Below are 57,671 nucleotides of genomic sequence, written 5' to 3'. Positions count from 1 at the left end.
GTGGTCCGCAGTCGGGAAGGCGGCTGCCGTCAGGTCGGGCGCCCCGAGGTATCCGCTGGCCAGGGCGGGACCGGAGACCATCAGTTCGCCGTTGGCTCCGACGTGCTCAAGCACGTGCGGTAGCGGCCGGCCGATCGGCGCCTCGGCAGCGGAAGCGAGTTCCGAATCTGTGCCGGGCCCGAAGAGTTGCACCGCGTGTGTGATCATCGTTGTTTCCGTGCACCCGTAGGTGTTCAAGAGCACGACGTCCGTCGTGTCGAGCTCTCGCCACTGACCCAGGCGGGTGGGGTCGACGCGCTCGCCGCCGATGATCACCAGTCGGACGCTGTCCGGCAACGTCGCCTTCTCCTCGTCGAGAAACAGGACGAGCTCGTGCCAGAACGCGGTCGGCAGGTCGACAACCGTGACCGCCTGATCGGCCAGCATCCGCAGGAAGGTCGCGAATGAGCCGCTGTGCGCCCGGTCGTCGAAAACGACTGCGGCACCGGTGATGAGCGCAGGCAGGATCTCCTCCAGGCACGTGTCCCAGCCGAGCGACGAGAACTGCAGCACGCGGTCGTCCGGAGTCAGCGCGAACAGCCCCCGCAGTGCCCGCACCGCGACGCTCAGCGCCTCCCGAGAGACTGCGACCGGCTTCGGGGTGCCGGTGGAACCGGAGGTGCACAGCACATACGCGGCCTCGCCGGCCCGCCTCGGTGGCACCGGCGGCACCGCGTCCCGTACTCCGGCAGGCTCCGGATCGGTCGCGACGATCAGCCTGGACAGACCGAGCACCTCCGCGATCGCCGCCCGGCGTCCGGGCGGAAGGATGTCATCGACGGGGCAGTAGGTGGCGTTGGCGTGCAGGATCCCAAGGAGGTGGGCGGCCGTGGCGGGATGGTGGGAAGCGCGTACCCCGACGAGACCTGACGGGCCTTTCGCATCTGCGAGGTCCCCGGCCACGCAGCGGGACGCGGTGTTCAGGACCTGTTCGGCGAAGTCGCGGTAAGTGGTGGCGCATCCGTTGTGCATCACCGCAGGACGGTCAGACCAGCGCCGCGCTGCGGCAAGGAAGTCGCTGACGACATCGGCGTTGTCCGCGGTCTCGGTATCGGAAGGGAGTGTGTGGGCGGCGGCCACGCCTGTCGGGGCGGTCATTCGACCGTCACCGACTTGGCCAGATTCCGCGGTTTGTCGACGTCCCGGCCCAGGGAAAGTGCCAGGGTGCGGGCCAGTACCTGGAGCGGCACGGTCGCCGCGACGGGTCCCCAGGGCGCGCCGTGGTCGTCGACGACCGGCACCGAGCTTTCTCTGGCGCCGATGGTGATGACGCGCCCGCCACGAGCCGCGACCTCCGCTACGTTGCAGAGCAGCTTCGGGTCACCGTTGTCGACCACGATCACCGGGGTTCCGGGGCCGACCAGTGCCAGCGGTCCGTGCTTGAGTTCGCCCGCCGGGCAGTGCTCGGCCCACCGGTAGGTGAGTTCCTTGAGCTTCAGAGCACCCTCTGCCGCGTACGGAACCCCCGAGCCCCGCGCGATGAAGATGAACCCCCGGGCTGACACGAGCTCGTCGGCAATCGGAGGTATCACCTTCCGGGCGACCGCGCCGGCGGCGGCCAGGCGGTCTGGTATCCGGCAGAGGTCGTCGGCAAGAATGCCCGCCGCCTGCACCGACAGACGATCCATCGCGACGAGCGCCGAGATCATCAGTGCTGCACCCGAAATCACCTGGCAGATGAACGTCTTGGTCGCCGCCACCCCGATCTCGGGGCCTGCTGAACAGTCGACCACCGCGTCTGCGACCCGAGCCAGCGTGGAGTGTGTGTTGTTGGTGAGCGCAAGGAGTCGGGTGTCGCGCACTGCCGGGGTTTCCAGCGCCCGCAGGACGTCGGCGGTTTCGCCGGACTGACTGATCGCCAGACTCAGTTGATCCGGCTCCCCGACCTCGACGCCCGCCTCGCTGGCCACCGTCGTCGTCACGGGAAGGCTGCCCAGTGAACGCACCAGGTTGGCTATCACGTTGCCGGCGTTGAGCGATGTGCCGCAGCCGACCACTCGGAGCCGTTCGAACGGTGGGATGCCGAGTTGGCGCCACATGCCGCCGTCGGCGATGTTCGGTCTCAACCTTTCGATCAGACGCGATGCAACCTCCGGTTGCTCATCGATCTCCTTGGCCATGAAGTCCGTGTGGTCGCGCAACTCCACGTCGCTGCTGCGCCAGCGGCATTGGTGGGCAGGAGGCGCAGAGATCGGCACACCCGAGCGGAGCCACCGGTCGGAACTGAGTTCCACGATGTCGCCGTCTTCGAGGATGCGGTACTCGTCGGCCCAGTCGGCAACTGCGGCGATGTCGCTGGTCGCGAAGTCGCCGTGCGCGGTACGCGCCACCAACAGCGGAGACCCGTGGGCTGCGACGGCGATTCGGCCTGACGCCTTCTCCAGCACCGCCAGCGCCCAGGACCCCTGGGCCCTCGCGAGCGCCTTCTGTACGGCCTGAACGAGATCGTCCTCGACGAGTCGTTCGTCCTCGATGAGATGGCAGAGCACCTCACTGTCCACCGCGGTCTCGAATACATGCCCCCCGCAGGTCAGTTCGGCACGCAACAGGTCGGCGTTCTCGATGATCCCGTTGTGTACGACGCTGACCTGCCCGGTGCAGTCGGCATGTGGATGGGCGTTATCCGGGGTCACCGCACCATGGGTCGCCCAGCGCGTGTGACCGATTCCCGCTCCGTTGAACCGAGCTCCGGTCCACTGGTTCAGCATGCGATCGAGATCATCGATCCTGCCGACCGTTCGCATGCGGACGACGTCATCGTCGGCGGTCTGTACTGCAACGCCCACCGAGTCGTATCCGCGGTACTCCAGTCGACGTAGGCCCACCTTCAGGTAGTCCACTGCCGGCTGATGTGTCCGGCAAGCAATGATCCCGCACATCACCGAACTCCTTCGGCGAGTTCGGTTGCCGACGGCCGGTGACCACCGGAGGTCTGGTTCCCGACACGCGCGACGCGATACTCGCGCCTGCAGAACTGTGTTACCCGCGTCGACTGGCGTGCGATCTTCAGCACCCCTCGGTCGAGTTCTTGAGCTTCCCCCGAAAACACGTTTTCACTATCCGTTCCGCAAAGTTGTTGGTAAATGGGCCAAGAGAGCGATTTCCGGTGTGCACCCCGGACCGGACCGGGGACTAGCCCCGTCGCGGCCAGTCCGTCGCGACCATGTTGCGGGCCAACGCAGCCGCCTGTTCGCGAGAACTCACACCGAGCTTTGTCAAGATGCTGTGCACGTGGTTCTTCACCGTGTGAACCGCGATGCAGAGTTGCTCGGCGATCTCCCGGTTTGCCATCCCTGCCTCAAGCATCCGCAGGATCTCGATCTCCCGCGTTGTCAGGACGACCTCCCTGGCCGCCGGCTGGCGTTGAGCCGCGAGCTCTGACAGTCGCCTGAGCAAAACACCCGACACCCGCGACGAGCACGCGGATTCGCCGGCAGCAACCCTCTGGATCAGAGTGAAGAGATCTTCGAGAGAGTCGGTGCGAAGGTGATATCCAGCCGCACCTGCCTCGGCGCACTCCACGATGGCAGCATCGTCGTCCTCGGAGACACCGATGACGACCACACTGGCATCGGGACGGTATCGGAGCACATGGCGCAGCAGCACCACGCTTTCGTGCGTGGCAACGTTGAGCAGGATCACCCGAGGCCTCAGCGCTTCCAGGTCGGCGATCACGGAGGCCAGATCCGCAGCAACCCCTGTAGCCGCAGCACCGTGCCGGCCCGTGAGAATCCCCACCAGGCACTCGCGGTAGAGCGTGCAGTCGTCAACGACCAGAACGTCTGTCTTGCGCAGAAGATCCGGCCCGATGCCGAGCCCGCGATCGCTGTTGCGATATCCGACGCTGAGCTCGGACAGTTCGTCGCCGACGGCCAGGTCGATCACTGAGTGAATCATGCGCTCCGGTGACGGGAGCTCATAATCATCCGTCTCGTCGAATCGGCATTCCGACATTTTCCCTCCCCCGGTATGGACTCGCGGCCGGTGCGGATCAAGAGAGGAGAACCGCTCGGTCACAGAGTGTTTAGTTCACTGCCGGTGGGGAATACGACCTGCGGCCATTTCACCCGACGCACCATAACTATCGGTGTCGACGGCGCAGACGTACATGGGTCTTCAGGACCAATTTCGACTAGATCCCGATCCGGTCCCGTCATGTGGTCCTCGATCCAGATCGAGGTCGTGGGACAGCGCCGCAGCCTCAGCCCGGGAGCTGACGCCCAGCTTTGTCAGCAGGCTGTGAACGTGACTTTTCACCGTGTGGACCGCAATGGACAGTTGCGTGGCGATTTCCTGATTTGAACAACCCAGTCTGAGCAACTTGAGGATCTGGATCTCCCGGGATGTGAGACCCGGATCCCTGACGACCGGTCTGCGCGGGCCTACAGCCAGGGCCCGAATTCGGAACAGTATCGCCGAAACCTCAGGGGGACAGGAGACCTCGCCATTCACCACCCCGTGAATGAGGGTGAGGAGCCCCGCCAGGGTGTCGGCTCGCATATGGTAGGCCGCCACCCCCGCCTCAGCGCACGCCATGAGGGCGCGCTCGTCTTCCAGGGATGCACCGATCGCTATCACCGGTACGCGCGGGCTCAAACCTTTGATGGCGCGCAGGATGGTTTGAACCCCGACGGTGGCTAGGTTGAGCAGAATCACCAGCGGCGGTATGGCATTCAACGCACTTATCAATGACGGCAGGTCCCCGACCGTGCGGACAGCTCGCAATCCGTTTTCGGTCAGGGACGACGCCAGCGCCTCGCGGTACAGGGTGCAGTCGTCAATGATCAGAACGTTACCGTCGGCGATCGTCCGCTGCTCACCGTTGGTGAATGGCCCCGTCATACCCACCACGTTCGGGACAGCATGGCGGCTCAACCACTCGGCGAATCGCCGGGTGACGAGTTACCGTTCCCCTCGGACCCCGAATCGCCGCCACCGCCGTTCGATGGACCATTGCCGGCACCGTTATCGCTGGGCGGATCACCGCCATTCCCGCCGTGCGGGCCGTCGCCGCCGCCTCCTGGCGGGCCGGACGACGGCCCACCACCGCCCTGCGATGGTCCGCCAGATGGATTGTCAGCCTCCCCCTCCCCGGTATCGAGATCGGGTGATTCTTCCTCGAAGTCCGGCCCTTCACTCGGTTCTGGTGTACCCGACGGTTCAGCAGGGATGGTCGGCTCGTACGACGGGAAGGTTGGTTCGGGCGTGTAACTTGGCGGCACTTCAGTGGGCGTCGGCGTGGGGATCTCCGAATAGGTTGGCGGAGTGTATGTCTCGGTGGGCGGCGGCGGCGGAGGCGGCGGAGGCGGTGGCGGTGGAGGCGGTGGCGGTGGAGGCGGTGGGGGTGGCGGCGCCTCGAACGTGTGAGGAGTGACCGGCCCCGGTATACCGGGCGGCGGCGGCGCGACCGATAGGGCGGGTACCGGGGCCGGCACGAATACGGGTGGCAACACCACGGTCACTGCGTCCAGCGAGGCCATCCATCGTGGCACGGTCGCTGGGTCCACGAACGCAGGCATCATTCTGCTCAATGCGCCCGAGATTTCGCCCAGCATCTCGACAGGCAGCTGGTGCAACCAGAAGTTCAGGTAGGCCAGCCAATTCGCCAGCATGCCGGGCATCACCGTGGCGGATCCGCCACCGCCCCCACCACCCCCGACTCCGCCGAACATGGCCGAGTGGAAGCTGACCACATCGGCAGACGCTGACGTCATGCCCGCCGCTTCCAGGACCTCGCGCAGTCCGGGCGTGTTCGGCATACTCATCAAGGCGTCCATCGGCAGGATGTTCGGATACTGCGCAAGGATGGTGGCCACCTGCAACAAGTCACCGATGCTGACTTCGTTGGCGTTGACGGCGTTTTGGACCGCTAGCGAATCCATCCGGACTGGGTGGCCGAGCGCGCGGTTGATGGCGGGGATATCGAGGAGGCCGAAGATCGGCACCTCGTCGGGCGTCGGATACAGCGAGGCGCTGAAGGCCAGTCCGCCTGCCACGACCGCGGCCATCAACGCGCGTGAGCCGCGAGACTGTTGTTTGACCAGGTTTCCCACCGGGTGTTTCGGTGTCGCGCAGGCGAACGAATTTCGTCGATCCGACATATGATCCCCTCCTGATCGACCGCGGTGGAGACGAAGGCGTCAGCCAACTGGCGCGTGATCACACGGCCCGCGCCATCTCATCCGTGACTCTTCCACTATCAACCGTCCCGCGGCTCAACGTATATGGACCGATGGAGCGATTTTCGCTTCTGAACCTTGCCTAGTTCCCGCCCCGGTTGGGGTCGATCTCGCGGCGCGGAAGTGCGCCGCGGCCTCTGCTCGTGACCGGACACCGAGCTTGCCCAGCACGCTGTGGACGTGGTTCTTCACGGTGTGCAGGGCGATGCACAACTCGTGCGCGATCTCACGGTTGCTCAGACCCTGCTCGAGCATCCGCAGGATCTCCTGCTCTCGTACCGTCAGATCCAGATCCGCCCGACCGGACCGCTGCGACGCCATTGTCGACAGTCGTCGCATGAGAACTGCCGAGATTCTCGGCGGGCAGGCCGGCTGCCCACCGGCGACGCGGGCGATCACGGCGAGTAGTTCGTCGAGGGAGTCGGACCGGAGGTGATACCCGGCCACACCTGCCTCTGCACACACGATGATCCCCGCCTCGTCGTCCTCCGCGACACATACCGCCACCACTTTGGTCAGGGGATGGGCTTTCCGTACGGCGCAGAGCAGCGCCTGGCTGTCGCGTGTGGTGACGCTGAGCAGTACCACCGGGGTGCCGGTCTCTGTCATCGCGGCGAGAGCCGATGGGAGATCCCACGCGACCGCAACGCGATCGGCGCCGCGTTCGCGTAACAGGGTCGCCAGGTTTTCTCGTTGAAGGGTGGAGTCGTCGACCACCACAAGCTGCGCCCCCGCCAGGGTTACGCGGCCCTCGTCGAGAGCGGCCGGCCGGCCGAACCCCGACACGGCTGCTGGCTCCGCTCTCGCGGAGACATGGTCTGCCGGGCACACATTTCCGGCGATCGCTTCTGTCAGTCTGTACCGCGCGATGGCCGCGCTGTGCCGCGTCTCGCCGGAACTTCCGACTGTGTCAGCCCACTGCCCTATCTGCCCCATCGCCCGACCCCGCTCTGTATGGACATGCGCACCGGGGGGAGGCGGACAGCTCACTCAACGGGAATCCCTTCCCAACGAACGACCGATACCGCGCCGCAGACCGGCTTCACACAGAATCCAGACGACCCCCGCTGACGGTAAAGACAATTATGCGTGTTTGCTAGAAATGCCGTCAAGCGCACGATACGGCCCGAATCGGTAATCCTCGCGATGTCAAATATGCGGTGCGCTAAGCCTATGGCAAACTAACGAGGTTGTCCGAGGTGGGGCGTTCAGCATTGAACAAACTGGTCATCAGCCCCAATCTCCCTCGCCGCAGTTTGATAGGCAACCGGTCGGAGGCAGGCCACCCCGATATCCGGACCCCCAACCCGACGATCCCCCGATAAGGCGGCGTCTGAGTTTGCTGAGCAACGGCGTCAGCCCAGAATGAGCCCGGACGTCGGCACCCCGGTGCCAGCCGTGACCAGCACATGCTCGACGTCGGGCACCTGGTTCACCGACGTGCCGCGCAGTTGGCGGACACCCTCGGCGATGCCGTTCATGCCGTGAATGTAGGCCTCACCGAGCTGGCCGCCGTGAGTGTTGATCGGAAGCTTGCCGCCGATCTCGATCGCGCCGTCGGCGATGAAGTCCTTGGCTTCGCCCTTGCCGCAGAATCCGAGCTCCTCGAGCTGGATGAGGGTGTATGGCGTGAAGTGGTCGTAAAGGACCGCCGTCTGGATGTCGGCGGGCGACAAACCGCTCTGCTCCCACAGCTGGCGGCCGACCAGTCCCATCTCGGGGAGGCCGAGTTCCTCGCGGTAGTACGAGTACATGGTGAACTGATCTGCACCCGCGCCCTGCGCGGCGGCCTCGATGATCGCGGGCCGGTGCCTGAGGTCCCTGGCCCGTTCCGGGGTCGTGACCACGATGGCCACGCCGCCGTCGGTCTCCTGACAGCAGTCCAGCAGCCGCAGCGGTTCGGCGATCCACCGGGAGTTCTGGTGGTCCTCGATGGTGATCGGCTTCTCGTAGAAGTACGCGTTCGGGTTCTTCGCCGCGTGCTTACGGTCGGCCACCGCGATCACCCCGAAGTCGGCGCTGGTCGCGCCGTACTCATGCATGTAGCGCTGGGCGATCATCGCCACCGACGCGGCCGGCGTGCTCAGCCCGTGCGGGTAGGACCAGCTGTACTCGACACCGCGGGAGTCGGCGTTGACCGTCAGACCTGTCATCACCTGACCGAAACGGTGTTCGGACCGCTCATTGAAGGCCCGGTAGGCGACGACCACCTCGGCCACGCCGGTCGCGACCGCCAGGGCCGCCTGCTGCACGGTCGCGGCCGCCGCTCCGCCGCCGTACCCGATCTGGCTGAAGAACTTCAGGTCCCCGATCCCGGTGGAACGGGCCACGGCCGTCTCCAGGTTCGAGTCCATGGTGAACGTCACGAGACCGTCGACATCCGCCGGCGCCAAGCCGGCGTCGTCCAGCGCGTCGAGCACCGCTTCGGCAGCGAGCCGCAGCTCACTGCGGCCCGAGTTCTTGGAGAAGTCGGTCGCTCCGATACCGGCGATCGCGGCTTTCCCGGAGAGCATCAGTGGTCCCCCAAATCGAGTGTCGCCGTGGCGATAACGTGGTTGCCCAGACTGTTGGCGCCGACCACCTTCACGGTGGCGACCCCGTCGTCGACGGCGGTGACCTCACCGGTGAAGGTGATGGTGTCGTAGGCGTACCACGGCACGCCGAGGCGCAGCCCGATCGACTTGATCCGCGCCGACGGTCCGGCCCAGTCGGTGAGGTAGCGCTGCACCAGGCCGGTGTCGGTCAGGATGTTGACGAAGATGTCCTTGGAACCCTTGGCCTGGGCCTTGTCCCGGTCGTGGTGCACGTCCTGGTAGTCGCGGGTCGCGATGGCCGTGGAGACGATGAACGTCGGGTCGCCGTAGATCTTCAGCTCGGGCAGCGTGGCACCGACCTCCAGGGTAGGCGCGGTCACCGGACCGGCTCCCACGCGTACAGCGTCCAGGCGGGGCTGACCTCGCTGTCTGGGAAATCGATATATGTTGCGCGCACGGGCATTCCGATCTGCACTTCGCTGGGCTCGATTCCGCGCAGCTCTCCGAGCATCCGTACGCCCTCCTCCAGTTCTACGAGGGCGATCACGAACGGCAGGCTGCGGCCGGGCACCTTCGGCGCATGGTGGACGACGAAGCTGTACACCGTGCCGTTGCCCGAGGACACGACATAGTCGGCCGAAGCGACGGGGACATGATCGGCGGGCTGCCATAGCGCGGGCACCGGCGGGTGCTGCAGCGTCCCGTCGGGACGACGTTGGATGCGCAGCTCGTGGGCGGCGACACCCTCCCAGAAGAACCGGGTGTCCCTCGACGCGGCCGGCCTCATGAGCTTGTCCGGATCGAGGTCCTCCGGCACCGCCGGATTGTTCTCCGCAGCGGCCTCCCGTGGCCTGAACTTCATGATGCGCCAGTTCATCTCGGCCACCGGCTCCCCGCCGGCGACCGTCCAGGTGATGAGCTGATTGATGAAGTAGCCCTCACCGAGGGCGGTCTGCTTGGGGCCCACCACGTCGGTGATGTCGGCATGGATGGTCAGTTCCTCCCCCGGCTGCACGTACCGGTGGTAAGTCTGCTCGCAGTTCGTGGCGACCACGCCGACAAAGCCGGCGTTGTCGAAGAGCTGCATCATCTTCGACAACGGATCGTCGTCGGAGCGGCCCTGACCGAGCCCGCCCATCGTCCACACCTGGATCATCGCCGGCGGCGCCACAATACCGGGATGTCCTGCGGCCCTGGCGGATTCCTCATCGACATAGATCGGGTTCTTGTCACCGATGGCGTCGACCCAGTGGTGGATCATCGCCTGGTTCACCGGATCCCGACCCGTGCGCGGTTCGCTCTTCCCCGTCGCCTTGATCTCGTCGATACCGGCCTGCAACTCTGCGCTCATCGGGGAACCCGCGGGACCTTCAGCCCCGACGCCGCGATCATCTCACGCATCACCTCGTTGACCCCGCCACCGAACGTGATGACCAGGTTGCGCTTGGTCATCTTGTCCAGCCAGTCCAACAACTCGGCGGTAGCCTGGTCCGCCGGGTTGCCGTACCTGCCGACGATCTCCTCGGCCAGCCGGCCGACTTCCTGGATGCGTTCGGTCGAAAAGACCTTGGTGGCAGCTGCATCCGCGACCGCGATGGTCTCTCCCGATGCCGCGACCTGCCAGTTGAGCAATTCGTTGACCCGCCAGATCGCCTTGATCTGGCCGAGTAACCGCTTGACGTCGTCGTGCTCGATCGGGGTCACCCCGTCCGAGCCGGGCTTGGCCGCCCACGCGTGCACCTGGTCGTAGATCCCGGCGATCCGCCCGGCGGGGCCGAGACCCACCCGCTCGTGGTTGAGCTGGGTGGTGATCAGCCTCCACCCACCGTTCTCTTCACCGACGAGCATGTCGGCGGGCACCCGCACGTCGTTGTAGTACGACGCGTTGGTGTGGTGTGCCCCGTCGGACAGGATGATCGGGGTCCACGAGTAACCCGGGTCCTTGGTGTCCACGATCAGGATCGAGATGCCCTTGTGCTTGGCCGCCTCAGGATCGGTACGGCATGCCAGCCAGATGTAATCGGCGTCGTGGGCGCCGGTGGTCCACATCTTCTGGCCGTTGACGACGTATTCATCGCCATGCCTGACGGCGGTGGTCCGCAGCGAGGCCAGATCGGTTCCCGCCTCCGGCTCGGAGTAACCGATCGCGAAATGCACATCACCCGAGAGGATTCCGGGAAGGAACTTCTTCTTCTGCTCCTCGGTGCCGTGCACCTGCAGCGTCGGCCCCACGGTCTGCAGGGTCACCATCGGCAGCGGCACGTCGGCACGGTTGGCCTCGTTGACGAAGATCTGCTGCTCCACGGGACCGAAACCCAGGCCGCCGTACTCCTTCGGCCAGCCCACTCCGAGCTTGCCGTCCGAGCCCATCCGCTTGATCACCGCGCGGTATGCCTCGTTGTGCCGGTCGGACTCCATCGCGGCGGCCTCATCGGGGGTGATGAGTGTCGAAAAGTATTCCCGCAGTTCGGCTTGCAGCTTCCGCTGTTCCGGTGTCAGTTCGATGTACATCTTATTTCCCGTCGCTTCGCTCGCCCAGACCGGCCCCCACCAGATCGAGACGGTGCGAAGGGCCGCCCAGCAGCCGGGTCACGTCTTTGATCGACGAGTAGTAGCGGTCCATCGGGTAGGTGATGTCCATCCCCATACCTCCGTGCAGGTGATGACAGAGCCGCATTGCCGGTGGCGCCTGGGAGGTCAGCCAGAACCCCAGAACCGTCAGGTCCTCCTCGGCGTCGAGCCCCTCGCTCAGCCGCCACATCACCGAGGTGGACAACAGCGAGATCGTCCGCGAGGCGATGTAGACCTCCGAGAGTTGGGCGGCGACGGTCTGGAACGTCGACAGCGGCCTGCCGAACTGTTCGCGGGTGGCAACGTAGTCGGCGGTCAGCCGCAGGGCTCCGGCGACCAGACCGGCGGCGAACGCGCCGACTGCAGCCAGCGCCAGCTGGTTCACCCGGTGTGCGGTCGCCCTGTCGAGCACGTCGTCGTCGGCGACAGCGACGTCGGTGAAGGTCAGCACGTACTCATCCGAGCCGTTGGATGTCGGCGTCTTGGTCACCGTCAGACCGGCGGCGTCGCCCGGCACCATCGCGACACCGCCGTCGGCGGTCACCAGGATCCAATCAGCCTGTGCGGCATAGCCGACCGCGGTCTTGACGCCGTTGAGCTTGCCCGCAGCCAGCGTGACGGCGGGCCGATCCGGCAGCTGCGCGCCGGGCTCGTTGAGCGCCGCCGTGAGGACCGAGCCCTTCGCGACACCGGCCAGGTAGCGGTCCTGCTGAGGGTCCGAGGCGAGATCGAGCAGCACCGCTGTCGTCCCGAGCGTGGCGAGCGCCGGACTGATCGTGCCGTGCCTGCCGATCTCGGTCAGCGCGGTCGCGATCTCGGCGAGGCCGACGCCGTCGCCGCCGAGCCGCTCGGGAACGCCGAGCGCCGTCACACCACCGGAAACCAGGGCCTCCCAGGTGTTGTCGCGCTCGAGCACCGAAGTGACCACATCCGCGACAGCCTGCTGCCCCTCGTCTGGACTGAAATCCACCCGACTCCTCCTTGAGTCTTCGTGCCTACTGAGAGACCGGACATCCACTGGGTGCATTGGCCGGCTCGCCGGCGCCGGTGTAGTCGACCTGCCAGTGCTTGATTCCGTTGAGCCAGCCGGACTTCAGCCGCTCGGGCTCACCGATGGGTTTGAGATCGGGCATGTGGTCGGCGACGGCGTTGAAGATGAGGTTGATGGTCATCTTGGCCAGGTTCGCGCCGATGCAGTAGTGCGCACCCGTCCCACCGAATCCGACGTGTGGGTTGGGGTTACGCAGGATGTCGAACTTTTCGGGGTCCTCGAAGACCTCGTCGTCGAAGTTGGCCGAGCGGTACGACATGACGACGCGCTCGCCCTTCTTGATCTGCACGCCACCGAGCTCGGTGTCTTCGAGGGCCGTGCGCTGGAAGGCCGACACCGGGGTGGCCCACCGGACGATCTCGTCGGCGGCGGTCTCGGGGCGTTCCTTCTTGTACAGCTCCCACTGGTCGGGGTTCTGCGCGAACGCGATCATGCCGTGGGTGATCGAGTTACGGGTGGTCTCGTTGCCGGCCACCGCGAGCATCACCACGAAGAAGCCGAACTCGTCGTCGGAGAGCTTCTCACCGTCGATGTCGGCCTCGATCAGCTTGGTGACGATGTCTTCGGTCGGGTTGGCGGCCCGCTCCTCGGCCATCTTCATCGCGTAGGTGATCAGCTCGAACGAGGACATCGCCGGATCGACGTCGGCGTACTCCGGATCCTCGCCCGCAGTCATCTCGTTGGACCAGCGGAAGAGCTTGTCGCGATCGTCCTGCGGGACGCCGAGCAATTCGGCGATGGCCTGCAGCGGCAGCTCGCAGGACACCTGCTCGACGAAGTCGCCGGAACCCTCGGAAGCTGCGGTCTCGGCGATCTTCTGCGCGCGCTGGCGCAGTTCTTCTTCGAGCCGTCCGACGGCGCGTGGGGTGAATCCACGCGAGATGATCTTGCGGAGACGGGTGTGCTGCGGGGCGTCCATGTTCAGCAGGACGGCCTTCTGCAGGTCGATCGCGTCACGGGTCATGTCCTGCGGCCAGACCGGGATCGCCCCGTCGGGGGAGCTGCCGAAGATGTCGTTGCGCTTGGACACCTCCTTGACGTCGGCGTGCTTGGTGACGAGCCAGTAGCCCTTGTCACCGAAACCGCCCGTTCCGCCGGGCACATCGACCCAGTGGATAGGCTCGGACTTGCGCAGTTCGGCGAGTTCCTCGACCGGCAGACGCTCAAGGTTCAAGGTCGCGTCGAGGAAGTCGAAGTCGGGGCTGATCGGACATGAGTTCGGGCCGGGCATAGGGGAGCACTCCTCAATTGCAACGTGTTCTAGTGCCAGTAAAACATGCCTCCACCGCAGATGAAAGGCACGGCGGCATCACTGCTTGTCAGACTAATGAAACGTGTTCTAGCCTGACGCAATGGGTAACCCTGTCATCGTCGAAGCCACCCGCAGCCCCATCGGAAAGCGCAACGGCTGGTTGTCCGGCCTGCACGCCACCGAGCTGTTGGGCGCGGTGCAGAAGGCACTCGTCGAGAAGGCCGGCATCGATGCCGGGGATGTCGAGCAGATCATCGGCGGCTGCGTCACTCAGTACGGCGAGCAGTCGAACAACATCACGAGGGTGGGCTGGCTGACCGCCGGACTGCCCGAGCACGTCGGGGCCACCACGATCGACTGCCAGTGCGGCAGCGCCCAGCAGGCCAACCACCTCGTCGCCGGCCTGATCGCCACCGGCGCCATCGACATCGGCATCGCCTGCGGCATCGAGGCGATGAGCCGCGTCGGGCTGGGCGCCAACGCCGGCCCGGACCGCAGCATCATCCGCGCGTCGTCGTGGGACATCGACATGCCGAACCAGTTCGAGGCCGCCGAGCGGATCGCCAAGCGGCGCGGCATCACCCGCGCCGATCTCGACGCGTTCGGGCTGGCCTCACAGACCAAGGCCAAGCAGGCCTGGGCCGAGGGCCGCTTCGAGCGCGAGATCTCGCCGATCTCGGCGCCTGTACTCGACGAGAACAAGCGTCCCACCGACGAGTGGGCACCGGTCACCCGCGACCAGGGTCTGCGCGACACCACCGCCGAGGGCCTGGCCTCGTTGAAACCCGTGATGGAGGGCGCCATCCACACCGCGGGCACCTCGTCGCAGATCTCCGACGGCGCCGCCGCCGTGCTGTGGATGGACGAAGACAAGGCCAGAGCACTCGGACTGAAGCCGCGCGCCCGGATCGTCGCGCAGGCCAACGTCGGGGCGGAGACCTTCTACCACCTCGACGGCCCGGTGCAGTCGACAGCCAAGGTGCTGGAGAAGGCCGGCATGAAGCTCGGCGACATCGACCTGGTCGAGATCAACGAGGCGTTCGCGTCGGTGGTGCTGTCCTGGGCGCAGGTGCACGGCGCCGACATGGACAAGGTCAATGTCAACGGCGGTGCGATCGCGCTCGGGCATCCGGTGGGCTCCACCGGCGCCCGGCTGATCACCACCGCGCTGCACGAGCTGGAGCGCACCGGCAAGGGCACCGCGCTGATCACCATGTGCGCGGGCGGCGCCCTGTCCACCGGCACCATCATCGAACGCATCTAGTGCCCGTCCCCGATCAGGACCGCATCGCCGCAGCGCAGGCCTACATCAGTGCGCTCGCCAGCCACCGTGCCGACGACGTCCCCTTCGCGCCGGGCTGCACCCGCGTCGAAGTCGGGCTGAAAACCGGCTTCTCCGGTGATCACCTGCGCCGCAGCCTCAACCGGGGATTGCAGTACAAGGTGATCAAGGCGGTGAGTGCGCCGGAGTTCACCGTCGACGGCGACATCGTGCGGGCCAGGTTCGAGCTGTCGACCAAACCCGCGCTGGCCGGGCGCAGCGTCGGGGCGCGGATCGACGAGACATTCCTGATCCCCGCCGAGGATGCCTCGGGGCGTGCGCTGATCCATCACATCAACGCCTCGATCCGCCCCTTCCTGAGCCGATAGGATCCCCCGACATGGCCAAAGCCCCCAAGCCACTGAGCCCCAAGCAGGTCGAAGGCCTGAACTCCAAGGCCGTCGGCGTCGGCATCAAGTGGATGTCCAAGCTCAACACCCTGGCCTACAAGGCCACCGGCGGGCGCATCGGCTACAACTGGCGGGGCGGATCGAACCGGTTCTCCGCTCCTCCCCCGGTCGGCATCCTGACCACCATCGGCCGCAAATCCGGACAGCCGCGGGAGAGCCCGCTGCTCTTCCTGCGCGAGGGAGACCGCGTCGTGCTGGTCGCGTCGCAGGGTGGACGTGCCACAAACCCCATGTGGTACTTGAACATCAAGGCCAACCCGCAGGTGACGTTCCAGATCAAGAACGAGAAGCTCACGCTGACCGCGCGTGAGGCCACCGACGCCGAGCGCGACGAGTACTGGCCCAAGCTGGATGCGATCTACCCGGATTTCGCCAACTACCGGACCTACACCGACCGCAAGATCCCGATTCTGATCTGCGACCCGGCCTGAGACGGGATCGGCGGCCGGCTGGCAAACTCGTCCACTAAGCTCCGGCGTATGGGGGCGAGTGCACCGGATCCGGCGCAGGTACGGATCGGCGTCGCCATCACCACCGTTGGCAGGTGGGGCTCACTCCGGGAGCTACTGGACGATCTGGCCGCACAGACCTGTCCGCCGCGCGCGGTGGCCATCGCCCACCACGACCCTGCCGACGCCGGCGCACTCGAGGCACTGGCCGCATCTTTCGCCGGAGTCCTGCAAATCCGTACGCTCGTCAGTGCCCGCGGGATTTCGAACGGTCGCAATGCCGCCGCATCTGCGCTCGGCGGGGACGTCGACTGGCTCTGGTTCCCCAACGACACCAGTCGCGTCGCCGCGGATTTTCTGGAGCGGGTGTCCCACCACTGCTCCGCATCGACGACTGCCGTCGCCGTCCAGCTCGTCGACCGCGAGGGCCCCCGCCATCCACTACCGGCCCCCGGCACGAAGCTGACCCGGCGCACCGTCTGGGGCGCCATGGAACCCGCGACGCTCATCCGACGGGACCCCTTTCTCGCGGTCGGAGGATTCGATCCGGCGCTGGGCTCCGGCGCGGACTCCCCCTGGCAATCCGGTGAAGGTCCGGACCTGCTGTTGCGGATGTCGGAACGCGACGACTTCTCGATCGAGTGGGTCGGCGACATCGTCATCCAGGCGCAGACCGAATTCGCCCATCTGACACCGCATGAGCGACGCAGAAAACAGCGCAGCTACGGGCGCGGCGCCGGGTACGTCCTGCGCACCTGGCGCTACCCGCTCTGGTACAAGGCTGCTCACCTGGTCGCCGCCGCGCTGATGCCGCTGCGTAAACCGGAGAAGTTCGGTCCGGGTGAGGCTTTCGCACTGTTGGTCGGTCGGGCCGAGGGCGTGCTGGGACGGCCTCTTTCCAACGACACCGACCATCGAGCCGTGCTGCGATGACCTGGAGCACCCTCACTCGCACCACGACTTCCCTTGGTACGCGGCCATTGCTGATGGTGGCGCTCGGTGTCGCGCTGGTGTTGCGCGTCGCGGCAATTCTGCTCGGTGGTGACATCTCGCGTAACGCCAACATCTGGGAGTACGGCGAGCAGGCGCTGTGCGCGTTGGAGAACGGTGGCCAGCTGTGCACGTATTACTCACCGGGAGGCGGCGCCAGTTACCCGTCGGCATACATGCCGCCCATGCTCAGCTACTTCTGGTTGGCGCTCTTTCAGACCTTCGGCGATGGATCGCCGGCACGTGCAGTCTGGCTCGGCGCGAACACTGCGGCCGCGCTGGGTTGCGTGGCGCTCGTCTTCCGCCTGTCACTCAAACTCTGGCCTTCTCGTTGTGCCGCGTTCGCGGCGGCCATGCTCGTCGCCACGTATCCCACTTTTGTTTTCGTCACTGCCACCTACCACCAGACGAACTGGGCAGCGCTGTTCCTCCTCGGCATCACCGCCGTCGCAGTGAAACTGGCGCAGGGGGGCAGTCCCGTCCTCTATGGCGCATCAGGCGGCTTCCTGTGCGGGCTGGCAGCCTTGAACCGCACGGAGATGCTGGTGATCGGCCCGATCCTGATCGCCCTGGGCGCTGCCTGGCGGCGGCGGGCCTCGGTGTTCCTCACGATAGGTGTGGCAGGGGCGTTGGCGTTGGTGCTGACCCTGGCCCCCTGGACGGTGCGCAATCACGAAGAATTCGGTCGGTTCATTCCGACCGCACAAAGCATGGGATACAACCTCTGGAAAGGGTTCAACGCCCACACCATCGGCTCCGGCAGTCAATCGGAGGCGATGCAAACTCCCGCTCGGGATGAACTCATTGCGATCGCAGCGTCGGTGCCGCACGGGGAATCGTATGAGACCCGCCTCCAGGACGCCTACATGCAGGCGGTCGAGGATGACGTGCAGAATGCCTCGCCGCAGCGCCTTCTGCAGCTGACAGCCACCAAAGTGGTGTTGCTCTGGGGGTACGACTGGACGGACACGTCGACCACGGCCAGCGTCACCTACCTCCTGCCGTGGTTGGCAGTGAACCTTCTCGTGATTCTCGGTCTGATCACAGCGTGGCGTCGACGACGCAGTGTCCGTGCGGCTCCCGCCGCGATCTACGCCACCGCGCTGGGTCTCCTCACGGTGGCATACGCGGTCACCTCGGTGCATGCGCGCTACCGGATGCATCTGGAGCCGTACCTCTTCATCCTGGCCGGAATCGGCATCGAAATGCTGTGGCTTCGATTCCGGCAGCTCCGTCCAGCCCGGGAAATGCCGTCGACAGGACCCGCCGCCGATCCGTCTGCCGACCCTTCGCCCTCCGTGAAAACCGTTCTGCGCTAAGAGAGCTCGACTGCCACCGCTTCCGCTGCGGAGCTGAAGGAGATACCCGACTGGCGGGCGGTGACATGTCTCCAACCGCGTGCCGCCAGGTCAGCCCGGGCGCTGTCGTCGAGGCAGTACCTGTGCAGAAGATCCGCCAGCTCCCGCTGACTGCGGGGGTCGAAGTACTCCGCACCGTCACCGCACGTCTCTCGCAACGCCGGTATGTCCGAGGCCAGCACCGCCGTGTGCGAGGCCATCGCCTCGATCGGTGGGAGACCGGCTCCCTCGTGCAGCGACGGCATCACCAGCAGGTCTGCGGATGCGACCAGCGAACGCAGGACATCGAAATCGAGCCGCCCCATCACCGAAACACGATCGCCTTGCCGGGCGGCCAACTCGGTGACGCGCTCATCCCCGCCGCGCAGAGCCTCCCCGCTGCCCGCGATCACAAGGTTGTGCGGAATACCTGGCGCGGCCGCCGAATACGCCTCCAACAACAGCGGTAGGTTCTTGTGCCATTTGGCATTCCCCACATAGAGAACGTACCGACCGGCTACCGGGCAGAGCGCCGGGTCGACGGGCGAGAACCACTCGTCGCCCACCGGGATGGGTGTCACCATCACGGGTGCTTTCGGCGCCATCCGCCTCAAACCTGACGCTGTGGCCTGCGACGGGGTGAAGATCCTGCGGCACCTGCGCACACCCAGGTTGAGCATGGCGCGGGCATATGCCCGTCGTGCAGCGTTCTGACCGCTGACGTCGCGTGGGGTCACGTGGAGCATGTCGTGCACGGTGACGAACAGTTGCGTCGACCGATTGGCACGGCGTAACGCGGCAAGCGGGAAAGGATAGTGGGGGACCCAGAAGCCGCGCGGGCCGACGTCACCGAGCACTCGATTCCAGACCCGCTGTTCGGCAAGGGAATACATGGGCGCGACATCACGCTCGACCACGACCGTCGTGGAATCCTGCAGCGCCGGTGTCGCATGCTCGGAGACAAGGACGGCCAGGGACATCCCGCGGTCGGCGAACGTCTGCTCCAGACACGGGAGCAAGGTGGCGATGTATGTGCCGATTCCGCTCTGGCGGATGTGCCGGGCGTCGAAGAGAAGGTCGATGCGCTCGCGGCCCGTCATGGCTAGGTGAGGCGCCCTTCCAGCTCCGGCAGGAAGTCCGGGTTGTCCCACATGCGCTTGAGCGTCTCGTCAAGCCCGTGCACCGGACTCCACCCGAAGATCTCCTCTATCCGGGAGATATCCGCACCGAGGAACGGGCGGTCCACTGCGCGCATGCGCCGCTCGTCCTGACCGACCTCGAAATCCAGGTCCAGCACCGACTTCATGCGGTCGATGATGTCGTTGACCGAATACTGTTGTCCACTGCCAAGGTTGACCACCTCACAACGGCCCGGTGGCGGCACCGCGCCCAACGCCGCGGCCGCGAAACCTCCCGCTGCATCGAGGACGTCGATGTAATCCCGCTTCGGCCACGTGTTGCCGAGTGAGATGCTCTCAGGATTCTCGCGCAGCTGTGCCACGATCGCAGGCAGAAGGTGCGGATTGGTCTCCCCCGGACCGATGACATTGAACAGTCGCACGATCACCCCGCACAGGCCGCGGCTTGCGGCCAGCGCCCGCACATAATCCTCGCCGTGCTTCTTGGTGTGGCCGTACACGTCTACCGGGGCGACCGTCGATTCCAGCTCGCGGTGCGCCGCCTCGTCCGGTTGATAGACCGCCCCGCTGCTGGCGAACACGAATCGGGCGCCCTCCGGGCAGGCGGCCAGCAGATTGACCGTGCCGGCCACGTTGGTCGCGACGGCGTTCGCGGGATCGTTGTCGCATTCGGGAATGTAGTGGATCGCGGCCAGGTGCACGATCACCTCAGGCGCGAACTCTTCGATCAGCGAGCGGGTGGCCGCGGCATCACGAATGTCGATGCGCCGGAACGCGAATCCCTCAGGCTCACCGGCCAGCCATCCGGGGGTGCCGTAACGCAACATATCGGCGACCAGCAGCTCGGATCTATCCCGCAGCGCCCGCACCAGCTCCTTGCCGACGAAGCCCGCTCCCCCGGTCACCATGATCCGCATGTTTCCGCCTCCCACCCTCTCGTCATTCGGCTAGCCTCTGCCCGCGACTGTGCGGGCGTGCGCTTCCAACGTGGTCGCGATGTTGGCCCAATCCAGCACGCGGACACCGAAGGCGCCGGATTCGGAGAATCCATCCCACTGCGCCTCAGCGGCATAGAGCCCCTCGGCGAAATCCGTGGGCTCGGTGCCGCAGACGATCCCGACGCCGTATTGCTTGACGACATCACGTGCGCCGTTCTCGGCGAAATCTGCTGTGACCACCGGAAGTCCGCTGGCCATGGCCTCGGCGATCACGCGCGGGAACCCTTCCCTGCGACTGGGCATCGCCATCACCGCCGAGCGCGCCAGCAGATCGATCTTCTGCGCCTCGTCGACAGAACCCAGGACGTGGACCCGCTCGGCGAATCCAGACTGCCGGGCGTAGTTCTCGACATCCGCGCGTGACGGTCCGTCCCCGGCAATCACCAGGTCCCCGTCGAAGCCACGCTGGGCGGCGATACCGAAGGCGTCGATGAGCAGAGGCAGATTCTTGTGCGATGCCAATCGTCCGACATACAGCACACCGGAGCGCTCCGCGCGCGGGCGACGTCGGTACCGCGCCGATTCGACACCGCTGGGCAGCACACCGCACCCCCGACCTGACTGCTGGCGTATGACTTCCGAAACCGCCTCGCTGACCGCGAAGTTCATGCCGACAAGTTTCGGTAACTGCGCCTGCAGCAGCCGCAGCAGCGGGTCTTCCCGAATCTCGCACCAGTGCACGGCGCTGCGTGATCTCACCGTTTCGGGCAGCGCCGGGATATGCAGCAGCGGCCACTGGTTCAACAGGAAGAAGTCGTAGCGCTCGCCTGACGCGAGTCGCCGGACTCTCGCAGAGTACTTCGCGATGTCCGACCAGTTCCGCCGGAGCGCAGCGACTCTGGGCGTCTTGTAGCGGCCGCCGTTCGGGCGCCGGTGGACGCTGACACCGTTCATCACCTCCACGTCGGGGAGGCCGGCCGAATGCCCGATGCAGTGCACATCGACCCGGTGTCCGCGTCTGACCATCTCCTCGGCCAGTTCCTGGAAGAAGACCTCCTGGCCTCCGACGCTCGGGTGGTAGAGCTCGGTCAGGAATGCGAACCGCAGGGACGAACCCAGGTCCGGTGCCGACTGCATTCGTCTGAGTCCCCCGTAGCGCAGATGTCCGTCCCATGGCAAGGACCGGAAGCCGATGCTACCTGCGAAACCCAGTTCGGAAGCTGTTTGCTGACGAACCGCGCCGATTCGGAGTCGCGACGCATCCCGACCGCCGTCTCGCTATCCAAACAACGAACCCGCAAATCTCTCCGCTCGACTATCGTTGGCGGGTGATCTCACTTCCCGGTTTCGACGACTGGCTCAACCGATTGCTCGTCGAGCAGGCGGCGAAAGCGGGTCAGTCGGTCGAGGCCTATATCGCCCAAGCGGTCGCGGCGCGACTGATGGGCGACGTCACCCGCCAGAACGGCGATCGCGTGGATTTGCTGGACCACCTCGCCGACGGCGCAGTCCTGCTGACCGAGCAACCCAACGGGCCGCAGGCAGTGGTCGGCGACCCGGAGCGTCTCAAAGCGCTGTACGCCACCGGCCTGCTCGACGCTCCACCGGACAAGGTGTACGACCGGATCGCCGACATGGCCGCCGCCGCACTGGCAGCACCCGGCGCGGCAGTCTCCCTGGTGGACCGCAACCGCCAGTTCTTCGTCAGCATGCACGGGTCGCCGGGTGAGTCACCGGAAGCCCGCGAGACCTCGATCGACCGGTCGCTGTGCCAGTACGCGGTTGCATCCGGGCAGCCCCTGGTGATTGCCGACGCGCGCGTCGACCCGGTGCTGAAATACAACCCGGCGGTCACCGACGGCACGGTGGTGTCCTATCTGGGCATACCGCTGGTCAACGCCGACCAGTACGCCGTCGGCACACTGTGCGTCTGGGACACCACTCCCCGCAACTGGACATCGGGCCATGTGACCACGCTGCGTGATCTCGCGCAGCTGGCGGCCGACCGGATATTCGACGACCGGTAACGCTCAGGCGCCGTAGACCGGCACCGGTTTGCGGGCCTTGGCCAGCAGGTCGTTCACCACCGGACCCAGTTCGGCCGGATCCCATCGTGCGCCCTTGTCGATCTCCGGCCCGTGCGCCCAGCCTTCGGCGACGCGGATCTTGCCGCCCTCGACCTCGAAAACCTTGCCGGTCACGTCACGGGACTCGACGCTGCCCAGCCAGACCACGAGCGGCGAAACGTTCTCTGGTGCCATCGAATCGAACTCGGCGTCCTGGGTGGCCATCATGTCGGCGAACACGGTCTCGGTCATCCGGGTGCGTGCCGACGGCGCGATCGCGTTGACACTGACGCCGTAGCGGCCCATCTCGGCGGAGGCGACCAGGGTCAACGCGGCAATCCCGGCCTTGGCGGCACTGTAGTTGGCCTGCCCCACGCTGCCTTGAAGTCCCGCACCGGAACTGGTGTTGATGATGCGCGCGTCCACTGTCTCGCCGGCTTTGGAGCGGGCCCGCCAGTAGGCGGCCGCATGCTTCATCGTCGCGAAGTGCCCCTTCAGGTGCACGGCGGTGACAGCGTCGAATTCCTCTTCGCTGGTGTTGGCGAACATCCGGTCCCGCACGATGCCGGCGTTGTTCACCAGCACGTCGAGGCCGCCGAACGCGTCGACCGCGGTCTGGATCAGCCCCTCGGCCTGCGCCCAGTCGGCGACGTTGGCGCCACTGGTCACCGCTTCGCCACCGGCTGCGGTGATCTCGTCGACGACGTTCTGGGCGGCGCTGCCGCCACCGGCAGGCGATCCGTCCAGGCCGACGCCGATGTCGTTGACCACCACCCGCGCGCCTTCGGCGGCGAACGCCAGTGCGTGCGCCCTACCGATACCGCCACCTGAACCCGTCACGATGACCACGCGGCCGTCGAGCAATCCCATTCTCGTTGTCTCCCTTACTTGATGTCGGCAGTGGTGGTCGACAGGTAGTGCGGCGGTTCCCCGCCTCCGTGCACCGCCAGCGACGCACCGCTGATGTAGGACGCCGCATCCGAGGCCAGAAATGCACTGGCCCAGCCGATGTCCTCGGGTTTGGCCAACCGGCCCAGCGGCACGTTCTTCGATATCGCGGCGATCGAGTCTGCGTCGCCATAGAAGAGTTCGGACTGTTCGGTCTCCACCATGCCCACCACGACGGAGTTCACCCTGACCTTCGGAGCCCACTCCACCGCCAGCGTGGCGGTCAGATTGTCGATACCCGCCTTCGCGGCGCCGTAGGCCGCGGTGCCCGGGGTGGGCCGATGCCCGCTGACGCTGGAGATGTTGACGATGGACCCGCCGCGGGGCTGGGTCTGCATCGCTGCGTTGGCGTGCGTCGAAACCGACAGCGCACCAAGCAGGTTCAGGGCCACGATCTTGGTGCTGAACTTCGCCGAGGCCTCTGCGGCCAGCACGTACGGCGAGCCGCCCGCATTGTTCACCACCACGTCGAGCCGGCCGTGGTCGGCGACGATGCCGTCGACGAGAGCCTTGACCGACTCGTCTTCACGGATGTCGCAGGGCCGGAACTCGTAGGGCGATCCCTCGACGGGGCGGCGCGCACACGTCACGACTGTGGCGCCCTGATCGGCGAAGACCTTGCTGATGCCGGCGCCCACGCCGCGCACCCCGCCGGTGACGAGCACGACGCGTCCGGCCAGGCCGAGGGCGATGCCGCTGCGGGCGGAAACGACATTGTCGACGGCGTCAGTCACTGTGCTAGCGTACCAAGCAAGTGCTTGCTTAGGTAGCGACCCAGGAGTTTGCATGCCGATCACCACCAAGACCGTGGAACCGGGCATCGTCTCGGTGACCGTCGACTACCCGCCTGTCAACGCGATCCCGTCGCGCGGGTGGTTCGAACTGGCCGATGCCGTCACCGCGGCCGGCCGCGACCAGAGCACGCACGTGGTGATCCTGCGGGCAGAAGGCCGCGGCTTCAACGCCGGCGTCGACATCAAAGAGATGCAGAACACCGAGGGTTTCACCGCGCTGATCGACGCCAACCGCGGCTGCTACGAAGCCTTCCGCGCGGTGTACGAGTGCGCGGTGCCCGTCGTCGCCGCGGTCAACGGCTTCTGCGTCGGCGGTGGAATCGGCCTGGTCGGCAACTCCGACGTGATCGTGGCATCCGACGATGCGAAGTTCGGTCTTCCCGAGGTGGAACGCGGCGCCCTCGGCGCGGCCACCCACCTGTCGCGGCTGGTACCCCAGCACCTGATGCGGCGGCTGTTCTTCACCGCCGCCACCGTCACCGCCGACACCCTGCACCACTTCGGCTCCGTGCACGAGGTGGTCCCGCGCGCCGACCTCGACGAGGCCGCGCTGCGGGTCGCCCGCGACATCGCGGCCAAGGACACCCGGGTGATCCGCGCCGCCAAGGAAGCACTGAACTTCATCGACATCCAACCGGTCACCGCCAGATACCGCATGGAGCAGGGCTTTACATTCGAGCTCAATCTGGCCGGCGTCTCCGACGAACACCGGGACGCGTTCGCCGGCACTGACAAACGAGCGGGGAAATGATGTCAGACAAGACAACGACCCTCGACGAGGCTGTCGCCTCGATCGAGAGCGGCATGACCATCGGCCTCGGCGGGTGGGGATCGCGGCGCAAGCCGATGGCGTTCGTGCGCGCGCTGCTGCGCACCGACGTCACCGACCTGACTGTGGTCACCTACGGCGGGCCGGACCTCGGCCTGCTGTGCTCGGCCGGCAAGGTCAAGCGCGTCTACTACGGTTTCGTGTCGCTGGATTCGCCGCCGTTCTACGACCCGTGGTTCGCCAAGGCCCGCACCTCCGGTTCGATCGAGGCCCGGGAGATGGACGAGGGCATGCTGCGCTGCGGGCTGCAGGCCGCCGCGCAGCGGTTGCCGTTCCTCCCGATCCGCGCCGGGCTGGGCAGCGACGTCCGCACCTTCTGGGGTGACGAGCTCAAGACCGTCAAGTCGCCCTATCCGACGGGGTCCGGCTACGAAGAGCTCGTCGCGATGCCTGCGCTGACCCTCGACGCGGCACTGGTCCACTTGAATCTCGGTGATGCGCAGGGCAATGCCGCCTACACCGGTATCGACCCGTACTTCGACGATCTGTTCCTGATGTCCGCGCAGAAGCGCCTGCTGTCGGTGGAGAAGGTGGTCTCCACCGAGGAACTGGTCAAATCGGTTCCGCCACAGGCACTGCTGGTCAACCGGATGATGGTCGACAGCGTGGTCGAGGCGCCCGGTGGCGCCCACTTCACCACCGCCGAGCCCGATTACCGCCGCGACGAGAAGTTCCAGCGCCACTACGCCGAGGCGGCCGCCTCCGACGAGACGTGGGCCGAGTTCGTCAAGACCTACCTGTCCGGCAGCGAGGCCGATTACCAGGCCGCGGTGCGCAGGTTCACCCAAGCACAGGAGGCGTCGAAGTGACTTCCGCAACCCGGGCCGAGGTGTGCGCCGTCGCCTGTGCCGAACTGTTCCGTGACGCGGGCGAGATCATGGTCAGCCCGATGACGACGATCGTGTCGATCGGCGCCCGGCTGGCCCGGCTGACGTTCTCCCCCGACATCGTGCTGAGCGACGGCGAGGCCCGGCTGATCGCCGACACTCCCGCCATCGGCGCCGCCGCCGCGATCGAGGGCTGGATGCCGTTCGGCCGCGTCTTCGAGACGCTGGCCTGGGGCCGCAGGCACGTCGTGATGGGCGCCAATCAGATCGACCGCTACGGCAACCAGAACCTGTCCGCGTTCGGCCCGCTGCAGCACCCGACCCGCCAGATGTTCGGTGTGCGCGGCGCACCGGGAAACACCATCAACCACGCCACCAGCTACTGGGTGGGCAACCACTCCACGCGCGTGTTCGGCGAGTCGGTCGACATCGTGTCCGGAATAGGCTGGGACAAGGTGGATCCCGACAACCCGGCCTACCGGTTCGTCAACGTCTACCGGGTGGTCACCAACCTCGGGGTGTTCGACTTCAACGGCCCCGACCACCAGATGCGCGCGGTGTCCCTGCACCCCGGGGTCGAGCCCGACCAGGTCGCCGAGAACACGTCGTTCGAGGTGCACGGACTCGGCGAGGCCGAGACCACCCGGCTGCCGTCGGCCGAGGAGGAGAAGTTGCTGCGTGAGGTCATCGACCCGAAATCGTTGCGGGACAGAGAAGTCAAGTGATGAGCGCTCGCGCGAAGAACCGAGTCAAGTGATGAGCGCTCGCGCGAAGAACAGAGTAAAAGCATGAGTCGACTGAGGACCCCGCTGACCGAGCTGCTCGGCATCGAACATCCGGTCGTGCAGACCGGCATGGGTTGGGTGGCCGGCGCGCGGCTGGTCTCGGCGACCTCCAACGCGGGCGGGCTGGGCATCCTTGCCTCGGCGACCATGACGCTCGACGAACTCACCACCGCGGTGGCGAAGGTCAAGGCCGCCACCGACAAACCATTCGGCATCAACATCCGCGCCGACGCCGGTGATGCGAACGAACGTGTCGACCTGCTGATCCGCGAGGGCGTCAAGGTCGCCTCCTTCGCGCTGGCTCCGAAGCCTGACCTGATCGCCAAGCTCAAAGAGGCGGGCGTGGTGGTGATTCCGTCGGTCGGTCTGGCCAAACACGCCAAGAAGGTCGCCGGCTGGGGCGCTGACGCCGTGATCGTCCAGGGCGGTGAGGGCGGCGGGCACACCGGGCCGATCGCCACCACACTGTTGCTGCCGTCGGTGCTCGACGCCGTGGCCGACACCGGGATGCCGGTCGTCGCGGCGGGCGGGTTCTTCGACGGCAGGGGCCTGGCAGCGGCACTGTCCTACGGCGCGGCCGGGGTGGCGATGGGCACCCGGTTCCTGTTGACGTCGGACTCGACGGTGCCCGAGGCGGTCAAACAGCGTTATCTGCAGGCCGCACTCGACGGCACCGTGGTGTCCACCCGGGTGGACGGCATGCCGCACCGAGTCCTGCGCACCGGCCTGGTGGAGAAGCTGGAGAGCGGCTCCCCGGTGAAGGGTTTCGCCGCCGCGGTGGGTAACGCCCAGAAATTCAAGAAGATGACCGGCATGACCTGGAAGTCCATGGTCAAGGACGGCCTGGCCATGCGCCACGGCAAGGAACTGACCTGGTCGCAGGTCGTGATGGCCGCCAACACCCCGATGCTGCTCAAGGCGGGACTGGTCGAGGGCAACACCGACGCCGGGGTGCTGGCCTCGGGCCAGGTGGCCGGCATCATCGAGGATCTGCCGTCGTGCGCCGAACTGGTGCCCGCGATCGTCGCCGAAGCCGTCGAGCAACTCCGCTCGGCTGCGGGGATGATCGCCGACTAGACATCCCCGGGCGCCCTTCGGGGTACTGGGAAGGCATGGCCGATCTCGCGCAGTGGTTTCTCACGACCGAAGAGCGCGGTAACCCGTCCTCGCGCCTTCCGGCCTGGTGTGAGGGCAGCCGGGCCGAACCGCTGATCCACGGGTCGGTCTACTTCGATCAGCTCGCCACCGAGGTCGACGCGTCGCGCGCCGGGGACTACGTGTTCTTCACGGACTGGCGCGGCGATCCCGACCAGAAACTGCGCGACGACGGCCCGACCGTGGCCGAGCTGTTCTGCCGCGCCGCCGAGCGCGGCGTCGTCGTCAAGGGACTGGTGTGGCGCTCCCACCTGGACCAGTTCGCCTACAGCGAGGAGCAGAACCGGCACCTCGGCGACGAGATCGAGGAGGCCGGTGGCGAGGTCCTGCTCGATCAGCGCGTCCGCTTCGGTGGGTCCCACCACCAGAAGCTCGTGGTGTTGCGCCGTCCCGGCACGCCCGACCGCGACGTGGCGTTCGCCGGAGGAATCGACCTGTGCCATTCGCGACGCGACGACGCATCGCACCGCGGGGACCGCCAGGCGGTGCAGATGGCGCGCAGCTACGGCGACCACCCTCCGTGGCACGACGTCCAACTGCGGTTGCAGGGGCCGGTGGTCGGCGCGCTGGACACCGCGTTCCGTGAACGCTGGAACGACCCGGCACAACTCGACATGCTGTCGCCGATCGCGTGGATCCGCGACAAGCTGCGCGGCGCCGACCTGGAACCCGGGAAGCTGCCCGAGCAGCCACCGGATCCGCCGCCGTGCGGCCCGCATGCGGTGCAGGTGCTTCGGACCTATCCCGACGCACACTTCGAATACGACTTCGCGCCCGCCGGCGAGCGCAGCATCGCCAGGGGCTACCGCAAGGCGCTGCGCCGCGCCCGCCGGCTGATCTATCTGGAGGACCAGTACCTGTGGTCCAAGCGGGTGGCGCAGTTGTTCGCAGGCGCGCTGGCCGACAATCCCGACCTGCACCTGGTGGCGGTCGTACCCCGGTATCCCGACGTCGACGGCCGGCTGGCGCTGCCGCCCAACCAGGTCGGCCGCCACGAAGCCGTCGCTGCCTGCAGCCGGGTCAGCCCGGAGCGCGTACACGTGTTCGACCTGGAAAACCATTCGGGCACACCGGTGTACGTACACGCGAAGGTCTGCGTGGTGGACGACGTGTGGGCCAGTGTCGGCAGCGACAACTTCAACCGCCGGTCCTGGACCCACGACAGCGAGCTGTCCTGCGCGGTGCTGGACTCCGACGGGTTGTTCGCGCGGGACCTGAGGCTGCGCTTGATGCGCGAGCACCTGGACCGCGCCGACGACGGCACCCAGGACGGTGGGCTGGCCGATCCGCTGACCGCCGTCGAAGAGATCACCGCGGCGGCGGACGCGCTGGAGGCCTGGCATGCGTCGGGCCGTCGAGGTCCGCGGCCACCCGGCCGGCTGCGTCCGCACCGACCCGAGCAGTTGGGCCGGTTCACCCGGTTGTGGGCGTCCCCCGCCTACCGGATGTTCTACGACCCCGACGGACGCAACTACCGGGACCGGATCCGGGGCCGCTGGTGATCGCCGAATCCGCCACGGCGCGACTGCGCGGTTCCTACACTCGGCCGCATGAAGACCAACGCGGCGATTCTGTGGGAGTACGGCGGCGACTGGACTGTCGAGGAGATCGATCTCGATCCGCCGGGCGACGGCGAGGTGCTGGTGAGCTGGGAGGCCACCGGCCTCTGCCACTCCGACGAGCACATCCGCACCGGTGACCTGCCCGCCCCGCTGCCGCTGATCGGTGGTCACGAGGGCGCCGGAATCGTGCAGGAGGTCGGCGCGGGCGTCGTCGGTCTCGCGCCGGGCGACCACGTCGTCGCATCGTTCCTGCCGGCCTGCGGCCGGTGCCGTTTCTGTTCGACCGGCCACCAGAATCTGTGCGACCTCGGCGCGTTGATCATGGCCGGCACCCAGGTCGACGGCACCTACCGGCGCCGGGCGCGCGGCCAGAACGTCGGGGCGATGGCGTTCGTCGGGACGTTCTCCCAGTACGGCTCCGTGCCCGAAGCGTCCATCGTCAAGATCGACGACGACATTCCGCTGTCCCGGGCGTGCCTGCTCGGGTGCGGTGTCACCACCGGTTGGGGCTCGGCGGTCAACACCGCCGACGTGCAACCCGGCGACACCGTCGTCGTCATCGGGTTCGGCGGCATCGGCAGTGGCGCGGTGCAGGGGGCCCGGTTGGCCGGCGCGGAGAAGATCGTCGTCGTGGAGCCGGTGGAATCGAAGCGGGAGAAGGCTTTCCAGCTCGGCGCCACGCACTTCGTGACGTCTCTGCCCGAGGCGACCGCACTGGTGGCCGAGCTGACCCGTGGCGTGATGGCCGACTCGGCGATCCTCACCGTCGGCCTGCTGGAGGGCTCGATGCTGGAGGACGCCGCCAACATCATCCGCAAGGGCGGCGCGGTGGTGATGACCGCGCTGTCCACCATGGCCGACAACAAGCCGACGCTCGGGCTGATGATGTTCACGCTGTTCCAGAAGCGTTTGCTGGGCAGCCTCTACGGTGAGGCCAACCCGCGCGCCGACATTCCGCGGCTGCTGTCGCTGTACCGCGAGGGCAAGCTGCTGCTCGACGAGACCGTCACTCACGAGTACAAGCTCGCCGAGGTCAATGAGGGCTACGAGGACATGCGAGCAGGCCGCAACATCCGCGGCGTCATCCTGCACGACCACTGACCGATCCGCCGAAATTGCATTCCGCGTGGGCTTTTCGCGATTATGCCCGCATGGAATGCAATTTCGGCGAAGGTCTCAGAGCCGTTCGATGATCGTGACGTTGGCGGTGCCGCCGCCCTCGCACATCGTCTGCAGCCCGTAGCGGCCGCCGGTGCGCTCGAGGGTGTTCAGCATCGTCGCGAAAAGCTTTGCGCCCGTTGCCCCCAACGGATGTCCGAGCGCGATGGCCCCACCGTTGGGATTGACCTTCTCCGGGTCGGCCTTGGTCTCCTTGAGCCACGCCTGCACGACCGGCGCGAAGGCCTCGTTGATCTCGACGGTGTCGATGTCGTCGATCGTCAGACCCGCCTTGTCCAGTGCGTAACGGGTGGCAGGGATCGGTCCGGTCAGCATGAACACCGGGTCGGCGCCGCGCGCACTGATGTGGTGGATCCGGGCACGCGGCTTGAGGTTGTGGGTCTTCACCGCGCTTTCCGACGCCAACAGCACCGCGCTGGCACCGTCGGAGATCTGGCTGGCCATCGCAGCGGTCAACCGGCCGCCGTCCACCAGGGTCTTCAGGCCGGCCATCTTCTCCAGCGAGGTGTCGCGCGGGCCCTCGTCGATGCGGAAACTGTCGCCGTCAGATTCGACCGGGATGATCTCGTTCTCGAAATGACCCGCGCGGATCGCGGCCTGGGCGCGCTGGTGGCTGGTCAGCGCGAACTGTTCCATGTCCTCGCGCGAGATGTCCCACTTCTCGGCGATGAGCTCCGCGCCGCGGAACTGCGAGATCTCCTGGTCGCCGTAGCGGTGCAGCCAGCTCTTGGATTCGTTTGTCGGGGAGGTGAATCCGAACTGCTCGGCGACGGTCATCGCCGAACTGATGGGGATCTGGCTCATGTTCTGCATCCCACCGGCGACGATCAGGTCGGCGGTACCGGACAGGATCGCCTGGGCGCCGAACGAGATCGCCTGCTGGCTGGAGCCGCACTGCCGGTCGACGGTCACGCCGGGCACCTCTTCGGGGTAACCGGCGGCCAGCCAGGACAGCCGCGCGATGTTGCCCGCCTGCGGCCCGATCGCGTCGACGCAGCCGGCGATGACGTCGTCGACGGCGCCGGGGTCCACGTCGTTGCGCGCGAACAGGCCGCGCCAGCCCGCCGCCCCGAGGTCGACAGGGTGCACACCGGCGAGCGACCCATTGCGCTTGCCGATCGCGGTGCGTACAGCGTCGATGACATACGCCTCAGCCATTGCTGCTCTCCTTGCTTGTTGACTCGGCGGTTATCCCGCCGAGGACGATCGAAAGGTACTGCTGTCCGACCTCTTCCGCGGTCAACGGGCCGCCGGGTTGATACCAGCGGACCGAGACCCAGGTGGTGTCCCGGATGAACCGGTACACCAGGTCGACGTCGACGTCGGGCCGGAAGTAACCCTCGGCGATGCCCTGGGTGAGCACGTCCACCCACATCTTGCGCTGTTCTCTGTTGCGCTCCTCGACGTAGCCGAACCGCTCCTGCGACGACAGCCGCTTGGCCTCGTCCTGGTAGATGACGACCTCGGCGTGGCGCGTCGCGATGGCCTCGAACGAAGTCATGAACAGACCTTTGAGGCGTTCCATCGGGTTGGCCTCGGTCTCGAGGATCTGGCGGTACCGGTCGAAGAGCCAGTCCAGGAAGCCGCGCAGCACCTCGTCGACCATCTCCTCTTTCGACGAGAAGTGGTGGTAGAGGCTTCCCGACAGGATTCCGGCCGAGTCGGCGATGTCGCGCACCGTGGTGGCGCGCAGCCCACGCTCGGCGAACATCGTCGCGGCGAGCGCCAAAAGCTCGTCGCGGCGGCTGGGCAGCGCCTTATCCACTCACCCAGAGTAGCAACCAAGCGCTTGCTAGGTAAGTCGAGTCCTGTTCCGACGGCGTCTGATCAACCACACGATTCCTGCGGTCAGTGCGATTGCGGCCGCCGCGGCGGCCGCGATGCTGATCGCGCCCGGTGGGAGCGATGACGCCTCCACCGCGGACGGTTCGGCGACATCGGCCCCGCCGGCCTGGTCGAAGATCGTCAGATTGGTCGGCACCCCCTCCTCGCCGGCTGCCAACACATCGCCGGTGAGCGCTGCCCACTCGCCGTCCAACCCGGCGAGGTAGCCGAACAGCGGATCCACCAGCGACCAGGCACCCGTCGTGGTCACCAGCACCACGGATCGATTCCGGGACCGGTCGGCGAAGGCCTGGACCGACCCCAGGCCCGTGCCGACGCTGGCGCGCAGCTCGGAGGGAAGGCCCACGGTCAAGGCGTCTCCGTCGCCGCTCACGGGCGGCCGCAGCGACGTCTCTTTCAGTGCCGAGGCATCGGCGACGATCAACGCCCCGGTTTCGGCATCCGCGGCGGTCTTGAGATCGACGACTTCGGGCGTCAGCTGCCTGCTACTGAGACGGGAGACCGCGGCGACCACGTCGGCGGCGTAGCCGAGCTGGTTGGGGCCGCTCCCGTCGAGCGCGACCAGGAAACTCGGGCTGAACTCGGCGGGGATGGAGCTGAAGCCGCCCGGCGGAGGGCCGCCGCGGTGGACGGTCAGCGATGACCTGGGATCGATCTGGAACGTGATCGGGGCTGTCAGGGGTCCACACGCCTGCCGCGGGCTGTAGGTGAGCGCGAAGTCGAGGCTGACGAACTGGCCGATGGCCTGATCCCGCAGTACGAAGGTCGCGTCCAGCCGACCGGTGGTGTCGAGCACACCTGTGTAGACGACGCTCCCGTCCGAGGACCGGATGACCACGGCCGCCGCATCATCCTCAGAGACGGGTGTGTAATCAGCGAGCAGATGCACCTGCACACTGTCGATGCGACCGTTGCCCAGAGCCGAGCGTCCGACTCCCACGCGCAGACTGCCGGATCGGAGCACCTCGGTCCTGCCGTTCAGGTTCAACTGACCGAAGGTCATCACATCGCCACCCCGCACCTCGCCGGATCCCGCCTGCTCGACGCGCGCGACGGGCGTCTGCGCCAGCGTCTGCAGGTCGTTGGCGAGCAACGACACCTGGGTGGAGAGATCGTCGCCGGTGCCGGACACGCGAAGGTACGCCGCCGGGCTCCCGGCGTTCTCGACACGCAGGCCCGCGGCGCCGCCCTTTTCGACGACGACCGTGCGGGTCAGCCGACCAGCGGGCGGCGGTGACGCGCCCCTCGGCTGATTGACCACGGTGACGTCCAGCGGTTGAGGCGCGTACAACCGCGTGAGCGTGGACACCAACCTCAGCACCGACTGCTGTTCAGCCGGGTCCGCGTCGTTCGGCGCGTAGATCGACGCCCGCTCAAGCACCGGCGGGAAGAAGTTCGCGATCGTCGTCACGGGGGGCTCTGTTCCGGTGAACACCGTCGACAGGTCTGTCAGGGTCAACTGCTGGAGCGGGCCGCAGAACCGATCGACGCCGTCGAGGGCGCGGACGGTGAAGGACAACTCGGCAGACGAGTCTCGAACGCGTGCCGCCGAGATGTCGACGTCTATCGGTATCGCAGCCTGAGCGGAGCCTGCGGGGGGTAAATCGACGGTGCCGAGCAGGTTTCCGTCGGCGTCGTCGATCTCGAGGTAACCGGCGGTGATGTTCATCGGGGCGGTGATGGTGCCGAGCAACCGCGTCACGCTGAGCCCGGTCGGCACCGGCACAGTGAAAGTTCTCGTGCTGTCCGGGCCGAGCACGACCTCCCGCTCCATACCGAGTGCAGGCCAGCGCAACGTCACCGCCGACGCGGCCTGCGGATCTCCGGCGTCGGGTTGGGCATGCACCGGAGCGGCGAACAAAGCAGGCAGAAACAACAGCATCACGGAGGCCAGCACTCGCAAGGCCCGGATGCGGCTCACCGCCGCTGCCCGGTACCGCTGAGATCCGGTCGCGGTAACCCCGCGGTAGTCCGGATTTGACGACAAGACTGAACTGACCGGGTCACCTGTTCCACTTTCGGGGTGCACGAGCTTCGTAGTCCCAACAGGGGTCGGACTATACCGCCGGACACCGCAAGCGACCGCATTATCGGTAACGAAAGAATTGCGCCGTGAATCACGTTTTAACCACACTAACTATTCTTTGCTCGTGGCAGGTGAGTTCGTCATGAAGTGAGCGGGGCCGTGACCGGCATTGTTGACGTTCCGGCTAAGCCGTGCAGGCGCTTACCCATCCCGAGGAGGACGCTGCCCGGCTACGCTCCATTGGCGCGAACGGCCTTGATTCCGTCGATGTTCCGGCGGCGGTTCGCAGCGTCGTCAACCGTGACACCGGTGCCGTCATCCTTGGCGACGAGCTACCACCTGGGATAGCGTAGTGCGACTTGTGCGCGCGAGCGGCAGGCACGACGGAAGCTCAGCGGTGAAGGGTCGCAGTTGACTGTTCAGGATTTCGCGCGAATCTTGCGCACCCGTTGGCGGATCATCTGCGCAGCAACAGGTATCGCGATAATCGGCGCTTTCGCGTATTCGCTCACCGTTGCCCCCGTGTACCAGGCCTCGACCCGTTTGTTCGTGGCGACCGCATCGGCTGGCGGCAATTCCGAGATTTATGACGGTGGCCTTTTTGCTGAACGCAGGGTGCTGTCCTATATCGAACTGCTGACAGGCGACATTCTGGCGCAGCGCACAATAGACAAACTCGGCCTAGACATGAGCGTCTCGGAACTGCAGGACCAGATCGAAGCAAGTTCACCGGCGGACACCGTCGTCATCGACGTCGCGGTGTCCGACCGGTCGGCGGCGCGAGCCCGCGACATCGCCAACGGGTTGTCGGACGAGTTCGTGGTCATGGCAGCAGAACTGGAGACACCAACGCTGGGCGCGCAACCGAATGCGCGCGTGATCGTGCAGCAACGGGCGGACATCCCCGGCAGTTCGGCCGCACCGAAAACGGCTCGGACAATGGCCGTCGCCGCGCTGCTCGGCGCGATAGTCGGCATCATCATCGCGCTTGTCCGGGGACGAAGTGATGACGCGGTGAGAAGCCCCAGGACTCTGGAAGAAGCCACCGGCGTCGGACTTCTCGCCGAGATCCCGTTCCAGGCGAAGCTGCGGGAGAATCCGCAGATTTCATTTCAATCCGACTCTTCCCCGCCCGCCGAGGCTTTTCGTGATCTGCGCGTGAACCTCAAATTCCTCGAAGTCGCCGACGGTCCGCGAGTGCTCACGATGACGAGCGCGATGCCCGAAGAAGGGCGGACGTCTACCGCGATCAACCTGGCCCTCGCGTTGGCCGAATCCGGCCACACCGTGATCGTCGTGGACGGCGACATGCGCCGCCCGAGGATCGCGCGCTATCTGAACCTGTCCGGACAGAACGGCCTGAGCAATGTGCTCGGCGGCGAGATTGCCCTTCGCGAGGCGCTACAACAAACCTCGTCGCCCCGCCTGACGGCGCTCACCTCGGGTCCGCTTCCCCCCAGCCCCACCGAACTCCTCGAATCCCCCGCTACCGCAGATGTCCTGAACGAACTGAGTGCACAGTTCGACTACGTCGTCGTCGATACGCCGTCACTTCTGAAACCGGACGGCGCCATCCTTGCGGCAGCGTCTCAGGGTGTGCTGATGATCGCCCGGTTCGGCACGACCCAACGCGATGATCTTGTGCAGGGCTGTAATTCGCTCAACCGGGCAGGCGCGCCGCTCGTCGGCACTGTTCTGACGATGGCACCGGCGAAGCGCTCCAGGAGCAGCGCCTATTACAGCAGCCCTGACGATCCGCGGCAGGTCCCGCCGGAACACGGGCATCGCCGGTCGCGCGGAAACTGACCGGACAGCACACCCATGGACGGGGACGGAGTCACGCGGGGGTCCGCATCGACGTATGCGGCCGCACCACCGGCGCACCCGAGGGGCCACACCCGCTTCCTCGGTGTTCCCCCAACGGATTCGCGAACCCGCAGCCACGCATTCGTCCTGCTGTTGGCGACCGCGCTCGGCCTCGTCGTGATCCCTGAGGCCATCAACCACCTGATCGTCAAGCACACACCCGATCTGGGCATCAGTGAAGCCCTGGTTTCGGCCGAGACGCCCGCCGCGGGTCTGGCGCGGTGGGCAGGGTCGGCCGCACTCCTCGCCGTAAGTGCATCGGTCGTGCTCATGCGCGGGCATCCGAACCGCGACATCACCTGGCTGCTCGTGCTCTTACTGGCCTTGAATCTGCCTTACTTCGTAGGGCCGGACCGTCCGGGTCCCGCGGATCTGATCAAGATCATCCTGGCGAACATCGTTCTGCTGGCGATATGGAACACCGGCGCGCGGGTGGCGGACCTGAAGTGGATTCCGGTCCTGATGTCCTGCGTCGGCGCCTATTCGATAGCCGGCGGGTTGATCATTCCCGAATACATGATGTACAACATCGTCTCCAGAAAGTCGCTTGTCGCAGGCTGGGAACTGGCCGGACCATTCGGGCAGAGCAACGCCCTCGGCATGTACTGCGCAATCTCGTTCTCGTTGATACCGCTCATCAAGAAGATTCAGTGGCGAGCGCTCTGTGCATCGCTTCTGCTGGCGACGATAGTTCTGTCCGCGACCAGAACGGCGCTCGTCGCCGCCGCGGTCGTCATTCTGTGGTGGATATTCTGTCGATTCCGACCGGTGATCTCGGTGCGTCTGGCAGGAACTGCGCTCGCCGGTTCCGCCCTCGCCGCCGCATTCGTCGTTCCCTGGCTGGATTGGGGCTCGGACGCGTTCACCGAACGGGCATTCATCTGGTCTGAGGCAATCAACCTTTGGCAGCAGGCCCCGATCGTCGGCTCCGGTTTCAATTGGTTCCTGGTTCACGGCCAGACGCAGGAGCAGATCGCGGTCTGGGCCGCCGCCGGTACCGGCCACAACATCGTCGTCGACACGCTGGTGAAGTACGGAGTGGTGGGTCTGGCCACACTCATACCCGTGTGGCTGGGCGCGATCTGGGCGACTCGGGCGATGCGTGCATCCAACGAACAAATCGCATGTTTCGGCTATCTCAGCGCCTTCTTCGTGATGGCCATCACCGAAGCAGTCTGGGATCTGTGGCCCAACGCGCAGCAGTTCCCCACCAGCGGCCTGATCTTCGCGACGATTCTGATGGCCCGAAATGGCAACCCCGCCCGGACAGGAGTCTCCCGATGTTGAGAAGCCGAAATCAACGATCGGACACCCGCGTGCTGTATTCCGGTTTCCACTATCTGCACCTCAATCCCGACTCGGGGTACGACAAGGTCGTACCGGATACGGGCCATTACGTGAGCGGTGAGCGACTGCCCTTTGCCAACCGCCTCGAGTCGACCAGACCGCGGCACCTCAACTTCCTGCTGCTGGATCTGCTCACCCTGGTCCGGGGATTGCGCCACGACACGGTGCACTACTTCCACCCGGAGGCCACCGCCTACCTTTCGCCATGGCTTCTTCGCTTGTTCGGCAAACGGATCGTCTACACGGTGCATCTCGACGATTCTCAGTGGCTGGGCTCGGTACGCAGCACGCACCACCGCATCAAGCAGATATCGCTGCGCGCCGCCCATGTGATCGTTGTTCTCAGCAGCCAACAGCGCGAGGTCTTCAGTCAGGCATTTCCGGACAAGAACGTGAGCTTCGTACCCCACGGATTTACGTTCGACGCCATTGCGCAGCCTCCGGTCGAGGTGTTCGAACGACGCACTTGCGAGCCGCGGCGGCTCGTCATGGTCGGGGCCAACTACCGCGATATGGACATGCTGGAACAGGTTGTGGCCGAACGTGGCTCGCGTGAGGTCCAGATCGAACTCGTGGGCATGGACGAGGCGACCAAGCTCCGGTTTGCCCAACAGGACGGCGTGGTGTGCCACCCACGCCTGGACGCCGCGAGCTATCACAAGCTGTTGTGGGAATCGTTCGCGCTGCTGCTGCCGCTCACGTTCGCGACGGCCAACAACGCTCTGCTCGAAGCGTATAACTGTTATCTGCCTGCGCTGTTGAGCCGCATCGACGGCGTCACGGACTACGTCGCCGACGGTGACCGCTCGTTGTTCTCCTCAGCACAGGAATTCTGGTCGAAATATGACGCTCTGACGACACTCACCCCACAGGAACTGCGCGATTACTGCACCACGCTGCACACGGTGGCGAGCGATCGGTATTCCTGGCCGAAAGTCAGGCTCGAACTGGCGAAACTCTACGCATTCGAAGAATCCACGATGACGGATGCCGCACGCTGACGTCGGTCACCCTGTGTCCGTGCTGGCTGCGATCAGAGTTTGCGCTTTCGCACCTTGGCCAGAACGGCTGTGAATTCGCGGATTTCGCGCCTGAAGGTCGGCACGAACGCGAGCAGCGCCACCACCAGGAGCGACGAGATCGACGCCCCGGCCAGCGTCCAGCCCGCCTGCCAGCCACTTCGGGTCAGGGTCTCACTGACGACCAGTCCGACCGCCACCACCGGTGTCAGGAAGGCGAGCCGCAACAGGGATGGCCGCAGCAGCTCCATCGCCGGAAATCCGATCCTGGGAAGTCCGATCACCGTCGACGCGAACCAATTCAGCAGCAGACTGGCGGCATACAGCGCGGCGATCCACTCGGCACCCCTGGTGTTGAACACGAAGTACGACGCGGTGATCGGTATCCACACCGTCGCGTCGAGCAGCCACACCAAGCCCAACCGACGCTTGCGGGTGTACAGCCAGTAGTTCACATATCCAAAGATCTGGAAGACGCCGCCCACCGCGATGATCTGTGCGAGACGGCCTGATGCACGCCAATCCGGTCCGAACAACACCTCGACGAGATCCGGGCCGCCCACGATGATGAGCGCGATGAACGGCAACAGCGCGTAGGCCATCGCAAGCTGAACCCGTTTCGCTGCCGCGACCAGCTTCGGGCCCTCGTCGACATGGGCCAGGATGGGCACGACCACGCGGGTGAGCGGACCCGCCAACTGGACAAGTGGAAACGCCACCAGTTGGAAGGCCCGGTTGTACAACCCGATCGTCGCCGCACCGAGCGCCTGTCCGACCGCCGCCGGCGCTGCGTACACCGCCGCGTAGTTCGTCAGGTCGATTCCCAGGGAGGTGGCGCCGAAAGACAGGTGCTCCTTCACGCCTCGCAGACTCGGGCGCGACCGTGGCACGTAACGTGACAGGACCACCAGTACCGTGACCAGGATTACCGCGGCGACGCCTTGCTGGATCACCACCGCCCAGTACCCGGCGCCGCGCAGAGCGGCGATACAGGCAGCGACAAGGGCCACGCCCTGCGCGATCGGATCGACGCAAGCCAGCGATGCGAACTTGTGCTTACGCGCGAGCTCCGCCCGGAACTGCGGTGCCAGACCAGAAATGCACACGAATGCCGCCAGCCATCGGGTGACCTCCTCCAGTAGCGGCTCTCCATAGAAACCGGCGATCAACGGCGCCGCCAGCCACACGCAACCCGCCGTTACAAGCGCCAGCCCGGCATTGATGTAGAACAGTGCGTCCCGGATCGCAGGGGGCAGACTCGCTTCCCGCATGATCGCCATCGAAAGCCCGAAATCGCTCAGGACCGACGTCACCCCGATTATCGAAGTGACCATCGCGACCAGCCCGAAGTCGACCGGGGTGAGCAGGCGAGCGAGCAGGATCAGGCCGATCAACTGGATCAGCGTGCGCAGCACCTGGCCGATGATGACGGCGAATCCCCCGCGGACAGCGGTCCCCTGGAGGGAAGCGCTATCGGGCGAGGTCACGCGCGAGCCGCACGACGCACGTCGACAGCCTTCCAGGCAAACTCTGGGGAGTCCGCCCGAAGTGTGACTGAGCGGAGGGACCAAGTGGCAGTGTGCGTCTCTCCGGTCACCGGCCGAGTCTAGCTGGACCAGCTAACTGCCAGGCGGCAGTTTGGGCCTGGTCTGCCGGCGCCGATGCCTCTAGGAGGCGGCCCGGATCAGCGCGGTCGCGGCCGGCTTCAGCGTGAGGTCTTCACGAAGCACACCGAAACTGTCCTCGTCCCGGGCGGAGTTCCCGCCGTCGACGAGCTCGTAGTAGATGAGTGGCCCGGCCCAGTCCCAGCGAGCGGCTTGCTCCCGCGCCTTCACAACGGATCGCGCCTGATCTTTCTCGGACACCGCATTCGGCCCTCGGGTCGGCGCGCCGAACTCGGTGATCCAGATCTTCTTTCGGCCGTCCCCGCGGCGCTTCATCACGGCGTGCAGTTCAGGGAGGTCAGTGAATTCACCGATCATCCGCTCGGTCTTCGCCGTGGGCATTGCCGGGAAACTGTAGGGGTGCGCCGCGACGGCGTCGGCGAGTTGCGCCGCCCCGCTGTCGTAGAGCTGCTCGAGGTACTCCGTCGGCGATATCTCGCCCGGTGACGACGCATACTTCGGGGACAGTCCACCGATGAGCAGCGTTGCGCCTGGATCCACCTCGCGGATCGTCTCGGCCGCCACCCGGAACAACGCGCTGTACTCGCGCGCATCAGGCCTGGGCGGCCAGAAGCGCCGGATATTCGGTTCGTTCCAGATCTCCCAGCTGACGACGCCTCTCGGGGCATATCTTTCGGCAGCGATCCGGGCGAAGCTCGCCAAGTCCGACAGGTCGACGGGCCGGTGATAAGGGGTCGCTCCGGAGTGCCCGGGAACCGACGAACGCGCCCAGGGCGGGGTGAACGCGAGGACGGCGAGCACGTTCATCCCGCGGGCCGTGGCCTCGCTGACGATCTTGTCGGGATACGACCAGTCGAACTGTCCGCGCTCCCGTTCAATCCACGCCCAGCCGACGTCCACCCGGACCCAACGGACCTTCATCTGCGCCATCAGTTCGAACTGTCGCTCGATACCGGCCGCATCGGCTCCCCGGACATGGACGGTCATGCCGATCTCGACCCGCTGCGCGATGGACTGGCAGGACACCGCACTGAATACGGCCAAGGCCGCCAGCAACAACGTGGCGACGGCTCTGACCTTGATCAACAGCGTGACGTTTGCTTATGCGCGCTGGCTCGACACCGAGATCACCTCGCCGGTCAGGTAACTGGAGTAGTCGCTGGCCAGGAACGCGATGGTGGCCGCGACCTCCCACGGCTCGGCAGCACGGCCGAACGCCTCTCCCTCGGCCAACCGGTCGAGCAGTTCGGAGCTGCTGGTCTTCTCCAGGAACTTGTGCCGGGCGATGCTCGGCGAGACGGCATTGATCCGAACCCCGTACTCGACGGCTTCGACCGCGCTGCACCGGGTCAGCGCCATCACACCGGCTTTGGCCGCGGCGTAGTGCGACTGCGAGTGCTGTGCGCGCCAGCCCAGCACGCTGGCGTTGTTGACGATGACGCCGCCGTGCGGCACGTCGCGGAAGTACCGCAGCGCGGCCCGGGTCGCCCGCATCACCGACGTCAGCGTCACGTTGAGGACGCGATCCCACTCGTCGTCGGTCATGTCGATGACCGGTGTCTGTCCGCCCAGACCGGCGTTGTTGACCAGAACGTCGAGGCGACCGGCCTTTTCGACCGTGCGAGCGATCAGCGCGTCGACGGCTTCGGTGGAGGTGACGTCACACACCACCGAGTCGACCTTGCCGAGGCCGAGCTCGGCGAGTTCGTCGCGGGTCTCGCCCAGCCGGCGTTCGTGGTAGTCGGAGACCACCACGTCGGCGCCCTCGAGCAACGCGCGCCGCGCGGTCGTCGACCCGATGCCGGTGCCGGCCGCGGCGGTCACCAGCACGACCTTGCCCTTGAGCAGGTCATGGCCCGCGATCTCAGTGGGCGCGATGGACAGATCGGTCATGAACCTTTGGCCTCCCGGGGCAGGCCGAGCACCCGCTCGGCGATGATGTTGCGTTGGATCTCGTTGGACCCGCCGTAGATGGTGTCCGAGCGGGAGAACAGGTACAGCCGCTGCCATTCACTGAACTCCCCGTCGGGCAGTGTCAGCCCCGCCATCCCTTCGACATCCATCGCGATCTCACCTAGCTCGCGATGCCAGTTGGCCCACAACAACTTTGAGATGTTGTCCTGCCCGGGCCTCTCGACGTCCATCGTCGCCAGGGCGTAGGACCGCATCGCCTTCAGCCCGGCCCACGAGCGGACCAGTCGTTCCCGGATCAGGGGATCGTCGGCGGCACCCGTCTTCTTGGCCAGCTCGACCAGGTTGGAATGCTCACGCGCGTAACGGATCTGCTGGCCGAGGGTAGACACGCCGCGCTCGAAGGTCAGCGTCCCCATCGCGACCCGCCAGCCGTCGCCGGGTTCACCGACGACGAGATCGGCGGCGGTGCGCGCGTTGTCGAAGAAGACCTCGTTGAACTCCGAGTCGCCGGTCAGCTGGATGATGGGCCGGATCTCGACCCCGGGCTGCTGCAGCGGCACCAGCAGGTAGGACAGGCCGGCATGGCGTTTGGAGCCCTTCTCGGTGCGCGCCACCACGAAGCACCACTGGGCCCAGTGCGCCAGGGACGTCCACACCTTCTGTCCGTTGAGGACCCACTCGTCTCCGTCGAGCACCGCAGTGGTCGACACGTTGGCCAGATCGCTGCCTGCGCCCGGCTCGGAGTAGCCCTGCGACCACAGCTCGGTGACGTCGAGGATCTTCGGCAGGAAGCGCTGTTGCTGCTCCGGCGTGCCGTAGGCGATCAGCGTCGGGCCGAGCAGCTCCTCGCCAAGATGGTTGACCTTGTCCGGCGCGTTGGCCTTGGCGTACTCCTCGTAGAACGCGACGCGGTGCGCAACCGACAGGCCGCGTCCGCCGTGCTCTTCGGGCCACCCCAGACAGGTCAGCCCGGCGGCGGCCAGATGCCGGTTCCATTGCAGCCGTTCCTCGAAGGCCTCGTGCTCGCGGCCGGGCCCTCCCAGGCCCTTCAACGCGGCGTATTCGCCGACCAGATTCTCGGCGAGCCAGTCGCGGACCTCAGCCCTGAACTCCTGGACCTCTATCACCCCTGTAGGGTAGCCTACCAAGCACTTGCTTGGGTACTCGATCCCCTGGAGGAGCGTTCGATGACGAAGTCCGCGCGGACCACTCCCGCGGTGCTCGACCGGATCGCGCGCGAGTTGCCCGACCACGCCGCCGTCGTCACGGCCGACAGGGCTCTGACCTACGCCGAACTGCGCTCCGAGGTCCGACAGGCGGCCGCAGCGATGATCGAGCTGGGCATCGAACCGGGCGACCGGGTCGCGATCTGGTCGCCCAACACCTGGCACTGGGTCGTCGCCTGCCTGGCCGTCCACCACGCCGGCGGCGTCCTGGTCCCGCTCAACACCCGCTACACCGCCGGTGAGGCCGAGGACATCCTGGCCCGCACCTCCGCGCCGCTGCTGTTCGCGTCCGGGGAGTTCCTCGGCGCGGACAAGGCCGCCAGTGTCGACCGCGACGCGCTGCCTGCGCTACGCCATGTCGTCCGCATCCCGATCGAGAAGGCCGATGGAACGTGGGACGAGTTCGTCTCGCGCGGCAGGGATCTGGCGGCGGTGGACGAGCGCGCCGCGACCGTCACCGACGACGACGTCTCCGACATCCTGTTCACCTCCGGCACCACCGGACGGAGCAAGGGCGTGCGCTGCGCACACCGCCAGTCGCTGGACGCGTCAGCCGCGTGGGCGGCCTGCGGGCAGGTTTCGTCCGCCGACCGCTATCTGTGCATCAACCCGTTCTTCCACAACTTCGGCTACAAGGCCGGCATTCTGGCCTGCCTGCAGACCGGTGCCACGCTGTTCCCTGAGCTGACGTTCGATCCGGAGAAGACGATGCGCGCCGTGCAGCAGCACGGCATCACGGTGCTGCCGGGGCCTCCGACGATCTACCAGACGCTGCTGGATCACCCGAAGCGCACCGAATTCGACCTCAGCTCACTGCGTTTCGCAGTCACCGGGGCGGCCACCATCCCCGTCGTGCTCATCGAACGGATGCAGAACGAACTCGACATCGACATCGTGCTGACCGCGTACGGGCTGACCGAGGCCGCGGGTTTCGGCACGATGTGCCGCGCCGACGACGACGCGGTGACCGTCGCGACGACGTCGGGGCGCCCGATCGCGGACTTCGAGCTGCGCATAGGCGAACAGGGCGAGGTCCTGCTGCGCGGACCCAACGTGATGCTGGGCTACCTGGACGATCCCGACGCCACCAGCGCCGCGATCGACGAGGACGGCTGGCTGCACACCGGCGACGTCGGCGAACTCGATGCCGCCGGGAACCTGAAGATCACCGACCGGCTCAAGGACATGTACATCTGCGGCGGGTTCAACGTCTATCCGGCTGAGATCGAGCAGGTGCTGGCCCGGCTGGACGGGGTCGCCGAGACTGCGGTGATCGGCGTCCCCGACGAGCGACTCGGCGAGGTGGGCAAGGCATTCGTGGTCAGGCTGCCCGGCGCCGAGCTTGACGAGAAGACCGTGATCGACCATGCGCGAGAGCATCTCGCGAACTTCAAGACCCCGCGGAGCGTCGAGTTCCTCGACGCGCTCCCGCGCAATCCGGGCGGCAAGGTGGTCAAGCCACTGCTCCGCCAACACAGTGAGAGGGCCTGAGTTGGACCTGACCTTCGACGACGCCACGTGCGAGTTCCGGGCCGAGGTGCGTGAGTTCCTCGCCGCGAACAGGGACGCGTTCCCGACCAAGTCCTACGACACCGCCGAGGGCTTCGAACAGCACCGCCATTGGGACAAGGTGCTTTTCGACGCCGGACTGTCGGTGATCACCTGGCCGGAGAAGTACGGGGGCCGCGACGCCACACTGTTGCAGTGGATCGTCTACGAGGAGGAGTACTTCCGCGCCGGCGCCCCGGGCCGGGCCAGCGCCAACGGCACCTCGATGCTGGCACCGACGCTGTTCGCGCACGGCACCGAAGAGCAACTGGACCGGATCCTGCCCAAGATGGCCAGCGGCGAGGAAATCTGGGCGCAGGCGTGGTCGGAACCGGAATCCGGCAGCGACCTGGCCTCGCTGCGGTCGACGGCGACCAGGACCGACGGCGGCTGGCTGCTCAACGGGCAGAAGATCTGGAGCTCTCGGGCGGTGTTCGGCGAGCGCGCGTTCGGGCTGTTCCGGTCCGATCCCGAGGCGCAGCGTCACAAGGGCCTGACGTACTTCATGTTCGATCTGAAGGCCACGGGCGTGACGGTCCGGCCGATCGCTCAGCTGGGCGGCGACACGGGCTTCGGTGAGATCTTCCTCGACGACGTCTTCGTGCCCGACCACGACGTGATCGGCGGCGTGCACGAGGGCTGGCGGGCCGCGATGAGCACCTCCAGCAACGAGCGCGGCATGTCGCTGCGCAGCCCGGCCCGCTTCCTCGCACCGGCCGAACGCCTTGTCGCGCAGTGGAAGGACAACCCCGACCCGGCGTTCACCGACCGGGTGGCCGATGCCTGGATCAAAGCGCAGGCCTACCGGTTGCACACGTTCGGCACCGTCACCCGGGTCGCCGGCGGCGGTGAGCTGGGCGCAGAGTCCTCGATCACCAAGGTGTTCTGGTCCGACCTCGACGTCGCGCTGCACCAGACCGCGCTGGACCTGCGGGGCGCCGACGGCGAGCTCGTCGATTCGGTGACCGAAGGTCTGCTGTTCGCGCTCGGCGGACCGATCTACGCCGGAACCAACGAGATCCAGCGCAACATCATCGCCGAGCGACTCCTGGGCCTGCCCCGAAAGTAGACGAACGTGAACTTTGAGATCGACGATCAGCAGCGCGATTTCGCGGCCAGCATCGACGCCGCACTGGCCGCCGCAGACGTGCCCGCCGCGGTACGGGCCTGGGGCGACGGCGACCTCGCCCCCGGCCGCAAGGTGTGGGCGCAACTCGCCGACCTGGGGGTGACCGCGCTGATGGTCCCCGAGAAATTCGACGGCATCGACGCGCACCCGGTGGACCTGGTGGTGGCGCTGGAACGGCTCGGCCGGTGGAACGTACCGGGCCCGGTCGCCGAATCCGTGGCGGTGGCCCCGATACTGCTCGCCGACCAGGAGGACTGGGCCGACCGCAGCGCCGCGCTGGCCGCCGGCGACCTGGTCGCGACCGTCGCCGCGCCCCCGCTCGTTCCCCGCGCCGTCAACGCCGACGCCGCCGGCCTGGTCCTGCTCGCCGGCGACGGCACGGTGTGCGATGCGACCGCGGCAAGCGAGCACGAGTCCGTCGATCCGAGTCGAAAGCTGTTCGAGGTCAACGCCTCCGGTGAGACCCGGACCGCGGACGTGGCGCGCGCGTTCGAGTTCGGCGCGCTGGCCACCTCGGCGCTGCTCGTCGGCGCCGCGCAGGCGATGCTGGACGCGTCGGTGGAGTACGCCAAGCAGCGCAGCCAGTTCGGCACGGTCATCGGCACCTACCAGGCGATCAAGCACAAGCTGGCCGACGTGCTGATCGCCGTCGAGTTGGCCCGGCCGCTGGTCTACGGCGCGGCGCTGTCGCTGGCGGATGGAACGCCAGACACTGCCCGCGATGTCAGCGCCGCCAAGGTCGCGGCTGCGGATGCCGCGCTGCTGGCTGCCCGCTCGTCGCTGCAGACCCACGGTGCGATCGGATTCACCCAGGAACATGATCTGTCGCTGTTGCTGCTGCGGGTGCAGGCCCTGCGCCCCGCATGGGGCGATCCGACGTGGCACCGGCGGCGAGTGTTGGAGGAACTGACGAGATGAGCGAAGAACGGGATCTGCTACGCGACACCGTCGCAGCACTGGTCGAGAAACACGCATCACCGGAAGCGGTCCGCAAGGCCGCGGCTTCCGAAAAGGGATACGACGAAGCGCTGTGGAAGATGCTGTGCGAGCAGGTCGGCGCCGCGGCACTGATCGTGCCCGAGGAACTCGGCGGCGCCGGCGGCGAACTTGCCGACGCCGCGGTGGTTGTGGAGGAACTCGGCAAGGGCTTGGTTCCGACGCCGTTGCTCGGCACCACGCTGGCCGAGCTTGCGCTGCTCTCCGTCAGCGAGCCTGACGAGGACCTCCTGGGAGGCCTGGCCGAAGGCACGTCGATCGGGACCGTGGTCTTCGACCCGGGATACGTCCTGAACGGCAACGTCGCCGACGTCGTGATCGCCGCCGACGGCGACACGCTGACCCGCTGGACCTCGTTCACCGCGACCCCGGCGGTCGCCATGGACATCACCCGGCCCCTGGCCGCTCTCGAGGCCGCACAGACCTCGCCGCTGGGTGCCGATCCCGGCCTGGCCGACACCGCGGCGATCCTGCTGGCCGCCGAACAGATCGGCGCCGCGACGCGCTGCCTGGATCTCACCGTCCAGTACACGAAGGACCGCGTGCAGTTCGGCAGGCCCATCGGCAGCTTTCAGGCGCTCAAGCACCGGATGGCCGATCTGTACGTCGCTGTGCAGTCTGCCAAGGCCGTCGTCGACGAAGCGGTGACCGACCCGTCGCCGACGTCGGCGGCGCTGGCACGCCTGGCCGCCTCCGAGGCGTTCTCGGCGGTGGCGGCCGAGGCCGTACAGATGCACGGCGGCATCGCCATCACCTGGGAGAGCGACATCCAGCTGTACTTCAAGCGGGCGCACGGCAGCGCGCAGCTTCTCGGGCCGCCGCGGCAGCAGCTGCGCCGGCTCGAATCCGAGGTGTTCTAGCCTGGCGAGGTGACTCCTTCGCTGCGCTCGGGTATTCCGCCGTTCTATGTGATGGACGTGTGGTTGGCCGCGGCCGAGCGCCAGCGCACCCACGGTGACCTGGTCAATCTCTCGGCGGGACAGCCCAGCGCCGGGGCGCCGACGGCGGTGCGCGAGGCCGCCGTGGCGGCGCTGAACCGCAACGAGCTCGGCTACTCCGTCGCGCTCGGCATTCCCGAACTACGCGCCGCGATCGCCGACTCGTACCAGAAGCGACACGCACTGGCGGTCGACCCCGACGACGTCGTCATCACGACCGGCTCGTCGGGTGGATTCCTGTTGGCTTTCCTGGCCTGCTTCGACCCCGGGGACCGGGTGGCGATCGCCAGCCCCGGATATCCGTGTTATCGCAACATCCTGACCGCGCTCGGCTGCGACGTGATCGAGCTGCCCTGTGGCCCCGAGACCCGGTTCCAGCCGACGCTGCAGATGCTGCAGGCGCTGGACCCGCCGGTGTCGGGAGTGATCGTCGCGAGCCCCGCCAACCCGACCGGCACGGTGATCCCGCCCGAGGAACTCGCGGCGATCGCGTCGTGGTGTGAGAGCTCGGGGGTCCGGCTGATCAGTGACGAGGTCTACCACGGGCTGGTGTATCCAGGTGCCCCGGCGACCAGCTGCGCATGGGAGACCTCCCGGGAGGCCGTTGTGGTGAACAGCTTCTCGAAATACTTCGCGATGACGGGGTGGCGGCTGGGTTGGCTGCTCGTGCCGCAGGAGCTCAAACGGGCGGTGGACCGGTTGACCGGCAACTTCACGATCTGCCCTCCGGTACTGCCCCAACTGGCCGCCGTGTCGGCCTTCACCCCGGAGTCCATCGCCGAGGCCGAGGCGCTCCTCGACATCTACGCCGCCAACCGCACACTACTGCTCGACGGGCTGCGCGCGATCGGCATAGACCGGCTGGCCCCGACCGACGGCGCGTTCTACGTGTACGCCGACGTGTCCCACCTGACCACCGACTCGCTGGCCTTCTGCTCGACGCTGTTGAACGAGACCGGGGTCGCCATCGCGCCCGGAGTCGACTTCGACACCGTGCGGGGAGGCACATTCGTGCGGTTGTCGTTCGCGGGCCCGCCCTCGGACCTGGAGGAGGCGTTGCGGCGCATAGGGGCATGGCTGGGCTGACGCCCACAGCCCAGCGGGCGCCGTTGCTGGCTGCCGGGTTCACGACGGCCTTCGGTGCGCATGCGGTCGCGGGCACGTTGGGCACCACCACCACCGGCACCGCGGCATCACTGCTGACACTGGGTGCCCTGCTGGCGATCTACGACGGCGCCGAAGTCGTCCTCAAACCGGTCTTCGGGACCCTTGCCGACCGGATCGGCGCGCGCACCGTGCTGATCGCCGGGTTGCTGGTCTTCGCCGTCGCCTCGGCTGCCTATGCGGTGGCCGACGACACCGCGTGGCTCTGGGCCGGACGTTTCGGACAGGGTGTGGGCGCCGCGGCGTTCTCCCCTGCCGCGTCAGCGCTCGTGGCCCGTCTGACCCCGGCCGGCGCCCACGGTCGCGCGTTCGGCACCTACGGCTCCTACAAGTCGATCGGCTACACGCTGGGGCCGCTGGTGGGCGGCGTGCTCGTCGCCGTGGGCGGGATGCGCACGCTGTTCGCGGTGACGGCGGTGCTCGCCGCTCTCGTCGCCGTGTGGGCAGCTGTGTCGGTGCCCGCACTGAAGCCGCTCCCCCGACAGCGGCAGACCCTGCTCGACACGCTGCGCCGGTTCTCCGAATCATCCTTCGTCACACCGACTCTCGCACTCGCCTCGGCCAGTGCGGCACTGGCGGCCGGCGTCGGATTCCTACCTGCCGCAGGCACGCATGCCGGCCTGTCGCCCGTCGTCACCGGAGCCGTCGTTTCCGTGCTCGCGCTGACCACGGCGCTCGTGCAGCCCGCCGCCGGCCGCGCACTCGACTCGGGACGGATCACCGTCACCACGGGCATCACGGCCGGGGGGCTTCTCACCGCAGCGGGACTGGCCGCCGTGCTGATCCCCGGGGTGGCGGGCCTGCTGTGCGCCGCGGTCGTCATCGGGCTGGGTTGCGGGCTGATCACACCGCTGGCGTTCACCATGCTGGCCCGGTCCACATCTGAAGGACGGCTGGGTCAGACCATGGGCGCCGCAGAGATCGGCCGTGAATGCGGCGACGCCGCAGGTCCGCTGCTGGTCGCCTCCGTCGCGGCCGCGACCAGCGTGCCGCTGGGCTTCCTCGGGCTGGCCGCGCTCGTGACGCTCTCGGGCGTGGCGACGTTCGGTGTGAATCGCGTCCGCGGCGGCACCGATGAGACCCGTTCCGGCCCAGCGGGCTAACTCAATCCCGTCGACGAACGCCGGCGGCGCGAGATCGCGTCGACGCTGGCGGCCAACAGCAGCACGCCGCCGGTCACCAGGAAGTTGATGTACGACGACTGGTTGAGCAGACCCAGGCCGTTGGCGATGGTCGCGACCACCACCCCGCCGATCACCGCGTCGATCGCCCGGCCCCGGCCACCGAACAGGCTGGTACCGCCGATGACCGCCGCTCCCACGGCGTAGAGCAGCGTATTGCCCGCGCCCGACGAGGCCGACACCTTACCCGCGTACGACGCCGCGATGATGCCGCTCAACGCGGCCAGCGACGAGCACACGACGAACACCGACACCCGGATGCGGTCCACCGGGATACCCGCGCGGCGTGCGGCTTCGGCGTTACCGCCGACGGCGTAGATGTGCCTGCCGTAGGACGTCCGCTTGAGCACCACGGTCATCGCGATCAGCAGCACCAGGATCAGCGGCAGCACATAGGGGATCCCCCGGATCTCGGCGCTGGCGTTGACGCTGCGGTTGACACTCATCACGTACGTCACGCCGAGCACCACCGCGGCCACGGCGGCCACCCTCATGACCACCACACCGACCGGTGGGTGGGCCAGTTGCAGGGCCAGCTTGCGCTGGTACTGGCCGAACTCCAGCGCGGCGAATCCGATCACCACCACCGCGGCGATCGTCCAGCCGACGGTGACCGGCAGGTTGCTGATCGTCAGCCCGCGGATCACCGGATTGTCGACGCGCACCGAGCCGCCCTCGCCGATCAGCTTGAGGGTGACGCCCTGCAGTCCGAGGAAGAACGCCAGCGTGACGACGAACGACGGGATGCCGAGCTTGGCGCGCAGCAGGCCGATCGCGAGCCCGATGACTGCGCCGCAGGCGATCCCGGCCGCCATCGCGACCCACCAGGGCCAGCTCATGTTCACCACGGCCAACGCCATCGCGCAGGCCGCCACCCCGCCGGCGACGCCGGCCGACAGGTCGATGTCGCCGAGCAGCAGCACGAACACCAGGCCCATCGCCAGCACGCAGATCGACCCGGCCTGGGTGATGAGATTGGCGAGGTTCAGCGCGGACAGGAACCGGTCGTTGGCCAGGCCGAAGACCACGAACAGCACCACCAGGCCGAGGAAAGCCGGTAGGGATCCCATGTCCCCGCCGCGGACCCGTTGCAGGTATCCGCGTACCGCGTCGCCGAACGTGTCGTCGGTGCGCTGGTCATCCGAGAACCCGGACTCGGCCGTAGAGAGCCCGGATTCGGTGCGGACAGTGGTCATTTCGAGCGCCTCATCTGTGTCTCGGGGTTGGACGGGGTTCACATCGACTCGGCGGCTTCGGCCGGGGCCAGGCCGAGGTTGCCCGATCGGCCGGCCGTGATGAGTTCGACGACCTGGCCGTGGGTGACGTCGGAGGCCTTGACCTCCGCGGCCACTCGTCCCAGGTACAAGGCGCAGATCCGGTCGGCGACCTCGAACACGTCATTCATGTTGTGCGAGATCAGCACAACGCCGAGACCGCGTTCGGCAAGTCCGCGCACCAGCTCGATCACCTGCCGGGTCTGCGCCACACCCAATGCGGCCGTGGGTTCGTCGAGCAGGACCACCTTGGAGTTCCACAGCACAGACTTGGCGATGGCCACGGTCTGCCGCTGGCCTCCCGACAGGCTGGACACCGGCTGGCGCACAGATTTCACCGTCCGCACCGACAGCGAGGTCAGCGCGTCGCGGGCCATCGTCTCCATCCGTGCCTCATCGAGCATCCCGCGGCTCTTGAGTTCCCTTCCCAGGAACATGTTCTCGACGATGTCGAGGTTCTCGCACAGCGCCAGATCCTGGTACACGACCTCCACGCCCAGCGCGGACACGTCGTTGGGGGTGCGCACGCTCACCGGTTCGCCCTCGAACAGGTAGGTGCCCGTGTCGATCGGGTGGATCCCGGCGATCGCCTTGACCAGGGTCGACTTCCCGGCCCCGTTGTCCCCGACCAGCGCGGTCACCTGGCCGGGGTATACGCAGAAGTCGACATCGTGCAGCACGTGGACGACGCCGAAACTCTTGTTGACGCCCCGTAGTTCGAGGATCGGCGGGTGCGGTTCCATCACATGCCTGCGGCGGTGCACGCCGCGGCGAACTGCCCGGTGCACACCTCGTCCTTGGACTGGCCACCGTCGTCGAAGACGACGTTGATGTTGTCCTTGGTGATCGACTGCGGCATCAGCAGCACCGAGGGCACGTCACGGCCGCCGGTGTCGTCGCGTGAGGTGCCGGTGGTCTCGGGCTGTTGGCCGTTGGCGAGCGCGATCGCGGCATCGGCGAGCGCGGCGGCCTCTTCGGTGGCCGACTTGTAGACCGTCATGCACTGGGTGCCGGCCAGGATGTTCTGCAGGCCTTCCACCGTCGCGTCCTGCCCGGTCACCGGGACCTGGCCCGCGCGCTTGTTCTTCTCCAGGATCGAGATCACCGATCCGGCCAGACCGTCGTTGGCGGCGTACACGCCGTCGACGCGGCCGTCGGCCGCGGTGTAGAGCTGCTCGAAGATCGTCACCGCCTTGTCGTTGTCCCAGTCGGGGACCGCCTGCTCGCCGACGATCGTGATCGACGGCGTCGCGTCGACGACCGAGTGCGCGCCGGTGCTGAACAGCGTCGCGTTGTTGTCGGTCGGAGAACCGTTGAGGAACACCACGTTCGCGGGGCGTCCGGCCAGACAGTCGACGAGCCCCTGGCCCTGCAGTTCGCCGACCTTGGTGTTGTCGAACGACACGTAGACGTCCGCCGAACCGCCCAGCGTCAGGCGGTCGTAGTCGATGGTCTTCACACCCTGCGCGGCAGCCTTCTGCTGGATCGACGCACCGCTGTCGGAGTCGAGGTTGACGATGGCCAGCACGGTGACGCCGTCGGCGATCATGCCGTCGGCGATGGTGGCCATGGTGTCGGCCGACCCCTCCGCGTTCTGGATGGTGTAGTCGACGCCGGCGTCGGTGAACGCGGCCTCGAGCGCGGGCCGGTCCTTGGTCTCCCAGCGGACCGACGACTTGGTGTCGGGCAGGATGACCCCGATCTTGCCGCCGCCCTGGGCGGCGGTGGACCCCGAACCCGAGTCCGAGTTCGACCCGCATGCGGTCATGGTCAGGCCGACTCCGACCACCGCGGTGACGAGCAGGCTGCTGGTGCGCTTCACGAAGATCCCTCCGGACGACTCGTAACGATCATTTGTTGTGCCTCTCGACATATACCGTGATCCAGATCACTGCCGGGCGGGATTTGCCCGTTCCGGCCCCGCCTCGGGCTCACCGGGCGCCCATCAGGTGCTCGATCGCCAGCTGATGGAGGGCCACGAAGCCGCAACCCTTTCCGCCGAAGTACGCGTCGGTGTCGAAGTTCTCGTAAGCGGTCGGGTCGGCCAGCAGGTCGGCGTAGGTCTCGCCGTCGGCGAGGGTCGGGCGCCGCAGGTCGGCCACCTTGGCTGCGGCCATGGCCTCCTGGACGGCCGGATCGGCGCGGAACGCCGCAGCGCGCTCCCTCAGCAGCAGGTACATCCGCATGTTGGCGGCCGCGGAGGCCCAGACGCCGCTGCTGTCCTCGGTGCGGCTGGGCTTGTAGTCGAAGTGGCGGGGTCCGTCATAGCTGGCCGAACCGTCCGGTCCGCCGTGCTCAAGCAGGTCCACCAGCGAGAACGCGTTGACCAGGTCTCCGTGACCGAACACCAGGTCCTGGTCGAACTTGATACCGCGCTGACCGTTGAGGTCGATGTGGAACAGCTTGCCGCTGTAGAGCGCCTGGGCGATCCCGTGGGCGAAGTTCAGCCCGGCCATCTGCTCGTGGCCCGTCTCGGGATTGACCCCGACCATCTCCGGATGTTCCAACGTCTCGATGAACGCCAGTGCGTGCCCGACGGTGGGCAGCAGGATGTCGCCGCGCGGCTCGTTGGGCTTGGGCTCGATGGCGAACCGGATCTCGCTGCCCTGATCGATCACATACTGGCACAACAGATTCAGTGCCTCCCGGTAGCGCTCCAGCGCGGCCTGGACGTCTTTGGCCGAGTCGTACTCGCTACCTTCGCGCCCACCCCACATTACGAAGGTCTGGGCGCCGAGTTCCGCGGCGAGATCGACGTTGCGCAGCACCTTGCGCAGCGCGTAGCGGCGCACTCCGCGGTCGTTGCTGGTGAAGCCGCCGTCTTTGAACACCGGCTGGGTGAACAGATTCGTGGTCACCATGGGCACCACCAGACCGGAGGCGCCGAGTGCGGCGTTCACGCGGTCGATTGCCCGCCGGCGCTCGGCATCGGAGCTACCGAAGGCGAACAGGTCGTCGTCGTGGAAGGTCAGGCCGTACGCGCCCAGTTCGGCCAACCGTTCCACGGCCTCGACCGGGTCCAGCGCGGGCCGGGTGGCGACGCCGAACGGATCGACGCCGGGCCATCCGACGGTCCACAGACCGAACGAGAATCGGTCCTCACGTTTCGGGATGAGCGTTTCGGCGAGGGCGCGGCCGGATTCGAGCACAGTCATCGGGATACTCCAAACAGCAAGAAGCTATGATTTTGTTCTCTTCTCGAACTTATGATGTGGTCTACGACACTGTCAAGGCCGAATGTGAAGGAGGCGTGCACGGTGAAGGCGACGCACGGCAACCGTGCAGTGCGAGTGGGGACGAGCACCGACGACGTGCGGCGACGGAACCTGTCCAGTGTTCTCACCCTCGTGCACCGCCGGCGGGCGATCAGCCGCGCCGAACTCACCCGGCACACCGGCCTGTCGCGCTCCACCACGAAGGACCTCGTCGAGGAACTGGTGACCAAGGGCCTGGTCGAGGAATCTCCCGGACCACCGATTGCACAGGTCGGACGTCCGAGCCCCATCGTGCGCCCGGGCAATCGCGTGGTCGCCGTGTCCGTCACGCCCGAGGTGGACGCCGTCACCGTGGGACTCGTGTCCATGGGCGGCCAGGTATGCAAGGTGGTCCGCTGCCCCACCGACCGGATACCGACGCCGACCGACACCGTGACCATCGCGGCCGAGGCGATCGGCGCCATTCGGCGCAGTCTGGGCACCGATCAGGAGGTGACAGCCGTCGGCGTCGCGGTTCCCGGGCTGGTGCACGGCCCCGAGTCGACGGTCCAGCTGGCCCCGAACCTCGATTGGCATGACGTCGAGATCGGCCAGATGCTCAGCACTGCCACGGGATTACCGGTCTACGCGGCCAACGACGCCAATGTCGGCGCCAACGCCGAATACCTCTTCGGGAATCACCACGACACCGGACACCTGATCTATGTCAACGGTGGCCCGAGCGGCATCGGTGCGGGATTCGTGGTCGCGGGCGGACTGCTGGAGGGAGTCGCCGGGTATGCAGGCGAACTCGGGCACACCTACGTCGGTGGCGGCGAGCAGTGCCACTGCGGCAGCGTGGGTTGCCTGGAGACGGAGGTCATCCAGGCCCCGCTGACCAGGCTGCTCGCCGAATTGGACGGTGCAGGATCGGGACGCCCGAGCGGCGCCGAGCTCGATGTCCTGAACCGCCAGGCCCGGGCACTGGCCGTCGCACTCGGCAACGCGGTTAACATGTTGAACCCCGGACTGATCGTCCTGGGCGGTTTTCTGCGGGTGTTCTGTACCTACGCCGGGACAGTGCTCCGCCAGGAGCTGGCACGGCGCAGCATGGCCGCGCCCCGAGATCTGGTTCGGGTCGTGCCCGCCACGCTGGGCGCGGACACATTGGTCATCGGCGCAGCGGAATTGGCGTTCGCGCCGGTACTGGCCGACCCGGGAGGGCTCTGATATGACACTCGTCGCAGGTATCGACTCGTCGACCCAGTCGTGCAAGGTGGTGATCTGTGACGCCGACACCGGTCGGCTGGTGCGCACCGCGACGTCACCGCACCCTCGCGGCACCGAGGTCCACCCCGGGCTGTGGTGGGAAGCGCTACAGCAGACGATCACGTCCGCCGGTGGCTTCGAGGACGTGGCCGCCGTCTCGGTGGGCGCGCAGCAGCACGGCATGGTGTGCCTCGATGAAGCCGGGCAGGTTGTCCGAGATGCCCTGTTGTGGAACGACACTCGCTCCGCTGAAGCTGCGACGCAACTCATCGACGAGCTTGGTGGGCCTGATGCGTGGGCGAAGCGTGTCGGGGTGGTCCCGGTCGCCGCGATCACTGCGACCAAGCTGCGGTGGTTGGCCGATCACGAACCGCAGCACGCCGACGCCACCGCGGCGGTGTGCCTTCCCCACGATTGGCTGACGTGGCGGTTGACCGGCTCATCCGACCTGGCCGACCTGCGTACCGACCGCAGCGATGCGAGCGGCACCGGTTATTACTCGGCCGAGAGCGACGAGTACCAGTACGACCTGTTGGCACTCGCCCTGCGGGGTCGGATCCCCACGGTGCCCGGGGTGCTCGGCCCGCGGGAGTCCGCAGGCGCGACACCGCAGGGTGTTGTCCTCGGGCCAGGTGCGGGCGACAACGCCGCAGCCGCACTGGGTTTGGGCGCGACGGACGGTGATTGCGTGGTGTCGCTGGGGACGTCCGGAGTGGTCAGCGCGGTGGGGCACGCGGCGCCGCATGACCCCGAGGGCATCGTGGCCGGCTTCGCCGACGCGACCGGCCGGCAGCTGCCCCTGGTGTGCACGCTCAACGGGGCGCCGGTGCTGGCCGCGGTCGCGGAGATGCTGCGGGTGGATTTCGACGAGTTCGACCGGCTCGCGCTGTCGGCACCCGCCGGCGCTGACGGCCTCGTGCTGGTGCCGTACTTCGAGGGCGAACGCTCCCCCAATCTGCCGAACGCCACTGGCGCGCTACACGGAGTCACGACGCGGAACCTGCACCCCGCCAACATCGCCCGGGCAGCGGTCGAAGGACTGCTCAGCTCGATGGCGTTCTGCATCGACAAGATCCGCGACCAGGGAGTCGATGCCCGCCGGATCATCCTCATCGGCGGTGCCGCGCGGTCCGAGGCGGTGCGGCGCATCGCACCCGCCGTCTTCGGCACCCCGGTGCAGGTACCGACGCCGGCCGAGTACGTGGCCCTGGGGGCGGCCCGCCAGGCAGCCTGGGTGCTCTCGGGTCAGCAGGAGCCACCGAACTGGTCTGTCGGCGATACGGCCCGTTACGAGGCCGATCCCACACCGCAGGTGCTCGACCAGTACCACTCCGCGGCGCCGCTGACCTTGCGGTAGGCGGCTTGTCGGAACTTGTCGGCGCCTGTTGGTAGCGTCGGGTACATGTTCGAAAGTTTGTTCGATGTTTCGGAGTCGGCCGGTGAGGCCGAGCTACGGGCGGTCGTGGAGCGGTGTGAGGCGGTGAAGTCGGCGGCTGCGGCGGCCCAGGCGCGGGCCACGGCGTTGTGGGCGGCACGGCGCCGCGCCGCTGAGGAGGCCGCCGGTGTGCCGGCCGCCCGGCGTGGGAAGGGGTTGGGGGCGGAGGTGGCGTTGGCCCGCCATGACGCCCCGGTCTGTGGGGGCCGGCATCTGGGGTTCGCGCAGGCGTTGGTGGCCGAGATGCCGCACACGTTGGCCGCGCTGGAGTGCGGGGCGCTCTCGGAGTGGCGGGCCACCCTGGTCGTGCGGGAATCGGC

51 protein-coding genes and 1 pseudogene (1 of these 52 running past the window's edge) are annotated in these 57,671 nt (G+C 67.0%); 24 read left to right on the top strand and 28 right to left on the bottom strand.

Annotated features, from left to right (window positions below; translation table 11 throughout):
• From MVA01S_RS01310 to MVA01S_RS01255, 12 genes are all read right to left on the bottom strand, one after another.
• On the bottom strand, positions 1–1,137 hold the 5' portion of the coding sequence (locus MVA01S_RS01310) for an AMP-binding protein (protein ID WP_110765609.1). It extends 402 nt beyond the left edge of the window; 1,137 of the gene's 1,539 nt are visible here — the first part of the coding sequence; its start codon is at positions 1,135–1,137; its stop codon lies beyond the left edge, outside the window.
• Positions 1,134–2,918 (bottom strand): glutamine--fructose-6-phosphate transaminase (isomerizing), encoded by a 1,785-nt coding sequence (glmS, locus tag MVA01S_RS01305; protein ID WP_040541220.1) that lies wholly within the window; start codon positions 2,916–2,918, stop codon positions 1,134–1,136. Before glmS ends, MVA01S_RS01310 begins: the two co-directional genes overlap by 4 nt.
• Before the next feature lie 253 nt (positions 2,919–3,171).
• A complete protein-coding gene (locus tag MVA01S_RS01300) occupies positions 3,172–3,924 on the bottom strand; it encodes a LuxR C-terminal-related transcriptional regulator (protein WP_237024257.1) in 753 nt (250 codons plus the stop codon).
• A 231-nt stretch (positions 3,925–4,155) separates the two neighbouring features.
• Positions 4,156–4,881, bottom strand: coding sequence for a LuxR C-terminal-related transcriptional regulator (locus MVA01S_RS01295; protein ID WP_003930586.1), 726 nt, complete (start codon positions 4,879–4,881; stop codon positions 4,156–4,158).
• Positions 4,882–4,910: 29 nt separating this feature from the next.
• A complete protein-coding gene (locus MVA01S_RS32250; protein ID WP_261340600.1) occupies positions 4,911–6,140 on the bottom strand; it encodes a hypothetical protein in 1,230 nt (409 codons plus the stop codon).
• 114 nt (positions 6,141–6,254) lie between these two features.
• Positions 6,255–6,935: a LuxR C-terminal-related transcriptional regulator gene (locus tag MVA01S_RS01285; protein ID WP_159426294.1), complete on the bottom strand. Its 681-nt coding sequence runs from the start codon at positions 6,933–6,935 to the stop codon at positions 6,255–6,257.
• Between the two features lie 638 nt (positions 6,936–7,573).
• On the bottom strand, positions 7,574–8,731 hold the full coding sequence (gene ltp2 / locus MVA01S_RS01280) for a 17-hydroxy-3-oxo-4-pregnene-20-carboxyl-CoA lyase (protein WP_003930589.1): 1,158 nt from the start codon (positions 8,729–8,731) through the stop codon (positions 7,574–7,576).
• A complete protein-coding gene (locus MVA01S_RS01275; RefSeq protein ID WP_040541352.1) occupies positions 8,731–9,132 on the bottom strand; it encodes a MaoC family dehydratase in 402 nt (133 codons plus the stop codon). The genes ltp2 and MVA01S_RS01275 overlap by 1 nt, the downstream gene beginning before the upstream one ends.
• Positions 9,129–10,103: a bifunctional MaoC family dehydratase N-terminal/OB-fold nucleic acid binding domain-containing protein gene (locus MVA01S_RS01270; protein ID WP_003930591.1), complete on the bottom strand. Its 975-nt coding sequence runs from the start codon at positions 10,101–10,103 to the stop codon at positions 9,129–9,131. Before MVA01S_RS01270 ends, MVA01S_RS01275 begins: the two co-directional genes overlap by 4 nt.
• Positions 10,100–11,263 (bottom strand): acyl-CoA dehydrogenase FadE29, encoded by a 1,164-nt coding sequence (fadE29, locus tag MVA01S_RS01265; protein WP_003930592.1) that lies wholly within the window; start codon positions 11,261–11,263, stop codon positions 10,100–10,102. Before fadE29 ends, MVA01S_RS01270 begins: the two co-directional genes overlap by 4 nt.
• A 1-nt stretch (position 11,264) precedes the next feature.
• Positions 11,265–12,293, bottom strand: coding sequence for an acyl-CoA dehydrogenase family protein (locus MVA01S_RS01260; RefSeq protein ID WP_003930593.1), 1,029 nt, complete (start codon positions 12,291–12,293; stop codon positions 11,265–11,267).
• 25 nt (positions 12,294–12,318) lie between these two features.
• Entirely contained in the window at positions 12,319–13,605 is a 1,287-nt protein-coding gene (locus MVA01S_RS01255) for a cytochrome P450 (RefSeq protein ID WP_003930594.1), read from the bottom strand.
• A 121-nt stretch (positions 13,606–13,726) separates the two neighbouring features.
• On the opposite strand from MVA01S_RS01255, the gene MVA01S_RS01250 reads away from it, so the two are divergent.
• The 5 genes from MVA01S_RS01250 to MVA01S_RS01230 are packed head-to-tail and all read left to right on the top strand — an operon-like array spanning position 13,727 to position 18,115.
• Positions 13,727–14,890 (top strand): steroid 3-ketoacyl-CoA thiolase, encoded by a 1,164-nt coding sequence (locus MVA01S_RS01250; RefSeq protein ID WP_003930595.1) that lies wholly within the window; start codon positions 13,727–13,729, stop codon positions 14,888–14,890.
• Positions 14,890–15,276 (top strand): DUF8021 domain-containing protein, encoded by a 387-nt coding sequence (locus MVA01S_RS01245; protein ID WP_003930596.1) that lies wholly within the window; start codon positions 14,890–14,892, stop codon positions 15,274–15,276. Before MVA01S_RS01250 ends, MVA01S_RS01245 begins: the two co-directional genes overlap by 1 nt.
• Before the next feature lie 11 nt (positions 15,277–15,287).
• On the top strand, positions 15,288–15,788 hold the full coding sequence (locus tag MVA01S_RS01240) for a nitroreductase family deazaflavin-dependent oxidoreductase (protein ID WP_003930597.1): 501 nt from the start codon (positions 15,288–15,290) through the stop codon (positions 15,786–15,788).
• A 48-nt stretch (positions 15,789–15,836) separates the two neighbouring features.
• On the top strand, positions 15,837–16,739 hold the full coding sequence (locus MVA01S_RS01235) for a glycosyltransferase family 2 protein (RefSeq protein WP_003930598.1): 903 nt from the start codon (positions 15,837–15,839) through the stop codon (positions 16,737–16,739).
• The gene (locus tag MVA01S_RS01230; protein ID WP_110765611.1) at positions 16,736–18,115 is read left to right on the top strand and encodes a glycosyltransferase 87 family protein; all 1,380 of its coding nucleotides are present in this window, start codon (positions 16,736–16,738) and stop codon (positions 18,113–18,115) included. The genes MVA01S_RS01235 and MVA01S_RS01230 overlap by 4 nt, the downstream gene beginning before the upstream one ends.
• Here the strand turns inward: MVA01S_RS01230 and MVA01S_RS01225 are convergent.
• From MVA01S_RS01225 to MVA01S_RS01215, 3 genes are read right to left on the bottom strand one after another with little or no spacing between them, the layout of a single operon-like run.
• Complete coding sequence (locus MVA01S_RS01225; protein WP_003930600.1) at positions 18,112–19,233, bottom strand: glycosyltransferase family 4 protein; 1,122 nt, start codon at positions 19,231–19,233, stop codon at positions 18,112–18,114. The genes MVA01S_RS01230 and MVA01S_RS01225 overlap by 4 nt on opposite strands.
• 2 nt (positions 19,234–19,235) lie before the next feature.
• Positions 19,236–20,189 carry an NAD-dependent epimerase/dehydratase family protein gene (locus MVA01S_RS01220; protein ID WP_003930601.1) on the bottom strand — a complete coding sequence of 318 codons (954 nt, stop codon included), beginning with the start codon at positions 20,187–20,189 and terminating at the stop codon, positions 19,236–19,238.
• Positions 20,190–20,219: 30 nt separating this feature from the next.
• Positions 20,220–21,347 (bottom strand): glycosyltransferase family 4 protein, encoded by a 1,128-nt coding sequence (locus tag MVA01S_RS01215; RefSeq protein WP_003930602.1) that lies wholly within the window; start codon positions 21,345–21,347, stop codon positions 20,220–20,222.
• Between the two features lie 191 nt (positions 21,348–21,538).
• Between MVA01S_RS01215 and MVA01S_RS01210 the strand changes: the two genes are divergently transcribed.
• On the top strand, positions 21,539–22,237 hold the full coding sequence (locus tag MVA01S_RS01210) for a GAF domain-containing protein (protein WP_003930603.1): 699 nt from the start codon (positions 21,539–21,541) through the stop codon (positions 22,235–22,237).
• Positions 22,238–22,240: 3 nt separating this feature from the next.
• On the opposite strand, the gene MVA01S_RS01205 is transcribed toward MVA01S_RS01210, so the two are convergent.
• Positions 22,241–23,146 carry an SDR family oxidoreductase gene (locus tag MVA01S_RS01205; protein ID WP_003930604.1) on the bottom strand — a complete coding sequence of 302 codons (906 nt, stop codon included), beginning with the start codon at positions 23,144–23,146 and terminating at the stop codon, positions 22,241–22,243.
• Between the two features lie 14 nt (positions 23,147–23,160).
• Positions 23,161–23,958, bottom strand: a complete 798-nt coding sequence (locus tag MVA01S_RS01200; protein WP_003930605.1) for an SDR family oxidoreductase — start codon at positions 23,956–23,958, stop codon at positions 23,161–23,163.
• Positions 23,959–24,010: 52 nt separating this feature from the next.
• Here MVA01S_RS01200 and echA20 point away from each other — a divergent pair, with 52 nt between their 5' ends.
• From echA20 to MVA01S_RS01170, 6 genes are all read left to right on the top strand, one after another.
• Positions 24,011–24,769, top strand: coding sequence for a (7aS)-7a-methyl-1,5-dioxo-2,3,5,6,7,7a-hexahydro-1H-indene-carboxyl-CoA hydrolase (gene echA20 / locus MVA01S_RS01195; RefSeq protein ID WP_003930606.1), 759 nt, complete (start codon positions 24,011–24,013; stop codon positions 24,767–24,769).
• On the top strand, positions 24,769–25,656 hold the full coding sequence (gene ipdA, locus MVA01S_RS01190) for a cholesterol ring-cleaving hydrolase subunit IpdA (protein WP_060941528.1): 888 nt from the start codon (positions 24,769–24,771) through the stop codon (positions 25,654–25,656). Before echA20 ends, ipdA begins: the two co-directional genes overlap by 1 nt.
• A complete protein-coding gene (gene ipdB, locus MVA01S_RS01185; protein ID WP_003930609.1) occupies positions 25,653–26,399 on the top strand; it encodes a cholesterol ring-cleaving hydrolase subunit IpdB in 747 nt (248 codons plus the stop codon). Before ipdA ends, ipdB begins: the two co-directional genes overlap by 4 nt.
• A gap of 63 nt (positions 26,400–26,462) precedes the next feature.
• A complete protein-coding gene (ipdC, locus tag MVA01S_RS01180; RefSeq protein WP_003930610.1) occupies positions 26,463–27,536 on the top strand; it encodes a (3aS,4S,5R,7aS)-5-hydroxy-7a-methyl-1-oxo-octahydro-1H-indene-4-carboxyl-CoA dehydrogenase in 1,074 nt (357 codons plus the stop codon).
• A gap of 35 nt (positions 27,537–27,571) precedes the next feature.
• Positions 27,572–29,116 (top strand): phospholipase D family protein, encoded by a 1,545-nt coding sequence (locus MVA01S_RS01175; protein WP_003930611.1) that lies wholly within the window; start codon positions 27,572–27,574, stop codon positions 29,114–29,116.
• A gap of 48 nt (positions 29,117–29,164) precedes the next feature.
• Entirely contained in the window at positions 29,165–30,277 is a 1,113-nt protein-coding gene (locus tag MVA01S_RS01170; RefSeq protein WP_003930612.1) for an NDMA-dependent alcohol dehydrogenase, read from the top strand.
• A gap of 75 nt (positions 30,278–30,352) precedes the next feature.
• Here the strand turns inward: MVA01S_RS01170 and fadA6 are convergent, their stop codons facing one another.
• From fadA6 to MVA01S_RS01155, 3 genes are read right to left on the bottom strand one after another with little or no spacing between them, the layout of a single operon-like run.
• On the bottom strand, positions 30,353–31,513 hold the full coding sequence (fadA6, locus tag MVA01S_RS01165; protein ID WP_003930613.1) for a steroid 3-ketoacyl-CoA thiolase FadA6: 1,161 nt from the start codon (positions 31,511–31,513) through the stop codon (positions 30,353–30,355).
• A complete protein-coding gene (gene kstR2 / locus MVA01S_RS01160; RefSeq protein ID WP_040541224.1) occupies positions 31,506–32,120 on the bottom strand; it encodes a TetR family transcriptional regulator KstR2 in 615 nt (204 codons plus the stop codon). The genes fadA6 and kstR2 overlap by 8 nt, the downstream gene beginning before the upstream one ends.
• Positions 32,121–32,147: 27 nt before the next feature.
• Positions 32,148–34,121 carry a hypothetical protein gene (locus tag MVA01S_RS01155; RefSeq protein ID WP_040541226.1) on the bottom strand — a complete coding sequence of 658 codons (1,974 nt, stop codon included), beginning with the start codon at positions 34,119–34,121 and terminating at the stop codon, positions 32,148–32,150.
• A 516-nt stretch (positions 34,122–34,637) separates the two neighbouring features.
• On the opposite strand from MVA01S_RS01155, the gene MVA01S_RS01150 reads away from it, so the two are divergent.
• The 3 genes from MVA01S_RS01150 to MVA01S_RS01140 all read left to right on the top strand — a co-directional run bounded on the left by MVA01S_RS01150 (position 34,638) and on the right by MVA01S_RS01140 (position 38,440).
• Entirely contained in the window at positions 34,638–36,032 is a 1,395-nt protein-coding gene (locus MVA01S_RS01150) for a tyrosine-protein kinase domain-containing protein (RefSeq protein WP_040541229.1), read from the top strand.
• A gap of 153 nt (positions 36,033–36,185) precedes the next feature.
• Positions 36,186–37,379, top strand: a complete 1,194-nt coding sequence (locus MVA01S_RS01145; protein WP_003930617.1) for an O-antigen ligase family protein — start codon at positions 36,186–36,188, stop codon at positions 37,377–37,379.
• 29 nt (positions 37,380–37,408) lie between these two features.
• Complete coding sequence (locus MVA01S_RS01140; protein ID WP_003930618.1) at positions 37,409–38,440, top strand: glycosyltransferase; 1,032 nt, start codon at positions 37,409–37,411, stop codon at positions 38,438–38,440.
• A gap of 32 nt (positions 38,441–38,472) precedes the next feature.
• Here the strand turns inward: MVA01S_RS01140 and MVA01S_RS01135 are convergent, their stop codons facing one another.
• The 4 genes from MVA01S_RS01135 to ipdE1 all read right to left on the bottom strand — a co-directional run bounded on the left by MVA01S_RS01135 (position 38,473) and on the right by ipdE1 (position 43,124).
• Positions 38,473–39,945 (bottom strand): oligosaccharide flippase family protein, encoded by a 1,473-nt coding sequence (locus tag MVA01S_RS01135; protein ID WP_003930619.1) that lies wholly within the window; start codon positions 39,943–39,945, stop codon positions 38,473–38,475.
• A gap of 180 nt (positions 39,946–40,125) precedes the next feature.
• The gene (locus tag MVA01S_RS01130) at positions 40,126–41,169 is read right to left on the bottom strand and encodes a cellulase family glycosylhydrolase (RefSeq protein ID WP_003930620.1); all 1,044 of its coding nucleotides are present in this window, start codon (positions 41,167–41,169) and stop codon (positions 40,126–40,128) included.
• A 15-nt stretch (positions 41,170–41,184) separates the two neighbouring features.
• On the bottom strand, positions 41,185–41,976 hold the full coding sequence (gene ipdF, locus MVA01S_RS01125; RefSeq protein WP_003930621.1) for a (5R,7aS)-5-hydroxy-7a-methyl-1-oxo-2,3,5,6,7,7a-hexahydro-1H-indene-carboxyl-CoA reductase: 792 nt from the start codon (positions 41,974–41,976) through the stop codon (positions 41,185–41,187).
• A complete protein-coding gene (gene ipdE1, locus MVA01S_RS01120; RefSeq protein WP_003930622.1) occupies positions 41,973–43,124 on the bottom strand; it encodes an acyl-CoA dehydrogenase IpdE1 in 1,152 nt (383 codons plus the stop codon). Before ipdE1 ends, ipdF begins: the two co-directional genes overlap by 4 nt.
• A 60-nt stretch (positions 43,125–43,184) precedes the next feature.
• On the opposite strand from ipdE1, the gene fadD3 reads away from it, so the two are divergent.
• From fadD3 to MVA01S_RS01090, 6 genes are read left to right on the top strand one after another with little or no spacing between them, the layout of a single operon-like run.
• Positions 43,185–44,714 (top strand): 3-((3aS,4S,7aS)-7a-methyl-1,5-dioxo-octahydro-1H-inden-4-yl)propanoate--CoA ligase FadD3, encoded by a 1,530-nt coding sequence (gene fadD3 / locus MVA01S_RS01115; RefSeq protein WP_003930623.1) that lies wholly within the window; start codon positions 43,185–43,187, stop codon positions 44,712–44,714.
• A gap of 1 nt (position 44,715) precedes the next feature.
• Positions 44,716–45,840, top strand: coding sequence for an acyl-CoA dehydrogenase family protein (locus MVA01S_RS01110; RefSeq protein ID WP_003930624.1), 1,125 nt, complete (start codon positions 44,716–44,718; stop codon positions 45,838–45,840).
• A gap of 6 nt (positions 45,841–45,846) precedes the next feature.
• Positions 45,847–46,818, top strand: a complete 972-nt coding sequence (locus tag MVA01S_RS01105) for an acyl-CoA dehydrogenase family protein (RefSeq protein WP_003930625.1) — start codon at positions 45,847–45,849, stop codon at positions 46,816–46,818.
• Complete coding sequence (gene ipdE2 / locus MVA01S_RS01100; RefSeq protein WP_003930626.1) at positions 46,815–47,756, top strand: acyl-CoA dehydrogenase IpdE2; 942 nt, start codon at positions 46,815–46,817, stop codon at positions 47,754–47,756. The genes MVA01S_RS01105 and ipdE2 overlap by 4 nt, the downstream gene beginning before the upstream one ends.
• A 9-nt stretch (positions 47,757–47,765) precedes the next feature.
• Positions 47,766–48,920, top strand: a complete 1,155-nt coding sequence (locus MVA01S_RS01095) for a pyridoxal phosphate-dependent aminotransferase (protein ID WP_003930627.1) — start codon at positions 47,766–47,768, stop codon at positions 48,918–48,920.
• On the top strand, positions 48,908–50,101 hold the full coding sequence (locus MVA01S_RS01090) for an MFS transporter (protein ID WP_003930628.1): 1,194 nt from the start codon (positions 48,908–48,910) through the stop codon (positions 50,099–50,101). The genes MVA01S_RS01095 and MVA01S_RS01090 overlap by 13 nt, the downstream gene beginning before the upstream one ends.
• On the opposite strand, the gene MVA01S_RS01085 is transcribed toward MVA01S_RS01090, so the two are convergent.
• The 4 genes from MVA01S_RS01085 to xylA all read right to left on the bottom strand — a co-directional run bounded on the left by MVA01S_RS01085 (position 50,098) and on the right by xylA (position 54,608).
• Positions 50,098–51,375 (bottom strand): sugar ABC transporter permease, encoded by a 1,278-nt coding sequence (locus MVA01S_RS01085; RefSeq protein WP_003930629.1) that lies wholly within the window; start codon positions 51,373–51,375, stop codon positions 50,098–50,100. The two genes, MVA01S_RS01090 and MVA01S_RS01085, sit on opposite strands and share 4 nt — an antisense overlap.
• A gap of 38 nt (positions 51,376–51,413) precedes the next feature.
• Positions 51,414–52,196: an ATP-binding cassette domain-containing protein gene (locus MVA01S_RS01080; RefSeq protein WP_003930630.1), complete on the bottom strand. Its 783-nt coding sequence runs from the start codon at positions 52,194–52,196 to the stop codon at positions 51,414–51,416.
• On the bottom strand, positions 52,196–53,275 hold the full coding sequence (locus MVA01S_RS01075) for a sugar ABC transporter substrate-binding protein (RefSeq protein WP_003930631.1): 1,080 nt from the start codon (positions 53,273–53,275) through the stop codon (positions 52,196–52,198). Before MVA01S_RS01075 ends, MVA01S_RS01080 begins: the two co-directional genes overlap by 1 nt.
• A gap of 109 nt (positions 53,276–53,384) precedes the next feature.
• A complete protein-coding gene (gene xylA / locus MVA01S_RS01070; protein WP_003930632.1) occupies positions 53,385–54,608 on the bottom strand; it encodes a xylose isomerase in 1,224 nt (407 codons plus the stop codon).
• Between the two features lie 54 nt (positions 54,609–54,662).
• Here xylA and MVA01S_RS01065 point away from each other — a divergent pair, with 54 nt between their 5' ends.
• From MVA01S_RS01065 to MVA01S_RS01055, 3 genes and pseudogenes are all read left to right on the top strand, one after another.
• Positions 54,663–55,877, top strand: coding sequence for an ROK family transcriptional regulator (locus MVA01S_RS01065; RefSeq protein ID WP_081529059.1), 1,215 nt, complete (start codon positions 54,663–54,665; stop codon positions 55,875–55,877).
• Position 55,878: 1 nt separating this feature from the next.
• A complete protein-coding gene (xylB, locus tag MVA01S_RS01060) occupies positions 55,879–57,273 on the top strand; it encodes a xylulokinase (RefSeq protein WP_003930634.1) in 1,395 nt (464 codons plus the stop codon).
• Between the two features lie 45 nt (positions 57,274–57,318).
• Positions 57,319–57,671: pseudogene (locus MVA01S_RS01055) on the top strand (HNH endonuclease); the annotation flags it as partial.

The sequence above is a fragment of the Mycolicibacterium vaccae NBRC 14118 = CIP 105934 genome (assembly GCF_001552715.1).
Lineage (GTDB): Bacteria > Actinomycetota > Actinomycetes > Mycobacteriales > Mycobacteriaceae > Mycobacterium > Mycobacterium vaccae.
Note: the sequence above shows the minus strand (reverse complement) of the source record. Positions and strands in the feature narration are given on the sequence as shown.

What these genes read in the sequence shown, in the direction of transcription:
- glmS (WP_040541220.1), bottom strand. Translation starts at nt 2,918, where the DNA reads ATGTGCGGGATCATTGCTTGCCGGACACATCAGCCGGCAGTGGACTAC.
- MVA01S_RS01295 (WP_003930586.1), bottom strand. Translation starts at nt 4,881, where the DNA reads ATGACGGGGCCATTCACCAACGGTGAGCAGCGGACGATCGCCGACGGT.
- MVA01S_RS32250 (WP_261340600.1), bottom strand. Translation starts at nt 6,140, where the DNA reads ATGTCGGATCGACGAAATTCGTTCGCCTGCGCGACACCGAAACACCCG.
- ltp2 (WP_003930589.1), bottom strand. Translation starts at nt 8,731, where the DNA reads ATGCTCTCCGGGAAAGCCGCGATCGCCGGTATCGGAGCGACCGACTTC.
- MVA01S_RS01270 (WP_003930591.1), bottom strand. Translation starts at nt 10,103, where the DNA reads ATGAGCGCAGAGTTGCAGGCCGGTATCGACGAGATCAAGGCGACGGGG.
- fadE29 (WP_003930592.1), bottom strand. Translation starts at nt 11,263, where the DNA reads ATGTACATCGAACTGACACCGGAACAGCGGAAGCTGCAAGCCGAACTG.
- MVA01S_RS01255 (WP_003930594.1), bottom strand. Translation starts at nt 13,605, where the DNA reads ATGCCCGGCCCGAACTCATGTCCGATCAGCCCCGACTTCGACTTCCTC.
- MVA01S_RS01250 (WP_003930595.1), top strand. Translation starts at nt 13,727, where the DNA reads ATGGGTAACCCTGTCATCGTCGAAGCCACCCGCAGCCCCATCGGAAAG.
- MVA01S_RS01240 (WP_003930597.1), top strand. Translation starts at nt 15,288, where the DNA reads ATGGCCAAAGCCCCCAAGCCACTGAGCCCCAAGCAGGTCGAAGGCCTG.
- MVA01S_RS01235 (WP_003930598.1), top strand. Translation starts at nt 15,837, where the DNA reads ATGGGGGCGAGTGCACCGGATCCGGCGCAGGTACGGATCGGCGTCGCC.
- MVA01S_RS01230 (WP_110765611.1), top strand. Translation starts at nt 16,736, where the DNA reads ATGACCTGGAGCACCCTCACTCGCACCACGACTTCCCTTGGTACGCGG.
- MVA01S_RS01225 (WP_003930600.1), bottom strand. Translation starts at nt 19,233, where the DNA reads ATGACGGGCCGCGAGCGCATCGACCTTCTCTTCGACGCCCGGCACATC.
- MVA01S_RS01220 (WP_003930601.1), bottom strand. Translation starts at nt 20,189, where the DNA reads ATGCGGATCATGGTGACCGGGGGAGCGGGCTTCGTCGGCAAGGAGCTG.
- MVA01S_RS01215 (WP_003930602.1), bottom strand. Translation starts at nt 21,347, where the DNA reads ATGCAGTCGGCACCGGACCTGGGTTCGTCCCTGCGGTTCGCATTCCTG.
- MVA01S_RS01205 (WP_003930604.1), bottom strand. Translation starts at nt 23,146, where the DNA reads ATGGGATTGCTCGACGGCCGCGTGGTCATCGTGACGGGTTCAGGTGGC.
- echA20 (WP_003930606.1), top strand. Translation starts at nt 24,011, where the DNA reads ATGCCGATCACCACCAAGACCGTGGAACCGGGCATCGTCTCGGTGACC.
- ipdA (WP_060941528.1), top strand. Translation starts at nt 24,769, where the DNA reads ATGTCAGACAAGACAACGACCCTCGACGAGGCTGTCGCCTCGATCGAG.
- ipdC (WP_003930610.1), top strand. Translation starts at nt 26,463, where the DNA reads ATGAGTCGACTGAGGACCCCGCTGACCGAGCTGCTCGGCATCGAACAT.
- MVA01S_RS01175 (WP_003930611.1), top strand. Translation starts at nt 27,572, where the DNA reads ATGGCCGATCTCGCGCAGTGGTTTCTCACGACCGAAGAGCGCGGTAAC.
- MVA01S_RS01170 (WP_003930612.1), top strand. Translation starts at nt 29,165, where the DNA reads ATGAAGACCAACGCGGCGATTCTGTGGGAGTACGGCGGCGACTGGACT.
- fadA6 (WP_003930613.1), bottom strand. Translation starts at nt 31,513, where the DNA reads ATGGCTGAGGCGTATGTCATCGACGCTGTACGCACCGCGATCGGCAAG.
- ipdF (WP_003930621.1), bottom strand. Translation starts at nt 41,976, where the DNA reads ATGACCGATCTGTCCATCGCGCCCACTGAGATCGCGGGCCATGACCTG.
- fadD3 (WP_003930623.1), top strand. Translation starts at nt 43,185, where the DNA reads ATGACGAAGTCCGCGCGGACCACTCCCGCGGTGCTCGACCGGATCGCG.
- ipdE2 (WP_003930626.1), top strand. Translation starts at nt 46,815, where the DNA reads ATGAGCGAAGAACGGGATCTGCTACGCGACACCGTCGCAGCACTGGTC.
- MVA01S_RS01090 (WP_003930628.1), top strand. Translation starts at nt 48,908, where the DNA reads ATGGCTGGGCTGACGCCCACAGCCCAGCGGGCGCCGTTGCTGGCTGCC.
- MVA01S_RS01085 (WP_003930629.1), bottom strand. Translation starts at nt 51,375, where the DNA reads ATGACCACTGTCCGCACCGAATCCGGGCTCTCTACGGCCGAGTCCGGG.
- MVA01S_RS01080 (WP_003930630.1), bottom strand. Translation starts at nt 52,196, where the DNA reads ATGGAACCGCACCCGCCGATCCTCGAACTACGGGGCGTCAACAAGAGT.
- xylA (WP_003930632.1), bottom strand. Translation starts at nt 54,608, where the DNA reads ATGACTGTGCTCGAATCCGGCCGCGCCCTCGCCGAAACGCTCATCCCG.
- MVA01S_RS01065 (WP_081529059.1), top strand. Translation starts at nt 54,663, where the DNA reads ATGTGGTCTACGACACTGTCAAGGCCGAATGTGAAGGAGGCGTGCACG.
- xylB (WP_003930634.1), top strand. Translation starts at nt 55,879, where the DNA reads ATGACACTCGTCGCAGGTATCGACTCGTCGACCCAGTCGTGCAAGGTG.